Source organism: Shewanella halotolerans (genome assembly GCF_019457535.1).
GTDB lineage: Bacteria > Pseudomonadota > Gammaproteobacteria > Enterobacterales > Shewanellaceae > Shewanella > Shewanella halotolerans.
On sequence record NZ_CP080417.1, the window covers coordinates 3745021 to 3802691 of the forward strand.

The following is a 57671-nucleotide window of genomic DNA, read 5'->3' on the forward strand; positions in this document are numbered from 1 at the left end:
CTTATCGGCAATGGGGTTAACTTGTGGCTTAACCACTTGTAATTTCTTGGTTTGCTTGTTGATGATGTATCTGTTGGCAAACAGGTTAAGCACCTCAGACTCAGGGTTCGGGAAGGCGCCCAACACCGAGATATTATTATTTTCACAGGCATCGAAGATCTTCTTCACGTTGCCGTGGTGCAGCGTGCCCAGCTCGTCGATCGGCCAGTGGATAGTGACGTCGGCGCGGCCACGCAGCAATCGGGTGAAGGCCAGCAGGAACTTACACAAGATCAGGTAAGCCATACCATGGCTCGAGGATTCGTTGAGCTGACGGTCGGTGCGGATCACCAGGTCGCTGTTGCCCTCCTTGAGGCGCAGCTCGATCTCCAATAGCTTGGCGATGCCGCCGGTCAGGGCGGCGCGGCCGATAATATCCAGGGCGCGGCGCATGCTGCTGGTGTAGTGCTCATCCGGCAAGTCGGCAAAGCCCTCGGCCTTCCACTGTTTGAACGCCTTAACGAACTCCTCCAGCTCGGGCCAGAACTCCAACTCGCTGATGCGTGAGCGGATACGCACCGCCGACTCGCTCACCCCATCGAGGAACAGCTCTTCGCCCACCTCACGGGTGATGCGAGCGCTCTGGGAGGCGATGCGGCGGTCGATATCCGCAAGCACGTCGTAAAAGGCCGTCAAGTCGATACCAAAGTTACGCCCCTGCTCTCGCAGGCCCATGATCGCCTGTGGCACCATGACATTGAGCAGCTGCTCAAGCTGCGGCACCAGCTTGCGATAGTCCAGCAGGCGAATGCCCTTGTCGTTGACGAAACTCGACTCCTCGCGGGCGCGCTCCCAGGTCTCAGACAAACTTGAGCCCGACTTGCTGGCGATCACCGAATCGAAGTGCTCGATATACTGCTTCACCGAGCCCATCAGCTGATCCCGGCGCAGCAGCAGCTCTTCGCCCTGACGCAGACGCTCGGTGAGGCCACCTTGCATCTCATCCTGGCTCGATGGCAGCTTAAGTTCGGCCAGCTTACGCATCACGGCGCGCAGCTTGGTCAGGTTCTCCGAGGCCTCCACCTGGATGGCGTCGGACTGCTTGCGCTCGCTATCATATTGCTGGCGCTGATGTTTAATCTCGTTGGCCTTGGTGGTGAGCTGTTGACTCAGCTCGGTCACCGCCATCTTGACCTTGCTCAGCTCGGTCTGCAGCTTAGGTTTACGGGCCAGCCAGGTGTGTTGATACCAGTCGTCGAAGCGCAGCACCTCGCTGCGGCGCTGCTCCGCCTTGCTGATGTTGCTCTCCAGCTCACGGATCTCCTGCTTGAGCTTGACGATCTTGGCTTCGTCGACGCCGCGGGATTTCAGCTCATCCTTATACCACTGCTCGCAGGCCTTCTGCTCCGTCTTGGCCGCCTGACGGCGATCGTTAATATTTTGCTTCACCTGAGAAAGCTGAGCATCCAAGGCACCGACCACTTCCTGCCAGTAGGCCTTCTTCTCCATGCGCGCCTCGAGCGCCTGCTCGTTCTGCTCATCGATCCACTCCTGGTGCTGGGCCTTGAGCTGTTTCATCTCACTGTCGAGACGGGCGAGACGCTTCTGCGAATCGGCCTTGCGAGCGCTGAGTGCCTGATTGATCTTCTCCTGCTCGGCGCGTTTCTCGTCGAACAGGCGGCGCAGATCGTCGCGGCTATTCTTGTAGGCCGTCTTGGCGAAGGTGAGTTCGCGGTTAAGCTTATCCAGCTCGGCGTTGATGGCCACCAGGGCCTCTTCTGCCTCGGCCTGCAGCTGCTTGGCACTGGCCAGCGCCTCCTCGGCCTCGCTGTAACGGCCCCTGAGCTCCTGCTCCGAGGCGGCATATTCTGGGGTGGTCAGCGCCTTGAGATCCAGCTCGACGCCGCAGAAGCTGTCGCCGCCGGCCGACTTGGCGGGGTGCAGGTCGCTGCGATGTAAAAGCTCTGGGTTGATCAGCTTGCCTATGCTCTCCTCCCAGCCGTCGACCTCCTTGCGCAGGTACTCAAGCAGGGTATGAGACTGAGGAAAGAGCACCTGATGCAGCTCATCCAGTGCGCCCTGACGCTCGATAACCCTTAGCCCTGCCTGTCTCAGGCTCTCGTTGGCCTGGTCCCGCTTGGCCCTGAGCTTGCGCTCCTCACCGGCCAGGCGATCCACCATGGCGTTGCACGCCTCCTGCTCCTCGTCGGCGCGGGAGATGCGCTCATCAAATACCGCCAGGGTCAGCTTCTCTTCTTCGCTGTAGGTGACGCCGTTGACCTGCATCTGCAGCTCGGCCGCCGTCAGCTTCAGCTGGTATTCCTGCTCGTTGTGCTTGGCGCGGCCCGCCTCCATCTGCTCACGCCAGCTTTGCTCCAGGGCGGCCAGCTCCTCGCGGCCCGCCTCCTGCTGCTTGTCTCTGGCGCCCCGATGCTTATCCTGTTCTTTATCTAGCTGTTCCAGCTCGCGGTTGAGGTTCTCGCCTATCTTGCTGCGACGGGCGTTATAGGCCGCCTCGATATCCTGGTGCTTCTCGGTTTGCAGCTTATGACGCTCGGTCAGGTTCTCCAGGCTGGCGCGCCAGCTGGGCAGCTGCTCTAGATCCAGCTTGGCTTGCTCGATATCGGCATCGAGAAAACCTGCGTGCTGATCTTCGATGATATCCAGCTCGTGCTCTATCTTGGCGACATCGCCCTTGGCGGCTGAGAGGTCCAGGTTAAGCTCGTCGCGCAGCTCCTTCCACTCGTCGTCGAGCTGACGCAGCTTGTTGCCGAGATCTTTCGAGCGCTGTTGATTTAGCTCCTGACGCTCTATCTCCTGGGCCTCATCTTTGCCATAGCCGCGCTTCAGGCCGGCCAGACGCTGCTCCGCGCTCAGTAGCTGATTAAATTCCTGCTCTAATTTGTCAAATTCGGGACGGATCTGCTCGAAACCCTGGATAAGCTGGCTCTCGCGGATCCAAGACTCGACCCGCTGCGGATTGAGGCGTGAGCTCGGCGGGTTAACCCCGTCCTCCTCCAAGATGGCGGCGATCATCGACTTGATGGTCTCCATCTTGCCCTCTTTGGAGTGCACCGCCTTGGCCAACTTCTCTATGTGGCGCAGCGTGTGTTCGTGCTGACATAGGGAGAACTGGCGGGCGTAGGCCCTCAGCTCGCTGCGGTTGCTGCCGGTACTGAGCAGGGTGCGATCGTTTTGGATGATGGCGCGATATTCGCGGGTGTTCAGCAGGTTGGTCACCGCCACCCCGGCGCGTTTCATCTCTCGGCCAAGCTCGGCCATGTTGTGGCAGAGAATCGACTCCCCCTGCTGGGACTTAACATAGTCTTCCAGCTCGAAGCCCTTGCCGATGAAGCGATAGTTGACGCCCTTGCCATCACCGGCAGAGGCCAGCACCGCCTGGGTCAGCAGGCCATCATCGCGGCGGTACTCGTAGATGATGTAGCTGGAATCGTGGGGAAGATACCAACGCTCGAAGCTGTCACGGGTCGAGGGCACGACGCGGCTGGGGTATTCGCCGTAAAACACGGGCACCAGACGCTGCAAGGTGGTCTTGCCCGAGGCGTTGGTACCACAAATGTTGGTGTGTCCATCGAGGGCGAGTTCCACAACGCCGGGGAGGTGCGTATTGATCAGCACGATACGATTTAAGCTTGGCATCTCTTTCCTTATCCAAACGAGCTTGTCGGCCGCCCAGTGGGGCGAGCAGCAAAGGGGAATAGCAAAACAATCCCACTAAAGTAAAACAAAGCTATCGGCTTGGCAATCTGGCCCGGGACTTGGGTGGGATAGTCGTTTAAAAAGCGTGCGTAACGCCCGATTTCAGGCTGTTTTCACGGCAGGAATGAAGAAGACGGCCAGCATAAAGAGAAGGAGTGATGTTCAGTATAGGCCTAGGCTCGTGGCGAATGCCAATGGCTAAGTGCTGAGTACAAGAAATAGAAAGGGCCGACCAGCGTCGACCCCAACTCATTATTCAAACTCTGCAAATAACACAGGTTAATCGGCTTGCTGATAACTCATGCGGCGCCCTTCGTAGCGGTCCACCATCTCATCCATGCTTTGGGCTTCCAATGGACGCAGGCCGCTAAGCACCAGCGTTTTCTCGCCGGTACCCACTAGCTTATCGCCGCAGTACAGCTCAAATTTCAGGGTCACGTCGCCGCGCTTGCCATCGACCACCAGGGTCTGCTCCACCAGGTTGAGGGCGATGCTGTCAAAATCTAAGGAGTTAAGATCGAATGACATGCTCTCGTAGATCACCAGGGGGCGGGCCGGATTGATCATCACGCCGTGCTGCTTCATCAGCGGCACCAGCACATGGGTAAAGTTGAGCCCGGAGAAGGCCACATAGCTACGCACGAATGATTCTGTCTGCACCTCACACAGGGTCGACTCGCCGCTGCGGCTCACGCTCAGATACTGCTTATCCTTGTCATCCAATATGGCAAAGCTGTCGCCTACTGCGTCGGGAAACACCAGGTTGACGCCGCTACCGACCATGCCCTCGAAACGAAAAGTCATCTTCTGGCTCAGCCCATATTGTCCCAGCACCAGGGCGAACAGCAGATCTCCGGGAACGCAGAACTTCTTGGCATCGACATCGTGGATGGGGTTAAAGTCCTGTGCGACACCCTTGGCAAATTCACTCGCCTGTTGGGCTGACACAGAGACCAGTTGCTGTGCTTTATTAAAATAAGGACTTAGAAACATATCGGCTCGTCAATCAGGGTTATGATAAAGGTTAGATAAAACATTCGTTATAAATTTAAGGAGGCACAGTCTATAGCAAAACCCGCGAAACACTTCTCCGATGACTTGAGGAGCTCCTGTTTTGCCACCCATCTAGGCCGAAATATCCGCTATTTCCCTGTCGCAACTCTCCTATCCCCTTGACTCGACTATGGCTTATGCCCATCCAGTCGATCGCTCAAACTGTGCCCAAACCATGCTCAAGCTGAACCTCAAGCTGAGTCTCAAACCAGAAGCAAGACGGCTGATTTTCCCCAAAACGCCTCTAAAGCTGCAAAAAAGATAAATTTTTAAAATTAACAATGTCAGTCAACGTCAAGGGCTAAAAATCAGAAAAAAAACAACATCAAACCATTGTTATAAAATGATTTTAAATCAAACCAACCCTGCGCTACCTGGGTACAAGCTCCTTTACCTTAACTTTACATTTGTTGATCTCAATCAAAAAACTTAATGATAATAGTTTGCATTACGATACCTAATTGATAGAATCGCCAGCAACTTAATAACCCTGATACAACAACTGGGAAGAGAAATGATGAAGAAAACGCTAATTGCCGCAGCACTGGTCAGCGCATTCGCTAGCCAAGCCGCTATCGCCTCTGATGAGACTCAAGAACTGCGTAAAGTGATCGAACAGCAACAGAAAGTGCTGAAAGATCTTGAGAAGCGTCTAGAGCAAACCGAGCAGCGTGTAGAGAAGACAGCCGACGCCGTTGAAGAAAGCAGCTCAGCCAAGAGCGCGACAACTATCGGTGGTTACGGTGAACTTCACTACAACAACATCACTGACAACAAATCAGGTAAAGACAAGAAAGAGTTCGACTTCCACCGTTTCGTGCTGTTCTTCGGTCACGAGTTCACCGAAAAGACACGTTTCTTCTCTGAGCTGGAAGTTGAGCACTCTATCTCTGGCGAAGGCCAAAACGGTGAAGTCGAGCTAGAGCAAGCTTACATCGAACACGATTTCAACGACATGCTGACGGCTAAGGCGGGTCTGTTCCTGATGCCAGTGGGTATCATCAACGAAACTCACGAGCCACCAGCATTCTACGGCGTTGAGCGTAACCCAGTAGAGAAAAACATCCTGCCTGCCACTTGGTGGGAAGCGGGTGCCAACCTGAACATCAAGGCAGCCCCAGGCCTGGCCTTCGACGCAGCAGTCACTTCTGGCCTGAACGTTGGCGACGACTACAAGATCCGTGGCGGTCGTCAGAAGGTTTCTGAAGCGAAAGCCGAAGATCTGGCTTACACTGCACGCGTTAAATACACCGCCGTTCCAGGTCTAGAGCTGGCTGCAACTGTACAGTACCAATCTGACCTGACTCAAGGCCGTGGCGATGTTGACACCGCTTCTGCGACCCTGATGACAGCACACGCTATCTACACCATCGAAAACTTCACCATCAAGGCACTATACGCTCAGTGGGATATCGACGGTAAAGAAGCCGAAGCACTTGGCCGTGACAAGCAGAAAGGTTACTACATCGAGCCTTCATACCGCTTCAACGAAAGCTTCGGTGTGTTCGCACGTTACAATGCCTACGACAACGAAGCCGGTAACGGTGTAGACTCAGAGATCACCCAGACTAACGTTGGTGTGAACTACTGGTTGCATGAAAACGTTGTCTTCAAAGCCGACTACGAAAAAGTTGGCGGCGCGAAAGATGCCGACGGTTTCAACCTAGGCGTTGGCTACCAGTTCTAAGCCATTAGCCCATATCGCAGTGCTCAACGCTCCCTTTGAGCACTGCCTATGGCTAAGGTACTTCTCGAGGTGCCTTAGCCATAGTAAAAGGAATTAGTGAAAACAACGGATTATCCCACAGGCCTTATCCACTCTTGCTACCGGGTCAATCGATGAAAGCTCTCTCTGTTAAGCTCCTACTTGCCTCACTCTTCACCGCCTTCTGCGTGCAGGCCGCCAGCGTCTATCAAAGCAACGAAGACTTTATCAGCCAGGCCTTTGCTGCCCCTATGCCCAAGGCCAAGGTCTACTGGCTAGAGGATAGCGATAAGCAGGCGATCGAGGAGATCCTTGCCCACAAATTCAACAAGATGCGTCTGCGCTACTGGCTGCACGAAGGCGAGACGGTATGGATCCTGGAGGAGATAGGCAAAGAATCCCCCATCACGGTCGGCATACATGTCAAAGACAAGGCCATAGTGCAGACCAAGGTGCTGGTCTATCGTGAGAGCCGCGGCGACGAGGTGCGTCACGAATTCTTCACCGACCAGTTTAAGCAGGCCAGGCTCACCGAAGATCACCAGCTGGATCGCAAGATAGACGGCATCACAGGCGCCACCCTGTCGGTGCGTGCCCTCACCAAGCTGTCACGCATCGCCCTCTACCTGGACGACAAGGTCAATCACTAAGCTCCCATCGAGCTGCTTAGTTGGTGTTATCCCTATGGCTGTTATATGATGGCCAGCGAGCAGGCGAGCCCTGCTCTTTTCGTATCCAACAACAGGCTGTCAGCGCCGGGCATCCATGAGTCTGCTTGCGGCCGCGTGCCAAATATTAGTCAGAATAAAGAACGCCATAGATGACAAATAAGCCCCGCCATCCCCATCGTAAACCCCTGTGGCAGAAACTCGCCAAGATCTTCCGTCCCTGGCATAGACGCCTAGGGATCGCCAGCGCACTCCTGGTGGTCATGGTTGCCGTCAGCGGCGTCTTGATCAACCACAGCAACGACTTCAAGCTAGATACCGCCCACGTGCATCAGGGCTGGCTGCTGGATCACTATGGCATCAAGGCCCCAGGCCAGGTCGCCATCTATGCCAACGAGCCGCTACTGGCCGCTAGTGACAACCTGCTCTGGCTCAAGGACAAGCCGGTCCTGGAGGCTCAAGGACCGCTGCTTGGCGCCCTCGCCTATGGTGAGCACTATGTTGCTATCGACGCCCAGCACCTCTACCTGCTGGATCAACAAGGCGCCCTACTGGAGCAGCAGAGCCGCGCCACCGGCCTGCCCCAAGACCTGCGCGCCCTGGCGCTGCTCCCCACGGGCGATGGTGGGCAGCTCTGGCTAAATACGACGTCCGGCAGTTATCTCGGCGATAGCGATCTCATCGAGTGGCAAGAAGCAAAGCCTCTGGTGGCGCTTGACTGGCAGACCCCGCTTGCGGACGCCAACAGTGAAACGATTAGTAAAGAACTGTCACTCAAGGCCCGCGCCATGCATCTCAGTTGGGAGCGGGTGCTGCTAGACCTGCACAGCGGCCGTATCGTCGGCCTGCCCGGCTCGCTGATGATGGATCTGGTGGCGCTATGCCTCATCTTCATGGCGATCTCCGGCCTCTATCTTTGGCAGCAGGCCAAGCCGCGCAAGCGCAAGGCATAAAGCAGTACAAGGTATAAAGCAGTACAAGGTATAAGGCAGTACAAGGTATAAGGCAGTAGATAGAATAAGGCGGCGACTAATATCAGCCCTTTAAAAAGCCGTCTATTTTGCAAATAAAAAAGCTCACCTAAGGTGAGCTTTTTTATTGAAGCGCTATGTCGTAGGCGGCCTTAACCGCCCATCAGCTTCTGCCACCAGGAGAGCGGCTCGCCGCAGTTCTTGGCCGGGCGATAGCTCTCAGCCAGTGCTGGCATGGCCACCACATTGCCGCAGTTGCCCTGTTTGGCGACACCCGTCTTGGCATCGAAATAGCCAGACACCACACCATTGACCGGCGTGCGTCTCAGGCCAATGGGCGCGCGCTGCTTGAGGAAAGCCTGGTAGACGGCCATAGCGCCACTGCTGCCATAGAGGCTGGTCTTGCCGTTATCGTCCAGCCCCACCCAGACGGCGGCCACGTTACGCTCATCAAACCCGGCAAACCAGGAGTCGCGGGAATCGTTACTGGTACCCGTCTTACCCGCCAGGGTCACGCCCGGGAAGGCCTGTCCCAGCTTGGTTGCCGTGCCCGACTGCACCACCTGAGTCATGGCGTGTTGCACCAGGAAGTCGCTGGCCACAGAGATCGCCTGATCCGCGCCGCGCTGACTGGCCGACAGCGGCTGATTGTCGGCGTCCAGCACATGGGTCACAGCACTCAGCTGACGATAGCGGCCATTGTCTGCCAGGGTCTGATACACCTGCGCCACCATCAGCGGTGAGCCATTGACGGCTCCCAGCAACATGGACGGATACTCTGGGATGGTCTCATCCCAGCCCGACTTGGCCAGTGTGGTCGCCACCGCGTCTGTACCTATCGCCATGCCGAGGTTCACCGTCGGTACGTTCATCGACTTCTTGAAGGCGGTCATCAGCGGCACCTCGCCGGAGAACTGCTTGTTGACGTTCTGCGGCGACCAGGTCTTGCCCTGGGAGTTGGTCAGGGTAATCGGCTCATCCTTCAACGGCGTCGCCAGGGTGTACTTGTCGCCGTGGGTCAGCGCCGTAGCGTAGACGAATGGCTTGATAAGCGAGCCGATAGGACGGCGGATCTCCACCGCGCGGTTAAAGCCCTGATAGCTTGGCACCTTGTCGCCCACCATGGCGGCGATACCCGCCGAGTACTTGTCGGTCACCACCATGCCCACCTGCAGCGCCTTGTCACGCTGCTCCAGGCTTTTCATGGTCGAACGCACCGCCTGCTCCGCCGCCTCCTGGGCCAGGGGATCTAAGGTGGTGTAGACCTTGATGCCCGACTGCTGGAGCAGGCTGTCACCGAATCGACGCGACAGCTCACCGCGCACCACGGCGAAGAAGGCCGGCAGTTTTTGATGCACAGGCTTGCTCGCCTTACGCACCCCAAGAGGGGATTCGACCGCCGCCTTGTATTGTGCCACCGGCAGCTGGCCCGACTCCATCAAGAGGCGCAGCACCAGATCCCGACGCTCCTGAGCCCGCTCGGGGAAACGCCAAGGATTGTAATAGGAAGGCCCCTTGATCGCCGCCACCAGAAAGGCCTGCTGCGGCAGGGTCAGCTCGGCGATCGGTCGGCCGAAATAGAACTGAGACGCCAGCCCCATGCCGTGCACGGCACGTGACTTGTCCTGGCCCATGTAGACCTCGTTGAGGTAGGCCTCGAGGATCTCATCCTTGTCGTAGCGAAAATCGATAATGATCGCCATCAGCGCTTCCCTGAGCTTACGTATGATAGAGCGCTCGCTGGAGAGGAAGAAGTTTTTCGCCAGCTGCTGAGTCAGGGTCGAGCCGCCTTGTACCGTGCGCCCGGCGCTGATGTTGACCATGGCGGCGCGTATGATGGCAAAGGGATTGACGCCATGATGTTCATAGAAGCTCCTGTCTTCCACCAGGATCAGCGCATCGACGATCGCCTTGGGGATCTTGTCTGTGGCCACGAACAGCCTGTCTTCACCATCGCCGGTGATCATGCGATCCAGCAGCACGGGCTCGAGGTGGAACACCGCCAGCTCGCGATGGTCGCTGCTGCGGGCCACCGAGGCAACCCCTTGGCTGTCGAAGCTGATCATCACCCGCTGGGCTTCCTGGGATCCTTGAGGATGGAGGAAGGGACGGCGCCAGAGATCCACCTTGGTCCTGGAGGCGGAAAACTCGCCCACCTGACGGGGATTGGCCACCTTGCGATAACCCAGCAGCTTAAGCTCGGCGATCAACTGATCGTGGCTCACAGCCGCGCCGGGATAGAGGGCCATGGAGCGGCTAAAGACCTGCGCCGGCAGGTGCCACTTCTGCCCCTCAAACTTGCGGGCGATGATCTGATCCAGATAGATACTGTAGATGGTCATGGCAGCAAACAGGATAAGGCCGAGCTTCCAGCTCAAAGACCAGATCCTACGGCCCCACCCCGGCCTCGCTGTCGCGGCGCTCTTGCTTGCCGACTTACGCTTAGGCGTTTGGCTATTGCCTGCCTTGCTATTAGTCGACTTGCGCGGTCTACGTGGTTTTGGCGTCTCTTTATTCGTCATCGTGTTTCCAGTCAAACAGCAAAGGGGCTAGAGCCCCTTAGCTGACATCTTTTTCTTGGTTAATTTGGTCGGCAAGGTGTTGGCGGGATCGTCCGGCCACAGATGCTTAGGGTAGCGTCCCTTCATCTCTTTCTTCACCTCGACATAGGGCCCGGCCCAGAAGTTGGCCAGATCGGCGGTCAGCGCCAGCGGTCGCATCGCCGGCGACAGCAGCTCCATGGTCACCACAAGTTGCCCCTGGGCCAGCCTGGGGCTCTCGGCCATGCCCAGCGCCTCCTGCAAACGCACGCTCAGCAGCACCCGCCCCGACATCTCATATCGTATCGCCGCCCGAGTGCCCGTCTTCATGGGCCAATGGCTCGGCAGCGCCTCATTTAACACCTGTTGTTGTCCCCACTCCATCTGGTTGTGGAGCAAGGTATAGAAATCCAGCCCCTTGAGCTGGGTCAGGCGGCGCACACCGTCAAGATAGGGGCCGAGCCACTCAGGCAGCGTCGCGAGCAAGGCCTGATCACTCAGATCCGGCCAATCGCCTGCAAGAGCGAGCTTACTTGCCAGGGCGACGCGCAGGCGAAGCTGTTCCACCTTATCATCAAATCCCAGCAGGGAGAGCCCCTTGGTGCGGACAAGCTGATAGATGGCCTGCTTGATCGTCTCTTCATCCAGGGTCGCCAGCGGGCGCTCACCCAATATGATAGCGCCGATGCGCCGCTGAGTTAACCCGTAAAAACGCGCCTTCTCCTCATCCCAGCCGGTCTCAACAACCGACTTCACCTGACTGGCCAGCGGTCCGTCGAACAGCGCGGCATCCAGCTTGGCCGCCAGCAGAATACGGCCGCTGCTCTGGCCTTCACTCTCCTGAAAATCGGCGACCACCAGCCAGGGCTCGCCCTGCAAGGCATCGTCATCATTGAGAGCAACACCTGCGCCGCAGGCAAGCTGATACCCCTTGGCGCCACGGGCCTTGGCGATGCGATCGGGAAAGGCCAGTGCCAGCAGGGTTGCAATATCCTGGTCGCGACTCTCGCCGATGACCTTGGCTATCTGATTACCTCGACCGGCATTCATCCTGGCCAGATATTGCTGGGCCAGCTTGGCGACTTCGCCGCCTCTGGCATCGCTCAGATAACGGCTGATATCGGCGCCGCGTCTTGCCAGGGCACGCGATTCCAGCAGCGCCGCCAGCACGGCGGCAAGGGGCAGATAATAAGGATCATCAATGCCATCCATCTCCTTGGCGGCCAGCAGCATGTGGGCAAGACGCGGATGACAACCAAGCCGATAGGCGGCGCGGCCATGGGCCGTGATGCGCCTGTCGCCCTCCACCAGCGCCAAGGCTTGCAGCAGCTCCCAGGCTACCGTCTCGTTAGCCTCGGACGGGGGCGAGATCAACGGCAGCGCACCGAGGGCATTCACGCCCCAAAATGCGGCATCCAGGGCTGCATTGGTTAAGTCGCCATGGAGGATCTCTGGTTCATCGGCCTTGAGCAGGCGCTCATGCTCTTGCTGCGGCCAGAGGCGAATACAGTGTCCCTCGCTCAGACGACCTGCGCGGCCGCTACGCTGGGCCGCCGACGACTGGCTGATCCGTTTGAGCGACAAGCGGCTCACCGCCGTCCTAGGGTTGAAGCTGGCCTGCCGCTTATAGCCGGCATCCACCACCAGGCGGATATCTTGGATGGTCAGGCTCGACTCGGCCACGTTGGTGGAGAGCACCAGCTTACGCATTCCAGGCGGTGGTGGCGCGATGGCGCTGTCTTGCTGCGCGGGCGGCAGGGCGCCATAGAGGGGGGTAATCAAAAACTGTTTAGAGTCGAGGCGCTCGGTTAATAGCGTCTGTAACCTTCGGATTTCTCGCTGGCCGGGCAGGAAGGCCAGCAATGAACCCTCTTGATGCTCGGTCACCGCCTCGACGATCACCTTGGCCATGTGCAGCAGCCAATCCTGATGGGCGGGGCTGGGACGGTAACTCAGGCTCACGGGGAAGCTGCGGCCCTCGCTCACCAGGCTGGCCGCCTCGGGCATCAGCGCTTTTAGCGGCAAACCATCCAGGGTCGCCGACATGGCGAGGATCTTAAGATCCTCACGAAACGAGGCCTGCACCTCCAGCGCCAATGCCAGACCGAGATCTGTGGTGAGGTGGCGCTCATGGATCTCATCGAAGATGATTAAGCTGTAGCCAGATAATTCAGGATCCTGCTGGATCATCCGAGATAATACGCCTTCGGTCACCACCTCGAGGCGGGTCTTGGCGCTCACGCTCGACTCGCCGCGCACCCTAAAACCCACCGACTGGCCCACGGGTTCGCCGCGCCTGGCCGCAATAAAGTGCGCCACGCTACGCGCCGCGATGCGTCTGGGCTCCAGCATCAAGATCTTACCCTCAATCTCAGGCCAGTCGAGCATGGCCAGGGGCAGCGCGGTCGACTTGCCCGCACCGGTTGGCGCCTGCAAGATCAGCTGGGCATTGTCCGCCAGCGTCCGCTGGATCTCGGGAAGGAGTGTCTGGATCGGGACTTGGTGAATTTCTTGATTAGCTACTTGGTTCAAAGGGTGGTGTTCAATCGACAAAAACTGGCGACAGTTTACTAAAGATGAGGGCAAAGCTAAACAGACGAGTCCCCGCTTGGGGCTCGTTCCAGGTTAATATCTCTTAACCTTCCAGCACCCGAAACCAGTGCAGACCTTCACCCGAGGTCAGTGAAGTGAGCGGCTCGGGACGCGCTATGCCGTAACCCTGACCAAATTCGACGCCCAATTTCTGCAGGTGTTTTGCCACCTCGACCGACTCGACAAACTCGGCCACAATCTCGAACGCCAGTTCGCGGCCCAGCTGACAGATGGCGGCAACGATCGCCTGATCGGCGCGATCCTCGCACAGGTGTTGAATAAACTGGCCGTCGATCTTCACATAATCGACATCCAGCAACTTAAGGTAGGCAAAGCTTGAGAAGCCAGAGCCGAAATCATCCAGAGCCAGCTTACAGCCCAGGGGCTTCACAGTGTTGATCAGCCCTGTGGCATGATCCAGCTGACTCACCGCCGCCGTCTCGGTGATCTCGAAGCAAAGCTTACTCACCAGCTCAGGCTCACCCAGCAGGCGCATCTCCAGCCAGTTAATAAATTCGCTGTCACCTATGGAGAGAGCCGACAGGTTCACCGACACCATAGAAAGAGATTGCCACAGCGCCAGGTTTTCACTGCCCCAGCGCAATAGCTTGTCGATCACCCAGCGATCCAACTTGGCGGCCAGGTTAAATCGCTCTGCGGCGGGCAGGAAGATCCCAGGTGGAATCAGCTCACCCTCGGTGGAGCACATGCGAAGCAAGATCTCCAGATGCAAGCCATCATCGCTGACGCTTAGCGGCTCTATTGGCTGGTAGAAGAGCTCGAACCTGTCGTTGGCCAGGGCGCCGACGATATCCACCGAGGCGCTCATCTCGGTATTGAGCTTCTCCACCACAGGATCCTGATCGCTATAGAAATACCAGGCATTCCCGCCCTTCTCCTTGGCGAGACGACAGGCGGCGCTGGCGCGGCGCAAGAGATCCGAGACAGAGTCAACCTCGTTCTCGCAGCGGGCTAGCCCCATGGAGACGCTCACGCTGTGGCTTCGCCCCTCCCAGCTAAATTCATGGTTGGCCATGGCCTGGCAGATACGCTCGGCCACCTGCTCGGCGATCTGCGCATCGATATTGGGCATCAGTATGCCAAACTCGTCACCGCTGAGACGGGCGATCACATCTTCCTTGCGCACCAGCTGACTCAGGCGGGCGGCGAGCTGGCACAAGAGCTGATCGCCGGCCCTGTGGCCACTGACATTATTGACCACCTGGAATCTGTCCAGGTTGATGAACCCCACGAAGGTAGAACGCTCGCACTGGCAGGGATTGGCCAGATCATACAGGGCCTCGAAATAAGCGCGATTGGGCAGTCCCGTGAGTGGATCGAAATTAAGCGAAACGGTGTGCGCTTCACTCTCCTGAACCGGCTCGCCCACTGGCTCCACCAACATGAGGATGGGGCCGTCTTCGCCGGACAGGCAGAGGAAAGTCACCTTGGCCAGGGCATCATCGGGGGCGTATTTCAGCGGTACCTCACAGCTGGATTGCTCCAGGACCTGATCACGCACCAGCGCCATAGTATCCAGCAGGCGTTTCTGCTCCCGCTTGGGTACCAGAGTCTCCACCTTCTGTAGCGTCTCCACATGCAGACTCTCGGCGGCGCTCTGGTTGAAACGTATCACCCTGTCATCCACGCCGATATGCACGCAGGGGATGGGCAGTCGATAGAGATGCTCGATACAGACCAGCTCGTTACTCTTAGCATTTAAGCGCTGGCGCGCCGCCTCCTGCGCCAGGCCAAGCAAGCTGCCGGCCAGCAGCAGATTATGGCGAATCGCCTCGGGCCATATGCCGTTGCAGTCGTAGCGATAGGCGCCGAAGATATAGTGCCTCCCTCCTCCCACGGGCAACAGCAGGACGCTGCGGATCTTGGCCTGATTCAGACGCAGGCGGCTGTCTTCATCGTCGATCACGGAAGCGACATCTTCGACGATGGCAGGTTCGCGCAGCGAGGTATAGGAGTGTAGATGACGGTTGTTGGCTACCCGGCTGAGCAGCATCTCGGCGTCGCGTTTGCTGAAGATAGAGGCATCGGACTGGTACATGGCTTCGATCTGCACCGGCAGACGTCCCTTGCCGACACGTAACAGAAACAGGCCATCACACTGATTGCTGGCGGCAAGTTGCTGCAGGATAAGTTGCAGCTCCTCTTCCAGATCGTGTTCGCATAAAAAAGCGAGCGTCTGCTCAAGCGATTGGGACCCCTGTTGCGTATCGGATGACATATACTATCTAGTCCTTAGATTGGCTAATCTGATACAAACACTGATTATAGTCAGAAATCATAGGATTACCCTATGGATTAAGTTGTAAAAGCTAGCTGAGAGTGACTATAGGTTATATTTCACTTTTTCGACGACATTAGCGAAATAAGTCGCTTTAAAATCAAGCCTGTAGAAAGCTCAACTCGTTGCATTTTTGTAACACACTTTAACCTTTTTCGGCAACCAGGGGATAGCCAATGAAACGACTCTTTCTCGCCATCGCCCCCGATGCGGCGCAGCTGGAGCAACTGACCCAATTACAGGCGAGCTTAGACGGTGAGGGACGCCTAGTCCCCAGAGATAATCTGCACATGACGCTGGCCTTTCTCGGCCAATGCAGCGAGGCGCAGCAGGAGGCGCTGAGCGAGTCCCTCGCCCGGCTCGCCCATCAACGCCGTCTGCCGACATTTGAAGTGACGCTCAACTCCCTAGACCATTGGGTTAAGCCAAAAATTATCTGCCTCAAGGGCGCGGCGCGGGATCCCGGGCTTATCAGCCTGTTCAACCAATGCCAACGCCTGGCCCAGCAGCTCGGGTTACACACCAGCGAGCACAGCTTCACGCCCCACATCACCCTGATGCGTAAGGCCAAGCTGCTGCCCGCACTCAAGGCGCCCAGCCTCACCCTCAGCGGCCATGCCCTGCATCTGTATCACTCTCAGAGTAGCGAGCAGGGGGTGCAATATAAGGTATTGGCCTCCTGGCCGCTCACGGCCCCAAAAGCATAAAAAAACGCGCCAAATGGCGCGTTTTTCTCATTCACTACGGTTTAGTCTTGCAGCAGCTCTGCGATGGTCAACACACCGTGAGCAGTGGCCCCTGCGGCCCACAGGCCGTTAGCCGTATCGGCGAAGGCCGAGGCGAGATCCATATGCAGCCACTGGGTGTCATCAGACACGAAACGCCAGAGGAAACCGGCGGCATTTGAGGCGCCACCCGCGCCGCCGCCTTTAACCGGACGGCTGTTGGCGGTGTCGGCATAGGCAGATGGGCACATCTCTTTGTGCCAAGGCTCAAGTGGCAGCGGCCATACCTGCTCGGCCACGGAGGATGCCTTCTCCTGAGTGCGGCTGATCAGCTCACGGCTCGGCGAGAAGATGGCGTTATATGAGGTGCCCACAGCCATCACGGCGGCGCCGGTCAGGGTCGCGGCGTCGATCACCAAAGGTGCACCGGTTTCACAGGCGGCCTGCAGACCATCGGCCAGCACCAAACGTCCCTCGGCATCCGTATTGACCACCTCGACCGAGACACCATTCTTATAGGTGAGGATATCCCCCAGCTTATAGGCGCGGCCGCTGATCAGGTTCTCGGCGCAGCAGAGGAACAGCTTGATACGCTTGTTCAGGCCAGACTTGATCGCCAGCCCCAGGGCCGCAGTCACGGTCGCCGCGCCGCCCATGTCGCACTTCATTCCCAGCATGCCTTCGGATGCCTTGATGCTGTAACCGCCCGAATCGAAGGTGATCCCTTTACCCACCAGGGCCGCCGACACAGGGGCGTCTTCGCCCAGCGGGTTGTAGTCCAGCTCCAGCAGCGCAGGTGGACGCTCGCTGCCACGACCGACAGAGTGAATACCGATCCACTTCTCTTCCAGCAGGGCTTCCCCTTCGATGATGCGGTAGCTCACCTTGTCGCCGCCCACTTTGGTCAGCCACTGGGCCGCCTGGTTAGCCAGGGTCACTGGGGCGAGGTTTTCAGGGGTCTCGTTGATCAATTGTCTGGCGAAGGCCGCGCTGTCGCGTCTGTCATCCAGCACCTTCTTAACGGCATCGTCGCCAGTCCAGGCGATCTTGCCGATCTGCTTGGCGGTAGCGAACCCTTGGGCGAAGGCCCACTGAGTGTGAAGATCCCAGAGCGCGCCCTCGAGCGCCACGTCGTTGATCCCCTGACCGCGTAGCTTACGCGCCGCCTGCTGTACCTGGCGTAGCTGATCCCCCGCCTGCAGATGGATATTGGCCTGGCCCGCCGTAAAGGTCACATCTGCGCTGCCCCAATGGGCCGCTGGGGCGTCCTCGGTCAGATAAATCTTCATCACGTCGCTCATAATTGTTCCTTGTCAGTACAGAGAGTGGCGAGGCCTTAGGGCCTGCCTAATAATGCAGCCAAGTATAACGCCAATCCCCCTGCTTTATCTAACCCCCTCAAGCTTATCCCTAGGGGAGGGCATGGCAGGAGAAGGCTACAGTCGCGGTTTCAGGTCGCCGCGACAGCGCACCGCCCAATAAGATAGAATCCTTGCGATCTAGCTAAACACTCAAATTGAGTGCTCAAGGTGTGATCGCAGGCTCAGCCCCTAAAAAGCAAAAAACTAAGGCGCAAAAAACCTAACGCTCAAAAAACCTAAGCCGCAAAAACCGCGAGGCGCGAAAACCTTGAGGCGCAAAAACCTCGCATCAATATAAGTAGAACAACAAGGTCGACAAGATGATTTTTACCCCCCCATTCGAACAGGGAAAGTTACTCAGACGCTACAAGCGCTTCCTCGCCGACGTACTGCTAGATGACGGCACCGAAATCACCATCCACTGCCCCAACACGGGCTCGATGCGCAACTGCCTGTTTCCCGGCGAGCGGGTCTGGTTCTCTACCTCAGATAATCCCAAGCGCAAGTATGCCCACACCTGGGAACAGGCGGCCTCGGATGAGGGCCACATCATAGGGATCAACACGGGACGAGCCAACGCCCTCGCGGCCGAGGCGATTGAGGCTGGGGTGATAAGCGAACTGACCGGCTACGACCATCTGCGCCGGGAGGTCAAATATGGCAGCGAGAACAGCCGTATCGATCTGCTGCTCGAGAGCGAGGATAAACCCGCCTGCTATATAGAAGTCAAAAGTTGTACTTTATTAGAGCAGGGCCAGGGATACTTCCCCGATGCGGTGACCACCCGAGGCCAGAAACACCTTCGCGAACTGATGGAGATGGTCAAGCAGGGCCACAGGGCCGTGCTTTTATTTGTGGTGCAACATACTGGGATAACCACGGTGGCAGCGGCCCGCCATATCGACCCAGAGTACGCCGAACTGCTGACTCAGGCACACCAGGCCGGGGTGGAAATTCTCGCCTACAGCTGCGAACTCTCGCCAAGTGCCGCCCGGCTGATTAAATCCTGCCCTGTCAAGTTGTAAATAGACGGTAAAAGTTGAATTAATGCGTAATAGAGGACATAGTCAAAAGATAAACTCATGGCAGCTTAAAAAATTTGCGTGGTATATCAGATTCTGATATAGATATCGGCCTTTAATAAAAGACGCCCTACAACGCAAATGATTAACAGGAGATGCGTTATGCCTGAAGGCACTAAAAAACTTGGCGTGCTCGCTATCGCAGGTGTAGATCCTTACCAGGAAAAACCGGGTGAGGAATATATGAATACCGCTCAACTGGGTCACTTCAAAAAGATTCTCGATGCTTGGCGTAGTCAGCTCCGTGAAGAAGTGGATCGCACCCTAAATCATATGCAAGATGAAGCGGCTAACTTCCCTGACCCTGTCGACCGTGCGGCTCAGGAAGAGGAGTTCAGTCTTGAACTACGCGCCCGTGACAGAGAGCGTAAGCTAATCAAGAAGATTGAAAAGACATTGCAGAAGATCGAAGACGACGATTTCGGTTTCTGTGATTCATGCGGTATCGAAATCGGTATCCGCCGTCTCGAAGCCCGTCCAACGGCCGATCTCTGTATCGACTGTAAGACGCTCGCCGAGATCAAAGAGAAACAGATGGCCGGTTAAGCTGGCGAGAAGCGGGGCTTAGCCCCGCTTTTTTGTATCCAGTCGCCCCGATGAGCGACATAGAAAGTGTGAACAAAGGTTTTGCCGTGATCCCCCAAGCAGACCCCTCCCTCTCCCCCGATAACCCAATGCAAATCGACAAGCCCTATGTCGGCCGTTTCGCGCCCTCGCCCTCCGGGCCACTGCACTTTGGCTCGCTCATCGCCGCACTAGGCAGCTATCTGCGCGCCCGCGCCGAGCAGGGACAGTGGCTGGTGCGCATCGAAGATATCGATCCCCCCAGAGAGGTAGCCGGTGCCAGCGACCTCATCCTCAAGACCCTTGAGGCCTACGGCCTTCATTGGGACGGCGCTGCGCTCTATCAGAGCAGTCGCCTGGATGAGTATCAGGCGCGGCTTAACAGGCTACTGGCAGAAGATAAGGCCTACTACTGCCAATGTACCCGCAAGCAGATCCAGGCGATGGGCGGCACCTATGATGGCCGCTGCGCGACCCGCACAGCTAAACATACAGCAGGCGCTATTCGCATCCGAAACACGCTTGCGATAGATCATTTCGATGATGAGCTGCTGGGCCCTATCCAGGTCGAGCATGAGTTTGCCGCCGAGGACTTTATCATCAAGCGGCGCGACGGCCTCTACGCCTATCAACTGGCTGTGGTGATGGACGATGCCTTTCAGGGGATAACTGAGGTGGTGCGCGGCGCCGACCTGCTCACCTCCAGTGCCCGCCAGGCGACCCTGTTTAATTTATTCGGTGACAACGCGCCTAAGTGGCTTCATCTGCCGCTGGCCTGCGCCGAGCCCGGCATGAAACTCTCGAAGCAGAATCACGCCCCGGCCATAGATCTTAATGCGCCTCAGGCCAGCATCAACGCCGCGCTCGCCTTCCTGGGCCAGGCCCCCTGCGAACCAGATAGTGTCGAGACCATGCTGGCCCAGGCCGTTAGCCAGTTTGATCTGAGCCGTATCCCGCGCCAGCAGGAGATCATACTTGCGCCGGGCGCTTAAGCCCCGTAAAAGTATAAACCTTGCCGCCGTCACGAAACCCGGCCAGACGAGCAGAGTCCGGGTATACTCTTTGAACCATAATTGAGTTATGATAGCGGCCTAATTTTAACCCTGACTCAAGATCCAAGTTCGAGGTGTCCTATTTTTCGCCGTATTAGTCAATTCTGTAAGCAGCTTTTTGAAGACAATCAAAACACCACAGAAACCACACCAGCGGGACTAAGCCTAGAGATAGTTGCACGTAAACATCATGCAATCTCTCGCCAGCACATTAGCGAAAACGCTATTAAGGTACTCTATCGTCTGCACAAATCTGGCTTTAAGGCCTATTTGGTGGGCGGCGGCGTGCGCGACATCCTCCTAGGACTCGAGCCCAAGGATTTCGACGTGGTCACCAATGCCACGCCGGAAGAGATCAAGAAGCTATTTCGTAACTGCCGCCTGGTAGGGCGCAGATTCCGTCTGGCCCATATTGTCTTCGGCCGCGACGTCATCGAAGTCGCTACCCTGAGGGGCCATCATGTAGACAGCGGCGAGAAGATCTCTAAAGTCAACGCCGAGGGTCGCCTGCTGCGCGACAACGTCTACGGCACCATAGATGAAGACGCCGAGCGCCGCGACTTCACGGTCAACGCCCTCTACTATGATATCAGCGACTTTTCCATCCACAGCTATGGTGGCGGCCTGCAGGATCTCGAGTCTCGCACCCTGCGTCTGATCGGCGACCCGCAGAAACGCTACCGCGAAGATCCCGTGCGCATGCTGCGCGCCGTGCGCTTCGCTACTAAGCTGGGGATGAGCATAGACAAGGCTGCGGCGCAGCCGATCCCCGAGCTGGCCCCCCTGCTAAAAGATATTCCTGCCGCCCGTATGTATGAAGAGGTGCTTAAGCTCTTCTTCGCCGGTCAGGCCCAGAACAACTACGTCATGATGCGTGACTTTGGCCTGTTCGCCCCCCTCTTTCCCCTGGTGGATAACCTGCTGGAGGAAGATCCTAAGGGACCGAGCCACAAGATGGTCAAGGCGATCATGCGCAACACAGACGAGCGGGTTGAACAAGATAAGTCGGTCACCCCGGCCTTCTTCTACGCCGCCATGCTCTGGTACCCCCTCAGTCAGCGTGCCGATGATATCGCCCTGGAGAGTGGCCTGAGCCAATATGACGCCTTCTACGCCGCCATGGGCGATGTGATGGAGCAGCAATGCCGCACCATCAGCATTCCCCGTCGCTTCAGCACCCCGGCCAAGGATATCTGGCAGCTGCAACTAAGGTTCGAACGCAACCAGGGCACACGTGCCTTCAAGTTCATCGAGCATCCTAAGTTCCGTGCCGCCTATGATCTGCTACTGCTAAGGGCCGAAGCCGAGGGTGGTAACCTGGCCAAGACGGCCGCCTGGTGGAAGAGCTTTGTCGAAGGCAGCGAAGAGCAACGCAGCGTCATCGCCCGCAGCACCAACAAGGGTAGCCGCAGCCGCAACAATCGCCGTCGTCGCAGCCCGAAGAAGACACCGAAAGCCGAATAATGAACACCGTCTATGTCGCACTGGGGGCCAATCTCGCGTCCCCAAAAGCCCAACTGGATCAGGCCTGTCAGGCACTGAAGGCCTTGGCAAGCGACGGACAACTAAGCGTCTCCCCCTATTACCAGAGCGCCCCCATGGGTGATGTGCCGCAGCCCGACTACCTCAATGCCGTGGCTTGCTTTACCACCACCCTCGCCCCACTGGCGCTGCTCGATGCCCTGCAGGCGATCGAGAACGAACAGGGTCGGGTACGTGAGGTACGCTGGGGCGCCAGAACCTTAGATCTGGACCTGCTTCTCTATGGCGACTGGCAACTGGATATCCCGCGTCTTCAGGTGCCGCACTACGGCATGAAGACCCGCAGCTTCGTGTTGCTGCCCCTATTGGATCTGACTCCAGATCTCATTCTCCCCTGCGGCACCAAGCTGACCTCACTGATCACCGAGGAACTTAAGAGACAAGTTCAACAACTCGGTCCGGATCATTGAACTTAAGCCCCAGTTAGCTTATAAAGCACACTACTGCCCAGGCAGAACTCTTTTTTAAATCAAAGTTAAGACCAGCATTATGTCTAAGATAACCAGCTCTACCCTGCTGAAGTTCAAGCAGGAAGGTAAGAAGTTCACTGCACTCACCGCCTATGATGCCAGCTTTGCGGGCGCCTTCGACAGCGAAGGGATCGACGTCCTACTGGTGGGCGACTCGTTAGGCATGGTATTGCAAGGACACGACGACACCCTGCCGGTCACAGTCGAAGATATCGCCTACCACACGCGTTGCGTGCGCCGTGGCATCAAGCGTTCACTGCTGATCGCCGACATGCCTTTCATGAGCTACGCCACCCCAGAGCAGGCGATGACCAATGCCACCGCCCTGATGCAGGCCGGTGCCAACATGGTGAAACTCGAAGGCGGTCACTGGCTGCTGGAAACCGTCACTAAGCTGACCGAGCGCGGCATTCCCGTGTGCGCCCACCTGGGACTCACCCCGCAATCTGTGCATGTCTTCGGCGGCTTCAAGGTACAAGGCCGTGACGCCGACAACGCCCAGCGCATCATAGATGAGGCCAAGGCGATCGAGGCCGCTGGTGCCCAGCTATTAGTGGTCGAGTGTATCCCGGCGGCGCTGGCCAAAAGCATCACAGAGGCCCTCACCATTCCGGTTATCGGCATAGGCGCAGGCGCAGACACCGACGGTCAGATCCTGGTGATGCACGACGTGCTGGGGATCTCCAGCGGCTATATTCCGCGCTTCTCGAAGAACTACCTGGCCCAGACCGGCGAGATCCGCAGCGCCATCCGCGCCTATATTGAAGAGGTCGACACAGGCGTCTTCCCCGCCGCCGAGCATACATTTAGTTAACGTAAGGTTGCTGTAACATGTACACCACCCAAGATATCGCCGCGATCCGCGCCCAGGTGCGCCAGTGGAAACAGGCCGGCGAGACAGTGGCATTCGTGCCCACCATGGGCAATCTGCACCAGGGTCATATCACCCTGGTCACCGAGGCATTGAAACGTGCCGATCACGTGGTGGTCTCCATCTTCGTTAACCCGATGCAATTTGGGCAGAACGAAGATCTGGACGCCTACCCACGCACCCTGCCCGCCGATCAGGCCGCCCTAGAGGCCGCCGGCGCCGAGCTGTTATTCACGCCGACACCAGCCATCATCTATCCCAAGGGGATGGATAAGCAGACCTTTGTCGAGGTGCCTGGCCTGTCGGAAGAGCTTTGCGGCGCCAGCCGTCCAGGGCACTTTCGCGGCGTCACCACTATAGTCTGCAAGCTGTTCAATATCGTACAGCCGGATGTGGCCCTGTTCGGTAAGAAAGATTTTCAGCAGCTGATGGTGATCAAGGCCATGGTGGAAGATCTGTCTCTGCCTATCGAGATTGTCGGCGTCGACACCATACGCGAGAGCTCTGGCCTGGCCATGAGTTCACGCAACGGTTACCTGAGCGAGGCGCAGAAGCAGCAAGCGGCTCAGCTCAAGCGTACCTTAGATGAGATGGCCGAGGCGATCGCCCAGGGTCAAGCGATCCCTAATGTAGTGCAGCGCGCTCAGGAACAGTTGCACCAGGCTGGGTTTAAGCCTGATTATCTGTCGGTGCGTAATGCCGCCGATCTGCGTGAAGTCAAGGACGACGATAAACAGCTGGTGATCCTGGCCGCCGCCTTTATGGGCAGCACCCGCCTGATCGATAACCTGAGCTTCGAACGCGCTTAAGCCCTGCACGTCCGAATTTAGGGCGTACTTAAGCCTAGAAAGCGCTTAAACTTGGCTCGTCTTTAGCCTCTAATTTCGCTTCTCAGGCCCAATTCCTGGGAAGCGATTTTTCATTTTAGGCTCATTTTTTACCCTGCTTTTTCCCCCTAAGCAGCCCCCAAACTGCCCCAAAACAACTCAAAATGAGGTCAGTTTCATCATCTAAGTTATTGGTCATGCACCAAATCTGATCGGCCTATCGGTCGAAAATGCCGCGAGTTTCAGAAATAAAATTACTTATTTGAGCGAAAGCCAATAAAGTGACCTGGATCCAGATCTCCTGCATTTCATTTACATGCATTTCAAACGAATTGGCATGCATCCAGGCTAACTTACTGAAATCAATTGGTAATACCTATTTACCAAAAATAGCGAGTTCCTACAGGCACTCAACAAGGTGATCTGGATCACCAAGGGCAATTTTCCATCGTTAACTGATTAGATTCTAAACTGAAATTATCCGATCAGATATTTCCACTTTTGAGACCAAATTAGAGTAATTACTCTTAGTAAAATCCCATTTCTAGCTAAAAATCGTCATATTTCTTTCAAATAGTTATAACGGCCCGCTCCGACCAGTGATAGAGATCACACTTTGGGTTTAAGTGGTCAGACAAAGTTCACACCCATCTAACCCCATCTCACATAATCAGCACATAATGATCTAGATCATATTTGCATTTGGTGAATTAGCGTTTATTACGCATCAAGGATGAAACGATTCCATTTGGGAATAGCTTCCGACAACACAGGATGCTGCATCGGACGAGTCAGCATCGACAACAACTAAAATAACCAAGTAACGACAGTAAGAGGCAATCATGACCCTACTTCAACTACTCGCCAGTTTGACGCCTGTAATCAGCGTTATGCTATTTTTGGTGCTACTCAAGATGCCAGCATCTCGCGCCATGCCCATCTCTATGGTAATGACAGGTCTTGCCGCCGTCTTTATCTGGCAGATGGATACCACCATCTTAGGTGCCTCCGTGGTCGAAGGCCTACTCTCGGCCCTGACCCCACTGAGCATCATCTTCGGCGCCGTGTTCCTGCTGAACACCCTGAAGTACTCGGGTGCCATGGACACCATCCGCGCCGGCTTTACCAACATCAGTAGTGATGCCCGCGTGCAGGTGATCATCATCTGTTGGTTATTTGGTTCATTTATCGAAGGCTCTGCCGGTTTCGGTACTCCAGCCGCCATCGGCGCGCCGCTGCTGGTGCTGCTAGGTGTGCCGCCTGTTGCCGCCGCCGTGGTAGCCCTGATCGCCGACTCAACCAGCGTCTCCTTCGGCGCCATCGGTCTGCCGGTCCTCTTCGGTATGGAGCAGGGTTTGATGCAAGGCGGTGTGAGTATGGCTGCCGACCAGATCGCCCAGCACGGCACCAGCTTCGCCGACTATGCCCAGTTTATCGCCCTGCACATGATCACTATCGATCTGGTGACAGGTACCCTGATCCCGCTGGTACTCGTCTCTGTACTCACAGGCTTCTTCGGCCGCAACAAGTCCTTCAAAGAGGGTCTGGCGATCTGGAAATTTGCCCTGTTCGCCGGCTTAGCCTTTACCGTACCAGCCTGGCTTATCAACTACTTCGCCGGCCCAGAGTTCCCATCGGTTATCGGTTCACTGGTTGGTATGGCGCTGGTGATTCCTGTGGCGCGCAAAGGCTTGTTACTGCCTAAGACCCCTTGGAACGATTTCGCCGAAAACGACAACCAGACCCAAGCCAAGATTGAGACCAAGGCACAGTTCTCTCAGGTTGCCGCCTGGACGCCTTACATCATCATGGCAGGCCTGCTGGTGCTGTCTCGCACCGTGGCGCCGCTCAAGGCCTGGCTCACCAGCTTCAACATCAGCTGGACCAACCTACTTGGCACTGAGTTGAAAGCCGGTTTCGCGACCCTGTATGCGCCTGGCGCCTTCTTCGTGCTGGTATGTATCCTGGGCTTCGTACTGTTTAAGATGAAATCGCCAGCGATCAAGGAGTCGATCACCGTCTCTTGCAAGTCTATGCTGCCGACCATCATCTCCCTGGGCGCCTCAGTGCCTATGGTGAAGATCTTCCTTAACTCTGGCACCAACGAGGCAGGCCTGCAGTCTATGCCGGTTGCCCTGGCTGACATGCTCGCCGGCTCTATGGGCGCCATCTGGGCCTGGATGTCACCGATTGTGGGTATCTTCGGTGCCTTCCTGTCGGGCTCAGCCACCTTCTCTAACATGATGTTCTCTGGCCTACAGTACAGCGTGGCCGACAACATCGGCATGAACCACGCGTTAGTCCTGGCCCTACAAGGTATTGGTGCCAACGCAGGTAACATGATGTGTGTCATGAACGTGGTCGCCGCCGCTACCGTGGTGGGTATGGCTGGCCGTGAATCAGAAATTATCCGTAAAACTATGCCCGTCGCTCTGGGTTATGCCTTGATTGCAGGTACTATCGCTACCCTTTGGGGCGGTCTATAACAGATAACTCGAGAAAGGCGGACGTGATGAACCCGCCTTTCTGTGGGTCAACGAAAAGAGTAATGTTATGTCGATTAATTATTCAGCAGTAGTCGCAGATTTACGCGCAAAACTCGGTCAGGAAGCCGTCTCAGACGATGCAGTGCGTCGTTTCGCCTGGTCCACCGACGCCAGTTATTTCCGTATCGTGCCAGAGGTGGTGGTACACGCCGAGACTTTAGAAGATGCCCGTGACACACTCGAAGTCGCGCGCCAGCATAATGCCCCAGTGACCTTTCGCGCCGCCGGCACCAGCCTTTCAGGCCAGGCCATCGGCGAAGGCATCTTGTTGATCCTAGGTCACGATGGCTTCAGAAAGATCGCCGTCAGCGAGGATCACAACCAGATCTCACTCGGCGCGGCCGTTATCGGTGGCGACGCCAACCTGGCGCTTAAGCCATTCAACAAGAAGATAGGCCCGGATCCGGCCACCCTGGCCTCGGCCATGGTCGGCGGTATCGTCTCCAACAACGCCTCGGGCATGTGCTGTGGCACGGCCCAGAACAGCTACCAGACTATAGCCTCGGCCAAGCTACTCTTCGCCGACGGTACCCGCTTGGACACCGGCTGTGAGCGCTCAAAAGAAGCGTTTCGCGAGTCTCACCAGCAACTGCTTAGCGAGCTGACCGATCTGGCAAAACTCACCAGCAGCAACCCGGTACTGGCCGATCGCATTCGCAAGAAGTACTCCATCAAAAACACCACGGGCTACAGCATTAACGCCCTGGTGGACTTCGAGGATCCTTTCGAGCTGATCAACCACCTGATCGTCGGCGCCGAGGGCACCCTGGCCTTCGTCGAAGAGGTGACCTACAACACGGTCGATGAAGCTAAGTTCAAGGCCTCGGCCATGGCGGTATTCTTCAACATGGAAGATGCGGCCCGCGCCATTCCGCCAATCAAATGCGACAGCGTCGCGGCCGCCGAGCTGCTGGACTGGGCGTCGATCAAGGCGGTCACTGGCAAGAAGGGGATGCCAGATTGGCTGAGCGAGCTGCCAGAAGGCGCCGCCATCCTGCTTATCGAATCCCGTGCCAACGACGAGGCGACCTTGGATGCCTACACCCAGGATGTGATTGCCAAGCTGGCCCATATCGAAACCGAGCGTCCTATCAGCTTCAGCCGTGACCCCGAGGTCTACAGCAAGTACTGGGCGATGCGCTCTGGCCTCTTCCCTATCATTGGCGGCGAGCGTCCAAAGGGCACCTCGGTGATCATCGAAGACGTGGCCTTCGAGCTGGAACACCTGGCCAATGCGGCCACAGATCTGACCGCCCTGTTCCACAAGCATGGCTACCCTGAAGGGGTGATCTACGGCCATGCGCTGGCGGGTAACTTCCACTTCATCATCACGCCGACCTTCGCCTCACAGGAAGATATCGACCGCTTCCACGGCTTCATGCAAGACGTGGCCGAGATGGTGATCAACAAGTATGACGGCTCCATGAAGGCCGAGCACGGCACAGGCCGCGCGGTAGCACCATTCGTCGAGATGGAATGGGGCGCCGATGCCTACACCCTGATGAAGCGCATCAAGCAGATCTTCGATCCCCAAGGCCTGCTAAACCCTGGGGTGATCCTCAACGACGACGCCAACGTGCACGTCAAGAACATCAAGCCATGCCCTGTGGTCGACGACTTTGTGGACAGATGTATCGAGTGTGGCTTCTGTGAGAAGACCTGCCCGACCTCGGCGCTTAACTTCACTCCGCGTCAGCGTATCGCGACTCTGCGTGAAATCGCCCGCCTGGAGGCCTCTGGCGACAAGCAAGCCGCCGAAGAGATGCGCGCCGCCGCCAAGTACGATGTGGTCGATACTTGCGCCGCCTGTCAGCTGTGTACCATCGCCTGTCCGGTAGACAACAGCATGGGTCAGCTGGTGCGTAAGCTGAGAACCCCATACATCACCACGACCGAACAGAAGGTGCTGGACTTCCAGGCTAAACACTTCGGCGCCGTCAACCAGGTGATCAGCACAGGTTTCGACGTGCTCAACATCATCCACAAGGTCACAGGCGACAGCGTCACCAACGGCCTGATGAAGGTGGGCCGCATGGTGTCCAAAGAGGTGCCTTACTGGAACCCAGACTTCGCCAAGGGCGGTAAGCTGCCTAAGCCAAGCCCAGCCTCGCCAGACAAGGAGACTGTGGTCTACTTCCCGGCCTGTGGCGGTCGCACCTTCGGCCCGACGCCGAAAGATCCCGACAACCGCACCCTGCCAGAAGTGGTAGTCACCCTGCTTGAGCGCGCCGGTTACAACGTGGTCACTCCCGACAACACCCGTCACCTGTGCTGCGGCCAGATGTGGGAATCTAAGGGTGACTTCAAGAACGCCGATGCCAAGCGTGACGAGCTGATCGATGCCCTGAGCGCCCTAAGTGATAACGGCAAGGTGCCTGTGGTGGTGGATGCACTCTCCTGTACCTACCGTACCCTGACGGGCAACCCTAAGGTGGAAATTACCGATCTGGTCGAGTTCATGCACGACAAGATCTTGCCTAAGCTGACCTTTACCAAGAAGGTCAACGTGGCACTGCACCTTGGCTGTAGCGCCCGCAAGATGAAGCTTGAGCCTAAGATGCAGGCGCTGGCCGATGCTTGTAGTAACGGCGTTAAGCTGCCAGAGGGGATCGAGTGTTGTGGTTACGCCGGCGAGAAGGGCTTGTACAAGCCAGAGATCAACGCCAGCGCCCTGCGCAACATCAAGAAGCTGATACCAGTCGATATCAAGGAGGGCTACTACGCCAACCGCATGTGTGAAGTGGGTCTGACCCAGCACAGCGGCATCTCCTATCGCCATCTGGCCTATCTGCTGGAAGAATGCAGCCGCTAGGCAACCGATTTAAGGTTTAGATAACCCCACCCAAGCAAACTCCGCGGTGTGACATCAGCTCACATCGCGGTTTTTTATCTCTGCCCTCCCCGCACTCGAGTGCAAATCATCTAAGTCGTGCAACCTAACTCATGTAAGCTAAGTCATTTAACCTAAGTCATGCAAAATACTGGTGTTATTCCAAGAGTTGCGCCATAGTAATAGCTGACCATACTGAGCTTAATCCATCAATAAGTTAGCGACCTAAACTTGCCGGTATGGACGCCAAAATGAAGTAAAACGACATAAAGTTAACTAAAGATTCGTTATACAAGAGAAAGGGACATGAGTCGTCGCGGCGACCGCTAAGCTTACCATGCCGCCTGGACTCGACGTAGATAGAGGAATTATCGCTCCATGGGAAAACTGCTCTTAGCCATCGCACTCCTGCTGCTTCCAGGCCTTAGCCACGCCAGCAGCATCTACAAGTGCATCAAGGGCGACAAGGTGGTGTTCAGCCAGACCTCCTGCCCGAAAGAGTTTAAGCAGCACCATATCCAATACCAACTCGGCATCACCACGGAAACCGACAGCGACAAGCCCAAGGAGAAGGTCGACCCTCTACAGGCATTGCTCAACAAGCGCACCCTCTCCCAGGAGAAGCTGTTACAGCTGATCGACGCCGAAATCTACCGTCTCAAGCAGGAAAACAGCTATTATGAGATCCTAAGGGCCAGCGAAAAACAGAAGCTGGATCGCAAGCGTTACTGGCAGAAACAGGCCAAGGATGACCCTGAGTTTCTCGCCAAGCTCGACGAGATGAACCGCTACTTCGACGGCCTGATCAAGCTCAACGACGACGCCATGCTCATGCTGCAGCAACACAAGCTGCGCATCACACAGGCGCCCGAGCAGGAAGAACAGAAAGAACAGGAAGAGCAGCCCGACAAAGGCGCCCCTCAGGTAGTGCAACATTAGCCGTACAATATGAGTTGCCCTGCATTAACGGTACAAGATTCGCCCTGAAGCACTGGCTGTGACAGATTAGCCTTAAAACGTTAACACATTCTTCATTTGCGTAAGTCGCGAGGTCGCCATGAACAAGACCCAGTTGAGCCTGCTCGTTATCGGCCTGCTTATGCTGGGATTTTTTATGCGCCAGAGCCTCTTCACGCCCCCCGACGACTCCCGCGATCTCAACGTCGACAGCTTCGTCGATCATGCCCAATACCTGACGACCCAGAGCGAGGTGATCGCCCCTCTGCTGTGTGCCAAGCTCGCCATCGATATGGGCTTTTCCGTGGACCAAGCGCAGGTCAACAGCGAGCTGCGCCAGACCCTCAAGGCCTATGACGACGACAAAGATGCGGCGCTGTATCTGTTTATCTATGTCAAAGGCTACGCCTTCGGCCTGGCCCATGGCATAGAGGACAAGCCCGGCGCCTACTTTCACCTGGGCTGCGACCGGGACCATCCCGAGGTCGAGATGCCACCACAGCAGACTCAGATATGACTATCCACTGGCCGTTACTACTCAAGGTCGATAGCGACAAGCAGCTGATGCTGTTAGAGAGCCAGGAAGAGTGGCTCGCCGAGCGCGACCATCTTGAGGCCGAGTCCCTGACCCTTATCGACAGCCAAGGCATCTGTTATCACTGCCAAGATGGCGATTTACGCCCCTCGGAGGAGCAGATAGCCCTTTCACAGATAGTGCTATGGGTCAGCGATTATGCCTGCCAGAATGGTCACTTCTGCAGCGCCAAGATAGGCGCCGACAGCCTGGCACAGCTGTTTGAGATGGTGCGCTATTTGGAAGATAGTTAGTCGAAGCACGCCATGCATTAAAGAATACCGCCATAAAAAAGCCCCACCAATGTGGGGCTTTTTAGTTGGATTTGTCTGTCATGAACCTACTAGGTTCTCAAGCCTATGCCACGGCTGATCAGGTAGTAGGCCACCAACCAGAGTCCGGCGCAGAAGCCGACCATGATAGCCACCGACAGGCCTATGCTGATGTCGGCATAACCCAGGAAGCCATAGCGGAAAACGTTGATCATATAGACCACAGGATTCAGCTGCGACACCCCCTGCCAGAAGCTTGGCAGCAGGGTAAGCGAGTAGAAGACACCGCCCAGATAGGTCAGCGGAGTCAACACGAAGGTAGGCACTATGCTGATGTCATCATAGCTCTTGGCAAACACGGCGTTGATAAGCCCGCCCAGGGCGAACAGGATAGAGGTCAGCAGCACAGTCAGGGCCACCAGCCCAGCGTGATGCAGGCTGATATCCACGAAGAACATGGCCACCAGGGTCACTATGGTGCCGACACACAGGCCTCGGGCGACGCCGCCGCCCACGTAACCGGCGATCATCACATAGTGAGGCACGGGCGCGACGATCAGCTCCTCCAGGTTACGCTGGAACTTGGCACTGAAGAAGGATGACGCCACGTTGGAGTAGGAGGCGGTGATCACCGACATCATGATGAGGCCGGGGGCGATAAATTCCATATAGCTCACGCCGCCCATCTCGCCGATGCGCTTACCCACCAGATTACCGAAGATCAAAAAATAGAGGGTCATGGAGATCGCCGGTGGCACCAGGGTCTGCACCCAGATACGGGTGAAGCGGGTCACCTCCTTGATCAATATGCTCTTAAAGGCTGTAAAATAGACGTGCTTCATGTTCATACTCATACCCGAGCTCATACTTTAGTGCCTCCCTTGCCTTGTTCCACCAGCTCCACAAACAGCTCCTCCAATCGGTTAGCCTTGTTACGCATAGACAACACCTCTATCCCCTGCTCGGTGAGCTGGGCGAACACGCTGTTGATGCTATGGGCCTTCTCCACATCCACCTCTAATGTGTGTGGATCGGTTAAGCGGCAGCTGATCCCCTCAAGGGTCGGCGCCTCGTTGATGTCGGCCTTGAGGTCGAACACGAAGGTCTCCATGTTGAGACGGCTGAGCAGGGATTTCATGCTGGTGCACTCCACCAGCTCGCCCTTGTCGATAATGCCAATGTTGCGGCACAGCATCTCGGCCTCTTCCAGGTAGTGGGTGGTCAAGATGATGGTCACCCCCTGGCGGTTAAGATCCGTCAGGAAGGTCCACATGGAGCGTCTGAGCTCGATATCTACCCCGGCGGTGGGCTCATCCAGGATCAGCAGCTTGGGCTCGTGCATCAGGGCGCGGGCGATCATCAGGCGGCGCTTCATGCCGCCCGAAAGCGCGCGAGATGGGCTGTTGCGCTTGTCCCACAGGTCCAGCTGACTCAGGTATTTCTTGGCGCGCTCGAAAGCCACCTCGCGGGAGACGCCGAAATAGCCGGCCTGATTGACCACTATCTGCTGCACTGTCTCAAACTGGTTGAAGTTAAACTCCTGGGGTACCAGGCCGATGGACATCTTGGCCAGCTCCAGCTGAGTGTCGATATCGTGTTCGAACACCTTCACCTTGCCGGAACTCTTCTGCACCAGGGAGCAGATCACCCCGATCGTGGTGGACTTGCCGGCACCGTTAGGGCCCAGCAGGGCAAAGAAATCCCCCGCCTCGACCTTAAGGCTGATCCCTTTTACCGCTTCGACGCCGCCCTTGTAGGTTTTTCTGAGCGAGTCGATAACTAAAGCATATGGCTCTTTGGTCATTAGTGACTTCCGTTATCCTGATCTTGAAATTGGTATTGGTATGAAAAAACAAAAACTCCCGCACAAAGCAGGAGTTTCAAATCTTAACGACGGCGCGATTAATCTAGGGGTACGACTTTAGCTATGTAAGGCAGGTTGCGATACTGCTCGGCATAGTCGATACCATAGCCGACGATAAACTCATCGGGAATGGTGAAGCCGATAAAGTCTACCGGTACATCAACCTCGCGACGCTCTGGCTTGTCCAGCAAGGTACAGAGGGCCAGGCTCTTAGGTTCGCGCAGCAATAGCATCTCGCGCACCTTGTTCAGGGTATTACCCGAATCGATCAGGTCTTCGACGATCAACACGTCACGGCCTTCGATATCCGACTGCACATCCTTTAGGATCTTCACGTCGCGCGAACTGGTCATGGCGTTGCCGTAGCTGGATACCGACATGAAATCGATCTCAACGTGGCCCTTGATGCGGCGGCAGAGGTCGGCCATAAAGACCACAGACCCCTTCAGCAGGCCAACCATTAGCAGGCGTTCGCTATTGGCGTAATGGGCATTGATCTGCGCTGCCAGGATATCCAGTTGTTGTTCAATCTCATCTGCCGAGATCATCACTTCGGTAGTGTGTTTCATACTCTTCTCAAATTTGTGTTAATTGTCGCGGTTGTCGGCACTGTGCTTATCATAGCCCCAACGCTTGGTTAACCCGTGGTCGACACCCAGATGGTCTAAGATCCGAGCGACCATGAAGTCTACCAGATCTTCAACCGATTTGGGATCATGATAAAAGCCGGGAGCCGCCGGCATTATGGTGGTGCCAAGGCGCGACAGGGACAGCATATGCTCTAAGTGTATGCTGCTAAAGGGGGTTTCTCTGGGCACCAGGATAAGCTGACCACGCTCTTTTATCACCACATCGGCGGCCCGTTCCAGCAGGCTATTGCTCATGCCGGTGGCCACCGCCGCCAGGGTGCCTGTACTGCAGGGGCATATCACCATCTGCTTAGGCGCAGCCGAGCCAGAGGCCGGTGGCGAGAACCACTCCTCCTTGCCCAGCACATACAGCTCACCGGCCACCTCATTGCCGCGCTCGGCAAACAGCGCCAGCAACTGGGCCTTGGCCTTATCGCCGTTGGCGCTGAGCTGCAACCCATGTTCGGTGGCCAGCACCACGCGCGCCGCGCTGGAGATCATCAAAAATACCTGATAATCGGCCATCAACAGGCATTCCAGCAGCTTGAGTCCGTATGGCGCCCCGCTGGCGCCGGTCCAGGCCAGGCTGATCGCCTTGGCCCGCTTGGGATAATTCATATCACTCTCTATGTTGAAGACCCGAGTCTAACCCTTACTGGCTAGACTCAAGCCTTGATCTCTTCCAGCTTAGCCAGCAGCTTGCCATGCAGGCCGCCGAATCCCCCGTTGCTCATCACTATGATGGTATCGCCGAGCCTTGCCGCCGCAGCCACGGTCTCGACCAGCTCATCTATCTGGTATAGCACAGTCACAGGCAACTCGGCCTTGGCCATGGCCGCTTCCACGTCCCAGTCGATATTGTCCGCCTGATACAAGTAGGCAGCATCGGCCAGCGCCATGGAGCCCGCCAGAGTGTCCTTATGCACGCCGCGTTTCATGGTGTTAGAGCGCGGCTCCAGCACCACTATGATGCGACCTTCGCCCACCTTGGCGCGGCAGCCCTGTAGTGTGGTGGCAATCGCCGTCGGGTGGTGAGCAAAGTCGTCATACACGGCGATATCATTCACAGTGCCGATAAGCTCCATGCGACGCTTTGGCGGCGCGAAGCGGGTCAACGCCTCGATAGCCGCCGCGGGCTTGACGCCCACATGACGGGCCGCGGCGATCGCCATGGTGGCGTTTTCCACGTTGTGCAGACCGATGAGCGACCAGTCGAGCACGCCCTGGGACTCACCGTCGAAGAAGACCTCGAAGCTGTGGCCATCCTCGCTCAGCAGCTCGCTGTACCAGCCTGGGCTACCCGCCATCAGGTTATAGGTCTCCTGCTCGCTCCAGCAGCCCATGTCGATCACCTCGCGCACCGCGTCACTGGCGGATGGCCAGATCACCTTGCCCTGACCCGGTACTGTACGTATTACGTGATTAAACTGACGCTGGATCGCCTTTAAATCATCGAAGATATCGGCGTGGTCGAACTCCAGGTTATTGATCACCAGAGTGCGCGGCTGATAGTGGACAAACTTGGAGCGTTTATCGAAGAAGGCGCTGTCATACTCATCCGCCTCCACCACGAAGAAGGGGGAATCTCCCAACCGCGCCGACACGCCGAAGTTTTGCGGCACGCCGCCGATCAAGAAGCCCGGCCCATAGCCACAATCTTCTAAGATCCACGCCAACATGCTGGAGGTCGATGTCTTACCATGGGTACCCGACACCGCCAGCACCCAACGATTGGGCAGAATATGTTCGGCCAGAAACTGTGGCCCAGAGGTGTATCTCAGGCCACGGTTGAGCACAGCCTCGACACAGGGATTACCGCGACTCATGGCATTACCTATCACCACCAGATCCGGCGCATCGTCCTCGTTTTGCCCCAGCTGACTCGGGTCGAAACCCTGGATCAGTTCTATCCCCTGCTCCTCGAGCTGAGTGCTCATGGGCGGATAGACGTTGGCATCGCTGCCCGTGACCTTGTGACCGTTAGCGCGAGCAAGGAGTGCGAGACCACCCATAAAGGTGCCGCAGATCCCTAAGATATGTACATGCATGGGGTTGGCTCTGGATAGGAATAATCTGGGGGTTATTCTAACGATTCGTGTCACCATTGTCAGTTAACAATGGTTTAAATAACGTTTTGATGACTAACGTCATGTTGAAGGTTTATCCAAACTTCGTTTGGGATGGCTGACGTCAAGAGTGCGGCCTTACGGCCGAGGTAAGTCGTGGAACTCCGTTCCACACCAGGGTAGGTGTAGCCTTTCGGCCGGAATTACGTTTTCCAAACTTCGTTTGGAGATGAAAGTCGTGGGTCTTCAACCCACACCCGTAGATGTGCGGCCTTACGGCCGAGGTGAGTCGTGGAACTCCGTTCCACACTAGGGCAAGAGGGGGATCTCCAGCAATCCCCCTCTTGCATCTCCCCGTGCCGCCCCAGACGAAGTTGTGATCCCTACGTGGCTATTTGAAAATGACTGACGCTTCCGATGGGGCATCCAAGCCCCCCGAAAGCTAGCCTCACATCCATGTGAGTCTCACGCCATTTTCTGCAATCCACTCCGGTAACTTCGATGGGGATTTGTCGTAGCTTCTACCTGCAACCTCACTACCTAGAACAAACTTAACTCTGACCCAACTTTTCATTTATAAGTATCATTAGTGATCGGGCGCAACGCCGCCAGCAGGGGCAGACAAAGCGCGTAGCGGTTTGGCTGTCCCTCTGGCTGGCCTTGTTAGCCTTTTTGCTGCGCACGAAGTTTGCTATAAACATCTTTGGCATTTTCAATAAGCTCAAATTTAGGCACGTTGGCGCCACCCATGCCTGGAAAACTATTGCCACCAAAGAAATTCGCCATTTGGTTTTCATGGCCAAATGTAACCGTGCCTGACAAATCGCTTTTTTCTGTAAGACTGACGTCAGTTAAAGTTGCCAAATTAAGACTTTTAACACCTTTGCTGAAAAGACCAGAAATAATAATGGCTCTTCGGTCTGTTAGGCCGTAAAACGTTTTTGCTCGCTTTTTTGAGTCGTAGATAAACCGACCAAAAATCATGTACAGCCCAACAATGACGAATGGGAGGCCAAACAGAGGAAAGACATAAGCAATAGCGCCAGCATCGTCTTTGGGGATACTAAGAACCATAACTTCCCAAAATATGGCAAAACCACCCCAAAGAAGACTGAATGGAATCATGAATATATCAGATCCTCTAAACACAGTTCCTTGTTTAGGCGCACCGGCCCAGATCAACTTTTCTCCTGAATCTAGTTCTCTCTGAACTATTTGTTGTGCGTCGAAGTTCATATTTCTCCTGTAAGGCTAACGCTTTGCTAATTGGCTGCCGCAGCGTAGCGTAGGCAGTCCAGTGGAGGCCACGCTGTTTGTGGCCGGAACGAAATTAAGCAACTTGTTATGTTTTACCACACCGATACCTTTGTCTCGATGTAGATTGAATGCTCATCCAGTTCACCAGTTGGTAGCAAAGTGACTGACTCGATCTGAACTAATTTACCATCGAGAACGCTATCAGAAAGCCAAAAATCTTCTCTGGCTACTGAATACTCTGGTTGCCCCATGCTGCCCGGATACGCACCATTTAGATCGTCATCCAATGGCTCGATTGCAACGATATCGTAAAGCTGGCCATCTTCTACAACTGGGCCAACGTGTGTAATTTTGCCTTTTGAAATATCCGGTGACAGTGAAGCCCACCATTCAGAGGTGCCAATATGAGGGTGTTCAGCAAAAAATTCTGGAAATGACGATTGAAGATCTTTGTTTAATTCAGAAGCCCAATCAGCACTTTCTTTTTCTAGGTCGAAGATTACATCCATGTCATTTCCTTTAAAACATACGCCCCACTTAAGGGCAAATACCGCAGGCTAAACTAAAGAGCGCAGCGACTGAGAGCCTGCGAGTATTTGTCCCAGTGTGCGCAGCACACGACTACAGTGGCTTGTATGGTTAATCCTGTTCCATTTTAGGGTAAATTGGAGGCCCACCCTCAATGGCCGTTGAGGGTCTTTATGCAGTAGCTCGATTGAATGGCGGCTCCTCTTACGAGAGACCGGTAACAAGTGAGTAGCGCTGCATAACTCCTAGCAATAACTCGAACAGTCATTGGGGCCTCGAGCCCGTATAGCAAGGCAGAGTAAGCTTATAATGAACAACCATAAAAACCAAACTGAAATCAATGTCGGCGTTGATGTCGGTAAGTCACAGCTCGATATCGTTCTACATCCACTCGACCTACATTTATCTATCCCAAATGACCCTGAACATATCCAGAAAGTCATTCAGGTACTTAAGAAGCATCCGGTAAAACGCATCGTCACTGAGGCGACGGGTCGTTATGAGCATGCCTTTGTCTTTGCCTGCGATAAAGCTAATTTACCCGTTGTTATCGTCAATCCAATCAAAGTTCGTCGCTTTGCCTAAGCTATCGGTGTCATGGCGAAAACAGACAGAATTGATGCTTCAGTCATCGCTCAATTTTCGGCAATCATTAAACCTGAGATAAAGCAACTTCCGGATGAACAGTCAAAAATAATCAAAGACTTACTAATCAGACGAACTCAGCTACTTGAAATGGCAACAATGGAAAAAAATCGTCTCCAAATCATGCCCAAAGAGCTTCATAAATCAATTAATACTTTGCTTAAATCACTTAACCAGCAAATAGATAAACTTACGGAAAAACTCGATAAGCTCGTAGCCCAGGTCAAAGAATGGCGCGTCAAATCGGAAATATTGACGAGTGTTCCTGGGGTGGGGAAAGTGCTTTCCTACACTCTGCTTAGTGAAATGCCAGAGTTAGGAAAACTAAACCGAAAAGAAATTGCCGCCCTAGTTGGTGTCGCTCCCATGAACCGCGAAAGTGGTTCTTACAAGGGTAAACGCAGGATCCGTGGTGGTCGCCACAGAATACGTACAGTCATGTTTATGGCGATGATGTCTGCCATACAGTGTAATCCTGTTTTTAAGCGCTATTACCAGCGTCTCAAAGCGGCTGGAAAAATGCCGAAAGTAGCACTGATCGCCTGCATGCGAAAGCTCATCGTGATCTTGAATACCATGCTTAAAAGCGAGGAGCTGTGGTGCGCAAAAAACGGATAAATATATTGACTAAACACCACAGTCACTTGTTATATGGCATGAGCTTCAACGAAGTAGCTACTTTTATCAAAATCCCAGCTGATTGGTTTTACCAAGAAAGGATTGAGAAAGTCCGTATTTGCTGCAAGAACTGGATAGCACCCAAACATGGGTTGATCAGGGTTGGTTTCACCAAACTCTTTCTTAAACGCGTCCAACTCAAAATCCCAAAGCTCGTTTTCAGCAACAAGCTCTTCTGTTTCCTCTGAGTACTCAGCGATATAACGCCTCACTTTATACTTTTCGTCGATCATCTGCTTGCCATATAACGCCTGCGTTTGGGGCTGGAGCCGCGTAGCGGCGGAAGTCCCAGCACCGAAGGTGCGAACAACACGCACTGGTTAGGCGATTTATAGATTAAGTTTGCTGATAACACTGGATAATGTTGCTTCATTTTTAGTGTCTTTTACTGATGCTAAAAGATCTACCGCCATTTCAGCCAGGTCAGGATTGTCGCATTTTGTGTATTTGTAAATTAACTCTTTGAATCTACCAAGAGTGATATTTCTCTCAATTTCAATAGAGTATAAATCCTGTGAAATATTCCATATGTACGAGATCAACTTCCTGAGCCCACTACAATTACTCCCTTCATAGCTGAAAATCCATAAATCTCCTGAACTATCGATGATATGCTCTGTGAGGTTTCTTTGAATATTGTAGGGAACAATGGCTTTATCACCGCTAATTTCTCCATAGAACTTATCAAGAACAAATAGGTTGCTCTGTCTTAGTTCAATTATTGGATAATTCATGTCGATCTCCATTCGCCTAACGCCCTGTTATGGGGCGGATTAAGCTTGGCTATACTAGCGAAGAATGAGCATCAGCCAAGCATTAAGACGTCCATTCCATAAACAGCTTGTTATATGAATTTACCGTATAAGCCTTGAATGCTAAACTCATAACTAGAAAATTGCTCAGAACTTGAAATATCCATACATGTTATTTTAAAAGAAACTTTAACAGCCCCTTCTGGCAAAGCTAAATCATTAAAACATTGATCAACAAAGCCACCATCTGAATTTCTAACTTCCGCTGAGATTTTAATAGAGCTAAGTTTTTCAAATTCCAATGATGAGACCTCTCCAGAAATAACCAAGTGTGAAGAGCCTGAATCTCTAGTAACAATCCTATTAGAACTATTAAGAACTTGAAATTTTTCTATCTTATGGGCAATTTCAATACGGTCTTCATGAAAGAGAGATTCAACAAAAACCATTCCATTTAGAATCAATGCGGCAGCAAGAGAAAAGCCGATCCCCCATAGAAATCCACTAATCAATTTATTTTTCACCGAACCTCCGTATTCATATAACGCCCACATAAAAGGCCGACTGGAGCGCAGCGTAAGGAGGTCCAGCGGAACAAAGTGGAGCGATTTTTGATGTGTTTGTTAAGGTTTGACCTCGATTATAAAACCATGAGTGGAATCACCGATGCCGCTCCACCAACCAAAAAATGTTAGAACATAAGTGCCCGGATCAAGTTCTAGCTCCAGGCTTTGTGTGCCTAAAGCCTTTATAGGCTGGACATTTTCAACCGGCACATTCCATAAGCTTGTATCTGGCCCCACGTCATAATCATTTAGATCTGAAGGGGTAACCTTTGAGATCATATACTCAATATACTTGACCTTCGCTGGAAGCGGCATAATCAGTTCAAGTTTTACAGGACTCGAAACCTGAAGCGGCGCTTTTGCAGATGGCCATGCTATTGGGTCACTGCACATCGTTCCGGAACCAAGCGGCCAGCAAAAGCCACCAACTCGTGATTCTTGTGACTGCCCTTCTATTACGATAGTTGCCGTTGGCACTTCATCAAAGCTTGGTGATGATGCGCAACCAGCCAAGATCATAAAAATTATTGATATTAAAATTCGATGCATATTCTTGTGTAACCTTAACGCCCAAAGCAGCGGCGCGCGTTAGCGCGTCCAGCCCGCAGGGCGATGCTGCCTTTGTTTGTTATGTTTTTATTCCGAGACAATTTTAATGCCTCTGTTTTCTGCAACACCTTCATTGAAGATGGCGAGTACTTTTAGCTGAAATTCAGCCATATGTTCTGGAGCGGTACCTGTATTGATACTATGAATTGTATATGGAGGTTCAATTGAGTTTATATCCCCAGTAACCACACTATCTGCCAGGGCATCAAGGTTTCTCCCGTGCCACTCTGGCGCTTTTACCTGGGGGAGGAACATGTTGTAGAAATCCTCCTCTTTCTCAATTTTTTTCCAGTCAACGAGTATCTCCATGATTCATCCTGAAACATAACGCCGCCAGCAGCGGCCGTAGTGGAGGCGCGAAGCGCCGGAACGGAGGTCCAGCCCACGCAGTGGGCGTTGCTGGCTGGCCTTGTTATGCATTTTTACCCCAAGCGCCCGCATCCAGACCCGCCTGCAAATATTTCTGAAACTTATCATCTTCCAGATTGAAGAAGTCATAGCCGGTTTTCTTGAACCCATCAACTTCGGGGCTTTCTACTTTACCAATGCCTCCATTAGCCTCAGAGTATTCTGCTTGGAGAATATAGAGAAGTTGATAAAACCTAAAATCTGGATTGGCCTTCCATATCCTACCTATCAAATTTAAGATCTCATCAATCCTTTCAGGGTCTCTCATGATTTAATTTCCATTTAATGCATAACAGCTTATTAGTGCGCATGCGCGTTTACCTCGTTGGACCAGTGAAAACGCGCACAGTTAACTATTTGTATGTAATGAACTTATCAGCATATTGCCAAATATACCATCTGCAAAAACGCGCATGCGCGTTTTCCAAACCTATTATCTCAAGTAGTCAACACATAACTGATTGATAAAAATGAATTATACGGATTAGTACATGTATAAACGCGCAAAATTATTTCACTATTTTCCTTGATATTCGGAAACACTAAATAATACTGTATAAATAAACAGTACATTAGAAATGAGGTAATCATGAGTCTAAAAAGCCCATTTCTAATCGGTGTTCAAGAAACAATGCGTATGCGTGGTTACAGTATTAGGAATAGTCGGGCCAGAGTAAACTTTTACTTACTTGCTGCAAATGCCGGTTGTGGCTACAAGAAATCCCCATCGAAGTTGCCGAAATGCGCAGATGAAAATGCCGTATAGCCATCATGGACGATGGCTAAGGCTCGGAGGGACAGGAGTCCCATCCGAGTCGTTAGGCGATTTTCATTGAAGCATGAGGATCAACAACTTCGTCGGGGGCGTCAGGGTGGATGCAAGGGCGAAGGTCATGTCAATGACCGTTTTGAGCGAGAGGCATGGATGCCGAACTGGCTTTTTACAAGGAAGTATTTGGCGAGGACGAGCAGTCCTCCTTGTCCGGGTGTGGGATGGAATCCCACGACGTTCATCTTCAAACGGAGTTTGAAAATCAAGCAAATGGTCATAGCTCCTATCCATCCCACAACATGGGAAGACTCAAACGACTTACCTTGACCGTCAGGTCGCACATCCCCAGGTGTGGGATGGAATCCCACTCCGCTAATCCAAACGGAGTTTGGAAAACGAATGAACGTCCGCATTCATAAAAATATCAACCACTTCCCTAAGTGCCTATACTGCAAGTACAATGATAACCCTTAGGAAAAGTTGGCAAGACCAAAGGAAAGGCGATGACACTGAAGGAAGATGTCAACAAGCTCACTCAGGCCCTGGAGGCGATGCAGTCACAGCAGGCATCGGACCGCGCGGCGCTCACGAGTCAGTTAGCGGAGTTTAGCCAGCAGCTGGCCGAGCTCAACGCACGGGTAAATGCCCTTGAGGGCTACGAGCAGCCCGAGTATCCACAGCAGACGCATTCGACGACTGCGCACACACATTCTATAGATTCAACCTCGGCATCGGCGCCAAGCCTCTCAAGCCAATACTTGCCATGGCAGACCCCGCCAGGGCTGTTAAAACCAGAGCAGTTAAAACCAGAGCCACCACAAGCAGCGCACACGCAGTCAGAGCCGTTACAGTCAGCGCAGCTAGAGTTAGAGAAGACACCGTCATCCCAGCGAGGCGAACTCAGCCAGCAGGCCGATACCAGCTATCGCCACGACGCCTGGCAGCGCCAGACCCCTCAAGCAGAAAAACAGGCTCAAACTCGACCTTCGGCTCGCTCAACGAAAACCACAAAACAGAAGACCGCCACTCCAGGTATTGGCCAACAGCTAGCCAACTCGGTGGCCCAGCTTCAGGGCTCGCTCGGGCAGCTAGTTAATTTGCTGCTCGGCCCCTTCGGCGGTCTCGGCGAGCAGGCCAAGGCCTTCTATCAACACTATCAGGCCAAGGGACAGGGCGCGGTATTTCTGATGACACTCGCGGGCATTGTCACCCTGACCCTGGGCTTTGGTTACCTGCTGCAATACTCCATCAACCACTGGTTCTCCGAGCTTGGCAAGGCCATGCTAGGGCTTATCACAGCCAATAGCGTGATCACCGGCGGCCTGTTTATCCGGCGGGCCAGGCCCGGCATGGAGGACTATGCCTCGGGCATAGTGGGCCTTGGCATCATATTGAATTACCTCTGTATCTATTTCCTCGGCCCCTACTTTGAGCTGATCCCAGAGAGCGCCGCCTTATTGCTGATGCTGGTCAACACCCTCCTGGGTTACGGCCTGGCGATGAAGCTGGAGACTAAGGTGGTGGCCATCATCGCCCTGTGCGGCGGCTCCCTGGCGCCGCTTATGCTGCTCGATGCCAGCCAGGCACCGCTGCTCTATCTGCCCTATTTGCTGATCATAGGCGCCTGCTCTCTGGTGCAGAGTCACAGGCTAAACTGGCCCGTGCTGCTGGAGATCACGGCGCTGCTGCATATCGCCTGTGTGCAGCTGCTGAGCTTCTTCCTGTTTCTGCCGCTGGCGCCAATCGGCCCCATGGCCATGCTGGCGCTGGGGTGCATCAACGCCCTCTTCTATCTCTATGGCCTGGGTAGCCTCTGGTTGCAGGCCAAGCGTGAGCCCAGTGCGCGCCTGCTCATGGTGCCCGTGGCCATGCTCTGTTTTACCCTCTATACCCTGGGGGAGTTTACCTCTTACGCCGGTGAGCTGTTCGCGATCAACGGCGTTATCTGCGCCCTGCTCTATTGGAAGATACGGCGCGATAGCCTGATCGCACCGCTGATGCTGGCCGCGGCCGGGGTGTTCGCCGGGGTGGCGGCGCTCTACCTCATCAGCGCCGATCTCCTTGGCTTGGTGCTGTTGATCGAGGCACTGCTGCTACTCTGGCTCGGCGCTAAACATGATTTTATCGCCATTCGCACCGAGGCCTATATCCTGTTGGCGATGGGCCTTGGCAGCAACCTGCTGACCCTGTTCGACAGCCTGGCAGTGAGTCACCGCAAGCTGGGTGGCGCCGCGGGAATGACAGATAACCTTATCCTCATTCTCACCCTTACACTAAGCTGCGCCGCCTGTTATCAGGCGATACGCCTGATTGACGCCCTGGGGGATAGGCTTACCGGGACGGAGCGACTGCTGCGCCGCGCCCTGCAGGGCGTTTTTGGTCAGCTGCTGGCGATCACCGCGCTGTTTATCGGCTACTGCTTGAGCCCAGAATATTATCTCAACGGCCTGCCACTCATCGCCCTGATGCTGCTCTACCTGGGCAGACGAGACGGGCTGCGCTTTACCGAGATCATGGCCTGGTTCTGGCTACTGCCGCTAGGCGGCCTCATCATGCTGGGCATGCTAGAGGCGGGCAGCGTCAACTTTGCCCAGCAGCCTCTCAACGCCAAGCTGGCGCGTATCGAGGTGTTCAGCAGCCTGCTGCTGGCCTACAACTGGTATAAGCGATACACACCTCAGTCGCCGCTGCTAAGTCTGGCCTACTATGTTCAGCTCATCTGTTACCTGGCGCTGCCGCTCCTGCTGCTGCCTAAGGTGCTGCGCAGCTATCTGGAGCTGCTCCCCATCTACCTCTGGCTGGCCAGCGCCATGGCCCTTGGCCTCGCGAGGTTCGTGCGCCACCGGAGCCTGGTGATCGAGACGCAATTGCTCTGTGCCACGGCCATACTGTTCACCGCCATTAGCTGTCTGGACAATCAGTGGCAGGGATTAGTCGCCCTCGCCATTGGCGCGCTGGCACTGGGCTCAGTGCACGGCCGTTATGAGCAAATGAACCGGCACTGGCGCATATTACTGCGCTTCCCCTGGCAGTTGAGCCCCTTCTATTTTGCCTTGGTCCTGGCCGTTGCCGTACAGACTCTGTCTGGGCTTATCGCCCCGGGTTGGTCCCTGGTATTCCTGGCGTTGACCGGCTACTTTGCCCTGCTGGTCGAGCGCGATAACGCCCTGGGCAGACGTTTCGCCAAGGCGCTGAGACCCGGCTACGATCTCGCCTATGGCTTGCTTCTCCTGCTGCCGCTGGCGCCCATCATATTGCATGGCGATCGCCCCTTGGGGCTGGATATCAGCAGCCTGCTGTTTAGCCTCAGCGAGCTGGGCATATTGGTGGTGCTCGCCTGGTATCTCAGGGGCAAGCGACTCGGCATCGAGTCCCACAAGAAGTTGCTGCCGAAACCTGCCCTGCTGTGGGGCTGGCACAGCCTGCTGGCGGTGAGCTATTTCCTCTGGAGTTATCAGCTGGGGGATCAGGTAGCCGCGCCTATCAGTAGCATCTTGCTGGTGAGCCATGGCAGCGCGCTCATGTTCCTCAGCCTGCGACCGCAACAGACCAGCCTGATACGCATGGCGGGGATCCTCTTCGGCCTCGCCTGTCTCAAGATATTGTTTATCGACATGGCCTCCTTCGTGCTGGTGCAGAAGGTGGTCGCCTTCATCGTCATCGGCATCATACTGCTGACGGTGGCCTACTTCTATCAGAAGCAGAAGAACCGGCTGCTGGCCCTAGGTTAAGGATTAAAGGTTAAAGAGTTAGGTCGATGCCAAGATTACTGGCATAAAAAAAGAGGAGCCTAGGCTCCTCTTTTTCACTTTAGCTTCAAGCATCTTGGGTCATACCCGAAATGCTTGTCTGGCCTTTCATCTTATTCAGCCATCTTATTTAGCCGTTTTAGCTAAGGCGCGCCTTGGCCTTACGGCGACGCAGCAGTGCCAGCGGCAACAGGCCAAGCAGACCTAGCCCTAAGGCACCACCCGAGCTAGACTCAGGCTGCACAACCTCAGGCTGAGGCGGCGGTGTCGGCTCGATGCCATCGGATTCCACCGTCAGCATGAAGCTGGTGCTGGCGGCATCGCCACTGTGCTCGTTATCGCGTACCGTCACAGTGACCAGGGTATCACCGTGGAAGTTGGCCTCAGGGATCAGGGTAAAGCTGTTGCCCTGCACCTCGGCTGTGATGTGCTCACCAGTCACCTCGACCGTGTTCGGTACCTTGTTGGCATCGATATAGCTTACCGTCAGCCCTTCCAGCGGCGTGTTCTCGGCCACAAGCTGATCGGCAATCTCGGCGATCTGTATGTTGCCTTGGACGCTGATAGCATGGGTGAGCTGAATCGACGGCGCCCCTTCGAGGTCATAATCCAGCACTATGTCTTGTACCGTACCGGTCGCCTCAGGCTTGATCACCGCCTTGAAGTTCACTTCCATACGGCTCTGCTCAGGTCCCACATAGTCGAAACAGACCACGAGATCGTCGGCTAGCACCTCATCTAAGTTATCGAAGCCCAGCACCTCATAGAGGCCGCCGCCCTTGGCGCCTGCCTTGGTCGACCACTGAGTATCGAAGCCTTCGATAAACACGGCACCCTTGGCCAGATCGGCACCCAGGTTGTCGTAGGCATAGATGATCTCGAACTGACCCGGACGGTCATCGATGCCGCTACGCAGAATCGTTTCGAAATCATACTCTTCGCCTGTGTTCTTATCGGTCACGTTATCGAACTCGAGGAAGAGTAGATCCCCAAGGTCTGGACGCTCCTCGGCGTACTGAGAGGCAATAGTCAGTCCCCATGGATCTTCCCAGTGACGACGATACTTACCTTCGAAGCTACCACGCCAGAATGGTGCCAGCGCCTCGACCAGGAAGCCCGGACCACGGTGCAGCATCATGTACCAGTAGCCCGTGTTGAGCTTCATGGCCCCTACAGTATGCATGCGCAGATAACCGGCGTTCGGCTGGTTGTACAGCTCGAACTTGGCGCCTTCCTTGTAGAACAACCAGTCGATAGGCACGTCGAAGGCGCTGCGATAGTCGCCCACAAACCAGTCGGCCATCGGCTGCATCTTGAACTCACCGAACAGGTCGATATAGCCACCGGTCGAGTACTCGTCGATCATCGGCGTGCGACACATCTTATCGGTCAGGTTGGTGGTCATCTTGTACTCGCGCTGTACGTCGCGGGTCGACGCCTGCATGCCCGTCAGGGTAAAGCCACGCTCATCGGCGGTCACCGCCTGAGTCACCTGATCGTTGTTGGTGGTCAGGGTCGCCGGTGCCAGACGCATTCCCTCAGGCAGTTGCAGGGCAAACTGATACTGACGGTCCTGAGTCTCCATGTTGGCGGCGATCTTCAGGCTGATATCCACCACATCCATGCTACGTGCCTTGTCCTGGCTCACTTCCCAGGTCACCGCATCGTCGGCGCGGCGAATATCCAGGGCGGTGAAGCCCAGGGTGCCCTCGGCGCCCGGCATGTTGCCGAGGTCGAAACCACCATAGTAGATATCACCGGCCTGGGTCTGTGGCAGGTTCCAGTTGATGCCGATCTCATAGTTACCGTTACCATCGTGCGAGGCTGGGCCCGTGATGCTCAGGTTACCGCGATCGTCATCTTCCATGATGATGGCGTAGCCTGTATCCACGTCCACTTCACCCTGGCCATAGGCCATGGCGGTAGCAACCCAGTAAGTGCCGGGCGCCGGGTTTTCCAGGCTACAGTAGTTATGCTCCGCCTGACTGGTTGAGAGACAAACGGTTTCCGCCGAGTATTCCGCCTTGATGGCGCTGCTGTCGGCTTCGCTGTCTGGCACGAAGGTGCCGTTGTCGTTCTCATCCAGACCCACAATCACAAACGGATGAGGCGTGGTGTAGCGCGGGTTGAGATCCTCGAGGGTGCTCACCACTCCGGCCTTCTGCACCTCGACCACCAAACGCTTGGCGCCCTCGGGTACCGTGATGGTGCGGATATCCCAGCCCTTCTCGATATAGTCCTGACGCAGGAAAGGCCCCACGGCTGTCAGACGATTGCTATACACCTCAGGCTTCACCGGGCCGTAGAAACGCGGCGTCAGCTGGCTGTAGGCATCGGTGTTCACCGTCAGCATTTCTGTGCCTTGGTCCCTGGTGATCTCGAAATGATGTGACACGGGCAGCTGCTCGCCACTGGTGGCCACCACCACAGGCATGTGCACCTCTGGTGCTCTGTCACCCTGCTCCTTCAACACCACCTGGCCATTGAAGAAGGTGTCCTTGTTGAGCACCGCATCCCACGGGCCATCGGCCTCTTCGGGATCGACTTTGATCTCTATCTTGCTCGGCGGTGTCGCCGTCACGATAATGCTCTGGGTCTCGCCCGCCTTGAGAGAGAACTGCGCCGGCGATACCGTCAGCTCGAAGCCCTCCTCCTTGCCGATACCCTCTACCGTCCAGGTACCGTCACGGGTTGCCTTCACCGTACGCATCCAGCTGCAGGTGTCGGTGCACTCCATCTCCACCATAGAGGGGATGTTGAGCCAATTCACCAGACCGCCGTTGGTCGGGTCGGCATTGCGGTAGTTTTCGACAGTCTCATCCATCAACAGGCCGGTATCTGCGGCGCGCGCCACGTTGATCGCCCCCGCCCCGGCCATGAAGTTGTAGTAAGGCTCGATGAGCTGATAGCCGGTGTTGAGCATCACAGGGCCCGCCGTTAGCATCAGCGCCGATTGGATCTCAGCCGGTGTCCAGTCTGGATGGATCTGACTCAGCAGCGTCATGGCGCCAGTCACATGAGGCGTCGCCATCGAGGTGCCGCTCATGAAGGTCCAGTCAGAGGCCGTCGGTGAGTAGGTGAAGGGTTGATCGTCGGCGTTGGCCGCATAGATATCGACACCCGGCGCCGTCAGATCCGGTACCAAGGTGTTATTGGTGCGGCTCGGCCCCATGGAGCTGAAGGTCGCCAGGTTGTTGCCCAGCTCGGCGTCCAAGTAATAGTCGTTGCTATAGTCTGAGATGGTCGCGCGGGCGGCTTCGCCGTTACGGTTGACCCAGTTACGCAGCTTGTAGCGCTCGGCGGCCTTGATCTGAATGCCAGGCAGCACGAAGTTGTCCGCCACCAGGTTGTCCGCCGAGTAGCTGATGTTTTGCAGGATGAAACCACCCGCGCCACCGGCCGCCACGTTCTTTGCCTTGTCGACGCGAGCGATGTCGCCGCGCTCACACACCACGATCTGATCGCTGGTGAAGGTACCGGCCGGGAACGGCGCATTACAGCTGGCGGCGTTATAGCCATCGTTAAGATCCGGGTCGGCATATTTCTCGGCCATCACCACCTGACCGGTGATACCACCGGAAAAGCTCTTGCCCTGCATTGGCGCGGTTGGCGCGCTTACCCCTTCGAACTCACCTAAGGTCTTCACCCCGGCGTCGAGCTGACGATCATGGGTGCTGGCACCTACGGTAGTCACCCAAGGCGAGCTGTGATCCGACGACCAGTAGGCGCCGTTGTTACCCGCCGCCACGGCGACGGAGATCCCCGCCTCACGGGCAGCCAGGAAGGCAAGCTCCATGGGATCGGCCCAAGGCAGAGACTCGGCGCCGCCGATAGAGAAGTTGATGGCATCGACGCCATCGGCTATCGCATCTTCAAATGCCGACAGGATCGCCGACTCTGGGCAGCCCGCATAGGGGTCGCCGCTGCCACCGGGCCAACAGACTTGATAGGCGATGATATGGGCGCGGGGCGCCACACCACTGGTTTGTGGGAAGTTAAAGGGCACATTGATACCGTCGCTGGTCGCCTCGCCGCTGAAGGTTTGCAGCGGGGTGTCGGTCAGGGTGTTACCCGCGACCGTGCTGGCGGTGTGAGAGCCGTGGCCGTTATAGTCTTCGCCATTGGCCGGACGGATCATCACGGGACGACTGCTGGTTTGAAACTCAGGTGCGCCATAGACATCGGTGATCTCAGGGTATGAATGGACACCAATCAACTTGTTGTTACACAGCTCTGGCGAGTCGACACAATCCCCCACGCCGTTGTCGGCACCGAAAGGGTTAGTAGCGGCGTAGGCCTCATCGTCGGCGAACGCCGGGTGATCTGTGTTGATCCCCGTGTCTATGATGCCCACGACCATGCCTTCACCCTTGGCGGCCAGGCTACCCGAGGTTGCCGTGCCCTGCCACACCTTGTCGGCGCCGATGAACTCGGGGCCACGGTCGGTGCGCAGCTGGAACACGCGGTTAGGCGAGATGCGGGTGACGCCACGCTGATGAGACATCTTGATGGCATCTTCCTGGGTCATCTCCACCACCATGGCATTGCTCGCCAGGGTGAACTGCTTGGTCACCTTCACCGAGGCGCCGGCCTGACGGGCGCTGGCGATAAACTTATCCTGCTTGGACACCAGGTATTGCTTGTAGGCCTGAGCCGAGGCGGTATTGACCGCGACTCTGCCCTTGGCGATCACAGAGCGGTTTTTGGGCGCCGTGGTGGCGGCGTAGCCCGGCACGTCACCGGCATAGGTGGCGAGCGGCTCGGCATCGAGCTGAACGATATAGGTCTGCACGCCGCTGGCCTTTTCCGATGGCGTGAAGATCTCCTCAGGCGTGCGCGCCTTCTTGACGCGGTTGATCTGCCCAGGAGTGCCCAGGTAGACCTCGCCACTCAACTCGAGTTGACGTTCCTCGTTGACCCGCTGAATATCTTCGGCGGTAAAGGTCGGGGTGTAGAAGCTGGTGCCAGGCACCTTCTCCATCCCCGGCTGGGCGATGGCAATCGAGCCCGCCCCGGCGAGATAGAGCGCGGTCAGACTGGCGACGGCGCTTCGCTTAAACATTTGTTGGGTACGCATTGATATTCCTTTGAAATCATAAGCTTATTATTTTTCATGCATTTACATGCGCATTAGGTATATCAAACGACGTCAAAGAAAAACGTACCTTTATGTAACATTTGGGCTACATTCGTGCCATTAATCGACCCGTATTTACCCCAGAAAAAGTGACCATGGAAAACCCTTACTTTCTCCCGGACATAGTGACTCAAGCTAGGCGAGGCTCACCGCGCAACAGCTCCTACCAACAAGCTTGCCGCCGGCTAAACAGATCCTCTGGACCGATGAAATCAAGCTCCCGGCGATCTGTCCCCTGCGCTCCCACCCTCACAAGCATTCTCCCCTAAGTGTATCTTTTTGTTACCGATACGCTAACAAGGTGGCTAAAACTCGACGTTTTCAGCTTTTACTGGCGATTTAGCGAAAGGTTAACCACAAGTTAACTGTGATGTGATCCGCAGAATTTTTAACCAACTTGTGCTACAAGGATCGTTCAGCAAATGGTTAATTTTTAAATATAAGATCTATTACTTTTGCCTGTTAACGCCATCGAAAACTGCCGATAGAGGGATATTGTCATGCTGAAGAAAGTGAGCCGACTCGATTACTATACCCTACAGGTATTTATCGGACTGGTTGAGCTGAAGAGCGGCAGTGCGGTGGCCGAGCGATTGCGTACCACTCAGTCTAAGGTGAGCCGCAGCCTGACCTGCCTGCGGGAGGTGCTGGAGGACGAACTCTTTATCCGCCAGCAATATGGCTTTGAGCCCAACCAGGTCGCCCTCACCATCTACCCCATGGTCAAGACCATAGTGGAGCAGTACGACAAGATAGTGGCGGCCACCATAGACAAGGGCGCCGAGCCCTATCAGCTCAGTGTTGCCACCTATGAGCAATGGTCGCTGATGGCGATGAATTGTGTGCATAACACCTGCCACTGTATCGAGGGCGGCGTCAGCATCAATATTCAGCCCTGGACCGACAAGGTCAATCAGCGCCTGTGTCAGGGCAAGGTCGACTGCAGCATCTCCACCGAGCCGATTAATCACCCCATGGTGAACAACTTTAAGCTGGGGGATATCACCCACTTCTTCATCGTCGCCCGCCGTGGCCACCCTATCTTAACCAGCGACGATCCCTTAGCGCAGATGTTTAACTACCATATCGCCCTGGTGAACACTCACCTGCAGGAGCAGGAGCCCCACCCCATAGAGCTGTATGCCAAGGCCAGGCAGATAGAGATCCACGTGGCTCTCAAGAGCCCGAGCCTGAGGATGTTGGTGGATCATGTGAGTCACAGCGAGGATATCGCCCTGCTCTCCTCGGCCATGTCGATGAGCTATTTCGAGAATCGCGACGATGTGGACTATCTGGATATCTCCAGGATCTGGCTGCAGACCCGAGATCTCGAGACCGAAAGCTACTATCTGCATTGCCACAAGGGGATCAAACCCGAGCTGGCCAACTGCCTGCGCCGGGTACTGACGGAGAAGCTGATCGAGATGCAGGCCCACTGCGATCAGGTGGCCCGGGAACGTACGCCCCTCGCCCAGCCGAGCATCGAGCCAGAGCCTTCAGCATAAGCCTTTAGCCAGAGCCCTTAGCATAAGCCCTTAGCCAGAGCCTTTAATTTGCACCACGATAAAGCTCCAAATGAACCAGTAGGTTAGTTGCTGCCTGTGCAGGAACTTGTTGTAGTGCCTGTTATTAGTGCCTCGTATTAATGACAGTGCTAGTGCACGTTCTGGCTGATCAGCAGACCTATCTCCTGCTTCAACCAATCCAGATGGGCGGCGCTGCGACCGCTACGGCTCAGCATGTAGAGCCTAGGGTATGACTGATCTTGGTAGAGGCGCGCGGTATCCATGCCCGACAGGCAGCACACATGCAGGCCGGGTAGTAGCTCGCTATGCTCATACACCCTGCTATAAGGCAGCAGGCTCACCGTCTTGTCGTCGGACAGATAGCGATACAGCTGATTAAACTCCAGCCCCTCCCGTCCCAGATCCACAGGGGCCAGATGACAACTAAGGCGCTGCTGAGTGCAGTAACGCTGGAAAGGATCCGGCGCCTGCCTGTCCAGCTGCCCGAAGGCACTCAGATAGGGATAGTTGGCGATATTGGCCAGGCTGATCTCCTGCTGCAACAGGGGATGCTTGAGGGAGCAGAGCAGATACAGGTGGGTCAACTGCTTGAGGGGCGTGATGGTGAGTCTGTCGTCCTGCAGCGCCTTGTCCGAGGATTCGCTGACGATCGCCAGATCGATCAGTCCCTGAGCCAGATCTTCCAGCAGATCCACAGAGCCGGTGCGCAGCTCATAGCTGATGGGCAGTTGCGCCTCGCTGATGGCGCCGCTCAGGCGTTGGGGCAGTTCGGCGATCAAGAGATCGCTCACATAGAGCACCATCATCTGGCTCGCGGCCAGATCGTGGCGGCTCTCCAGCTGATACAGCTGTTCACCACACTGCACCAGGGCCTTGACCAGGGGATAGAGTTGACGGGTAAATTCGTTGGGTTCTAGGCCATGCTTCTTACGGATGAACAGGGGATCGTTAAAAATCATCCGCGCGTGTTGTAGACAGCGGCTCACCTTGGGCGCGGGTATATTCATCTCCATCGCCACCGACGAAGCGGAATGCTTTTCATACAAATTAACTAATATATTGGCGCTCAGCATATCTAAACTATCTAGAGTCATATTTTTCATTTCAAAATACCTCTCCCGACATCGAATATACCCATTCAGAGTATAGTAAATATATTTAAGCTGACAATATCTTTATTCGATATTAATAAAACAAATAAAATAGATCTTGATCATATTTCTAAATTTCAAGTATTTACAAAAACATTGCAATAGCTTAATCTTCATGCAAAATATCTTATAAACCCCGCCAACACTCAGATATTCAACAATTAAAAAACACATATCTATTTATTGATTATCTAAAAAATGAAATAGCTAAATATAAGTATCTGACCAAGGACTAAATTTTAATAATCCGATTTCAATAATTATTGTAAATAAATCCCATAGCGTAATAATTAAATCGAGAGTTAAAAATGAAAATAACCTTGGAGGTTTACTATGAACACCACCGCGACCGTTATTTTAAGCTATGCATTTATGTATTTTGTTTTGTTCATCATTTGTCCTCTCGTCATCGTGACCTTCGTCATGACGTGCATCAAGTTCTTTAGATCAAGCGAGAATCAGCTGGTCGATGCCGCCGTAAGCATCAAGCCTCACTTGCTCGACAAGGATTCAATGCACTTTTTGAAAGGCTTAAAGGCCATCGCCGCCAACCGCTACGATGTCCTTTACGGAGCGTCGCTGGTGAATGTAGTCGACTTAGATGACTCCCTCAGGAATCACGAAGAGGTGCAGGACTTCATGGAGCACTGTCACCTGGATTACGTGGTCGTCGACAACGAATCTTCTGCGGTCAAACTCGTGGTGAGCGACCCTGCGGCCAGCTCTCCAGAGCAGATGAAGTTTGTCGAAAAATGTTTAGATTACATAGGGGTGCAGCTGATTAAGCTGGACAAAGACAAGCATTGCGACGAAGCCTTGCTGCGCACCGCACTCGCCGCCTGATGAGTGTCTCTCACCGCAACGCCCAATGAGCGTCAAACCGACCACTTGACGCTCCTCTTCCCCACAACGTCATGCTCACTGAGGTGTAAGGATGCATTATGTGTCAAATTACCCCTTGTACTACTCTGCTGCTGGCCAGCGTCCTAACACTTGGCCTGGTGGGCCTAACGCCCAAAGCCTTAGCCGCCGACGAGCAAGCCAGTCGCAGCTGTATCAAGTGTCATAAACGCAATGGCCAACTCGAGGGCATACACGCCAGCCCTGGCCTCGCCATTCTCTGTCAGGACTGTCACGGCCCCAAAGGCAGCCATCCCAAGAAGGGATCGACCATCATGACCTTTGGGCCCGATAGCCCCTTCTCGGCTCAGCAACGCGGCGCCGTCTGCCTGACCTGTCACGACCATCAGGCCCTGGGTGAAGTGGAATGGACCCACAATGTGCACGCCAATCGCCTTGGCTGCGATCAGTGCCATAAGCTCCATCCCGAGACGGACCCTATGTTGTCGCTCGATACGCAACAGCATAGCCAGCTGTGTGTCGGCTGCCACAAAGTCGAACAATAGGAGGCCTGTGATGCAAGTTTCTAAACGCCAATTTCTCAAGGGGGTTGGGGCCCTACTGGCCGGTGTCTCTGTGTATGGTGCCACCCGCACACCCCAGGCCGATTCCCTGCTCCAGCCCGAGCAGGAAAGCGAGATCAAATACGCCATGGTGCATGATGAGAATGCCTGTATCGGCTGTAACGCCTGCGTCCAGGCTTGCCGTGAGGTCAATCATATTCCCGAGGGCGTCACCCGGGTGAAGATAGAACGTAAGGGGCCCTTCGGCGAGTACCCAGATCAGAGCTACCGCTTCAGCCGTGTCTCCTGTCAGCACTGCGAAGCCGCGCCCTGTGTAAGGGTCTGCCCCACAGGCGCCGCCTATATCGACAAAGAGACGGGCATAGTCGCGGTCAATAGCGATCGCTGCGTGGGCTGCCAGTATTGCATCGCCGCCTGCCCCTATCAGGTCAGGTATATCCACCCCGAGACCCGCACCGCCGACAAGTGCGATTTCTGTCAGAAGAGTCGCCTGGCCCAGGGGCTTCAGCCTGCCTGTGTCGAGGCCTGCCCCACCAAGGCACTGACCTTCGGCAACCTCAAGGATCCCGAGTCGGATCTGGTCAAGCTGCTTAAGCGCAAGCCCAGCTACCGCGCCAAGGTGGACCTGGGCACCCGGCCTAAGCTGTTCCATATTCAAACCATAGATGGGGAGATAATGCTATGAGTGCTTTTCATTTCGAAGGCCTGGTATGGCATTGGCCTATCGCCATATACCTCTTCCTCGCCGGTCTGTCAGCCGGGGCGGTATTTTTCGCCATCATGCTGAAACACTTCAAGCTATCCCATGAGGCCTGGCATTCGCCCTTCGTGCAGGCGGCGGCCATCATAGCGCCGGTCGCCGTGTTTGGTGGCCTGGGGATCCTGGTATTCGACCTCACCCGGCCACTGGATTTCTGGAAGATCCTGGTGTTCTACAACACCAGCTCTGTGATGTCCATGGGGGTGCTGGTGCTGATGGCCTATCAGCTGGTGCTGTTTGCCTGGATAGCCTGCGTCTTCCAGCGCCGCATCACTCAGCTGCTGGGCAATCGTCTGCCTGTCGCCAACCGGCTGCTAAGCTGGCTGGTGAAACAGGAAGCGGCGATCACCGGCATCTTGGTGATCCTCGCCATCTCGCTTGGGGCCTATACCGGCTTCCTGCTATCGGCGCTGATCGGCTTCCCATTGCTGAATAACCCGGTATTGCCGCTGCTGTTCTTGATCTCCGGGCTCTCCTCCGGCGCCGCCGCGACCCTTCTGGGTGGTGTGCTGCTCAGGGGTAACCCCAATGGGGTCGAGGTGCGTTTCATCCACGGCATAGAGATCCCGTTGATTTTAGTGGAGATAGGCCTGCTGTTTACCTTCTTCGCCGGATTGATCCTCTCTGGCGGTCAGAGCCAGGTTGCGGCACTCAACGCCTTGGGCTTCGGCTTCTGGGGTTGGATCTTCTGGGCCGGTGTGATTGGCATAGGCCTCACCCTGCCATTGGCCTTTAACCTATGGATGAAGGTGTCGGCAGATCGTAAGTTCGCCTATGTGGCGGTTACCGCCAGCTTCAGCCTGATAGGGGTGTTCTTGCTGCGCAACTTTATCCTCTATACCGGCCAGATGACGGGGATCTAATCCCCACTGGCCATTCACTCGCGGGCGTCATCTGCGCTGATCAGGTGCAGCGGCGCCCCGTCACTCAAGTAAGCCTCATCCACCTGATCCAGACCGTTGTAGCGGATCATATGGCGTATGCCATCGATATAGGCCTGACCTCGCTCGGAATATCGCTCCAGGGTGCCTGCCAGCACCAGGCCTGTGATAGGTTTGTTGTCGGCCCGCAGCTGCGCCCTTAGGCTTCTCAACGACTGATAGGCGGCGTTGGTGTTGAGGTTAAGCAGATAACCCTCCACCGAGGCCAGCGGCGTATCGAACCGCGCCAGCCCATAGTTGCCCAGCTCCTTGCGCTGCGCCTTGGGGGTCATCCCCTTACCGCTAAAATCCCACTGACCGAAGAAGGCGTTGCCCTCCACGGTAAAGCGTGACGTCGCCCAGCCACTCTCCTCCGCCGCCTGGGCCAGCACCAGAGAGGGCGGCATGATATCGACCCGCGCCAGTAGCTGTCCACGCTGATCCTCAGTCAGTCTGCTACTCTCACCGATCTGGCTGCCGCTCTCACCGGTCTGGCTGCCGCTCTCATCGGTTAACAGTCGATACTTGCGGGCCAGGGCCAGCAGCTCTGGGGCATCTAACTCCGCCTGGGCGATAGTCTGCCGCTCCAGCAATATCTGCTCATTGGCCACCAGGATCAGCGGCGCCATCAGACGGAAGAACACCATCTTCTTCAGCTGCACCGGGATCTGCGACGAGGTCTTCTGCCAGCGCTCACTCACCGCCTCGAAGGTGAGCCTGGGCACCTCACGATTGCCCGCCTGCCAACCCGCTTGGTTATACCCCAGACTATCGAACAGGGCGATCAGCTCATCGAGGGAGTTAAGCACCACATCCTTGGGCGCCTTGGTCGGCCTCGCCTTGGAGACAGTCTTGAAGCTGGTTTGGGTCTGCTGACTGTCAGCCGGGGTCGCCAGCTCGCCGGCGTTTTCCACCGGTGGCTCCATTCCGGCGGCGGCCAAGGCAGGAGACAGGGCGCCCGACTCATCACTGGGGCGATACCAGAGCGCCCACAGCATCAGCAGCGAGGCAAGCAGGAGTAGCAGAGGCA

The 57671-nt window shown here is 55.4% G+C and carries 44 protein-coding genes and 1 pseudogene (2 of these 45 only partly in view); 23 read left to right on the forward strand and 22 right to left on the reverse strand.

Translation table 11 applies throughout. The features are described 5' to 3' along the window. Positions 1-3639: the 5' portion of an ATP-binding protein gene (locus tag K0H81_RS16265; protein WP_220059002.1), read on the reverse strand. The gene continues 33 nt to the left of window position 1, outside the view; the window shows 3639 of its 3672 coding nt (coding positions 1-3639); its start codon is at positions 3637-3639; its stop codon lies beyond the left edge, outside the window. A 339-nt stretch (positions 3640-3978) separates the two neighbouring features. Further along, positions 3979-4692 (reverse strand): DUF3581 domain-containing protein, encoded by a 714-nt coding sequence (locus tag K0H81_RS16270; RefSeq protein ID WP_220059003.1) that lies wholly within the window; start codon positions 4690-4692, stop codon positions 3979-3981. Between the two features lie 577 nt (positions 4693-5269). Between K0H81_RS16270 and K0H81_RS16275 the strand changes: the two genes are divergently transcribed. From K0H81_RS16275 to K0H81_RS16285, 3 genes are all read left to right on the forward strand, one after another. Continuing rightward, positions 5270-6439 carry a porin gene (locus K0H81_RS16275; RefSeq protein WP_041406713.1) on the forward strand — a complete coding sequence of 390 codons (1170 nt, stop codon included), beginning with the start codon at positions 5270-5272 and terminating at the stop codon, positions 6437-6439. A gap of 152 nt (positions 6440-6591) precedes the next feature. Further along, positions 6592-7107, forward strand: a complete 516-nt coding sequence (locus tag K0H81_RS16280; protein ID WP_220059004.1) for an FMN-binding protein — start codon at positions 6592-6594, stop codon at positions 7105-7107. Between the two features lie 170 nt (positions 7108-7277). Then, positions 7278-8078, forward strand: a complete 801-nt coding sequence (locus K0H81_RS16285) for a PepSY-associated TM helix domain-containing protein (protein ID WP_220059005.1) — start codon at positions 7278-7280, stop codon at positions 8076-8078. Positions 8079-8248: 170 nt separating this feature from the next. Here K0H81_RS16285 and mrcB read toward each other — a convergent pair whose 3' ends face one another. From mrcB to K0H81_RS16300, 3 genes are all read right to left on the reverse strand, one after another. Next, complete coding sequence (gene mrcB, locus K0H81_RS16290; RefSeq protein WP_220059006.1) at positions 8249-10618, reverse strand: penicillin-binding protein 1B; 2370 nt, start codon at positions 10616-10618, stop codon at positions 8249-8251. 27 nt (positions 10619-10645) lie between these two features. Next, on the reverse strand, positions 10646-13168 hold the full coding sequence (gene hrpB, locus K0H81_RS16295; RefSeq protein WP_258406318.1) for an ATP-dependent helicase HrpB: 2523 nt from the start codon (positions 13166-13168) through the stop codon (positions 10646-10648). 103 nt (positions 13169-13271) lie between these two features. Then, positions 13272-15467: a putative bifunctional diguanylate cyclase/phosphodiesterase gene (locus K0H81_RS16300; RefSeq protein WP_220059007.1), complete on the reverse strand. Its 2196-nt coding sequence runs from the start codon at positions 15465-15467 to the stop codon at positions 13272-13274. Between the two features lie 236 nt (positions 15468-15703). Here K0H81_RS16300 and thpR point away from each other — a divergent pair, with 236 nt between their 5' ends. Further along, positions 15704-16234, forward strand: coding sequence for an RNA 2',3'-cyclic phosphodiesterase (gene thpR / locus K0H81_RS16305; protein ID WP_220059008.1), 531 nt, complete (start codon positions 15704-15706; stop codon positions 16232-16234). A gap of 41 nt (positions 16235-16275) precedes the next feature. Here thpR and pepB read toward each other — a convergent pair whose 3' ends face one another. Further along, positions 16276-17553: an aminopeptidase PepB gene (gene pepB / locus K0H81_RS16310; protein ID WP_220059009.1), complete on the reverse strand. Its 1278-nt coding sequence runs from the start codon at positions 17551-17553 to the stop codon at positions 16276-16278. A 380-nt stretch (positions 17554-17933) separates the two neighbouring features. Here pepB and sfsA point away from each other — a divergent pair, with 380 nt between their 5' ends. The 12 genes from sfsA (at position 17934) to K0H81_RS16370 (ending at position 31182) form a co-directional block, all read left to right on the forward strand. After that, on the forward strand, positions 17934-18638 hold the full coding sequence (gene sfsA / locus K0H81_RS16315) for a DNA/RNA nuclease SfsA (RefSeq protein WP_220059010.1): 705 nt from the start codon (positions 17934-17936) through the stop codon (positions 18636-18638). A 159-nt stretch (positions 18639-18797) separates the two neighbouring features. Next, entirely contained in the window at positions 18798-19241 is a 444-nt protein-coding gene (gene dksA, locus K0H81_RS16320) for an RNA polymerase-binding protein DksA (RefSeq protein ID WP_011866925.1), read from the forward strand. A 128-nt stretch (positions 19242-19369) separates the two neighbouring features. After that, positions 19370-20251, forward strand: a complete 882-nt coding sequence (gene gluQRS, locus K0H81_RS16325) for a tRNA glutamyl-Q(34) synthetase GluQRS (protein ID WP_220060879.1) — start codon at positions 19370-19372, stop codon at positions 20249-20251. 81 nt (positions 20252-20332) lie between these two features. Continuing rightward, a complete protein-coding gene (gene pcnB / locus K0H81_RS16330) occupies positions 20333-21775 on the forward strand; it encodes a polynucleotide adenylyltransferase PcnB (RefSeq protein ID WP_220043289.1) in 1443 nt (480 codons plus the stop codon). Next, positions 21775-22263 (forward strand): 2-amino-4-hydroxy-6-hydroxymethyldihydropteridine diphosphokinase, encoded by a 489-nt coding sequence (folK, locus tag K0H81_RS16335; RefSeq protein WP_220059011.1) that lies wholly within the window; start codon positions 21775-21777, stop codon positions 22261-22263. The genes pcnB and folK overlap by 1 nt, the downstream gene beginning before the upstream one ends. A gap of 79 nt (positions 22264-22342) precedes the next feature. Then, positions 22343-23137 (forward strand): 3-methyl-2-oxobutanoate hydroxymethyltransferase, encoded by a 795-nt coding sequence (gene panB, locus K0H81_RS16340; protein WP_041510094.1) that lies wholly within the window; start codon positions 22343-22345, stop codon positions 23135-23137. 17 nt (positions 23138-23154) lie between these two features. Continuing rightward, positions 23155-24003, forward strand: a complete 849-nt coding sequence (panC, locus tag K0H81_RS16345) for a pantoate--beta-alanine ligase (RefSeq protein ID WP_220059012.1) — start codon at positions 23155-23157, stop codon at positions 24001-24003. An 860-nt stretch (positions 24004-24863) separates the two neighbouring features. Then, entirely contained in the window at positions 24864-26507 is a 1644-nt protein-coding gene (locus K0H81_RS16350; RefSeq protein ID WP_144202088.1) for an L-lactate permease, read from the forward strand. A gap of 67 nt (positions 26508-26574) precedes the next feature. Further along, positions 26575-29379, forward strand: a complete 2805-nt coding sequence (locus K0H81_RS16355) for an FAD-binding and (Fe-S)-binding domain-containing protein (protein ID WP_220059013.1) — start codon at positions 26575-26577, stop codon at positions 29377-29379. 396 nt (positions 29380-29775) lie between these two features. Next, a complete protein-coding gene (locus K0H81_RS16360) occupies positions 29776-30336 on the forward strand; it encodes a DUF4124 domain-containing protein (protein ID WP_220059014.1) in 561 nt (186 codons plus the stop codon). Between the two features lie 118 nt (positions 30337-30454). Further along, positions 30455-30871 (forward strand): hypothetical protein, encoded by a 417-nt coding sequence (locus K0H81_RS16365; RefSeq protein ID WP_220059015.1) that lies wholly within the window; start codon positions 30455-30457, stop codon positions 30869-30871. Further along, the gene (locus K0H81_RS16370; RefSeq protein WP_220059016.1) at positions 30868-31182 is read left to right on the forward strand and encodes a DUF4144 family protein; all 315 of its coding nucleotides are present in this window, start codon (positions 30868-30870) and stop codon (positions 31180-31182) included. Before K0H81_RS16365 ends, K0H81_RS16370 begins: the two co-directional genes overlap by 4 nt. An 89-nt stretch (positions 31183-31271) precedes the next feature. Here the strand turns inward: K0H81_RS16370 and K0H81_RS16375 are convergent, their stop codons facing one another. The 7 genes from K0H81_RS16375 to K0H81_RS16405 all read right to left on the reverse strand — a co-directional run bounded on the left by K0H81_RS16375 (position 31272) and on the right by K0H81_RS16405 (position 37525). Further along, a complete protein-coding gene (locus K0H81_RS16375) occupies positions 31272-32042 on the reverse strand; it encodes an ABC transporter permease (RefSeq protein ID WP_086023637.1) in 771 nt (256 codons plus the stop codon). A 20-nt stretch (positions 32043-32062) separates the two neighbouring features. After that, entirely contained in the window at positions 32063-33004 is a 942-nt protein-coding gene (locus tag K0H81_RS16380) for an ABC transporter ATP-binding protein (protein WP_220059017.1), read from the reverse strand. A gap of 98 nt (positions 33005-33102) precedes the next feature. Further along, on the reverse strand, positions 33103-33633 hold the full coding sequence (gene hpt / locus K0H81_RS16385) for a hypoxanthine phosphoribosyltransferase (protein ID WP_011866938.1): 531 nt from the start codon (positions 33631-33633) through the stop codon (positions 33103-33105). 18 nt (positions 33634-33651) lie between these two features. Continuing rightward, positions 33652-34311, reverse strand: a complete 660-nt coding sequence (locus K0H81_RS16390; RefSeq protein WP_220059018.1) for a flavin prenyltransferase UbiX — start codon at positions 34309-34311, stop codon at positions 33652-33654. Positions 34312-34358: 47 nt separating this feature from the next. Continuing rightward, a complete protein-coding gene (gene mpl / locus K0H81_RS16395; RefSeq protein WP_220059019.1) occupies positions 34359-35741 on the reverse strand; it encodes a UDP-N-acetylmuramate:L-alanyl-gamma-D-glutamyl-meso-diaminopimelate ligase in 1383 nt (460 codons plus the stop codon). A gap of 681 nt (positions 35742-36422) precedes the next feature. After that, on the reverse strand, positions 36423-36995 hold the full coding sequence (locus K0H81_RS16400; RefSeq protein WP_220059020.1) for a YdbT family protein: 573 nt from the start codon (positions 36993-36995) through the stop codon (positions 36423-36425). A gap of 113 nt (positions 36996-37108) precedes the next feature. Beyond that, a complete protein-coding gene (locus K0H81_RS16405) occupies positions 37109-37525 on the reverse strand; it encodes a hypothetical protein (protein ID WP_220059021.1) in 417 nt (138 codons plus the stop codon). 328 nt (positions 37526-37853) lie between these two features. Between K0H81_RS16405 and K0H81_RS16410 the strand changes: the two are divergent. After that, a pseudogene (locus tag K0H81_RS16410) lies at positions 37854-38807 on the forward strand (IS110 family RNA-guided transposase). Positions 38808-38836: 29 nt separating this feature from the next. Here the strand turns inward: K0H81_RS16410 and K0H81_RS16415 are convergent. The 6 genes from K0H81_RS16415 to K0H81_RS16440 form a co-directional block, all read right to left on the reverse strand. Further along, a complete protein-coding gene (locus K0H81_RS16415) occupies positions 38837-39100 on the reverse strand; it encodes a DUF7683 domain-containing protein (RefSeq protein WP_220059022.1) in 264 nt (87 codons plus the stop codon). Positions 39101-39196: 96 nt separating this feature from the next. Further along, positions 39197-39601, reverse strand: a complete 405-nt coding sequence (locus tag K0H81_RS16420) for a hypothetical protein (RefSeq protein ID WP_220059023.1) — start codon at positions 39599-39601, stop codon at positions 39197-39199. A 110-nt stretch (positions 39602-39711) separates the two neighbouring features. Beyond that, positions 39712-40143: a hypothetical protein gene (locus K0H81_RS16425; RefSeq protein ID WP_220059024.1), complete on the reverse strand. Its 432-nt coding sequence runs from the start codon at positions 40141-40143 to the stop codon at positions 39712-39714. Positions 40144-40242: 99 nt separating this feature from the next. Next, positions 40243-40734, reverse strand: a complete 492-nt coding sequence (locus K0H81_RS16430; RefSeq protein WP_220059025.1) for a hypothetical protein — start codon at positions 40732-40734, stop codon at positions 40243-40245. Between the two features lie 87 nt (positions 40735-40821). Beyond that, positions 40822-41103 (reverse strand): barstar family protein, encoded by a 282-nt coding sequence (locus K0H81_RS16435; protein WP_220059026.1) that lies wholly within the window; start codon positions 41101-41103, stop codon positions 40822-40824. Positions 41104-41206: 103 nt separating this feature from the next. Beyond that, positions 41207-41470: a hypothetical protein gene (locus tag K0H81_RS16440; RefSeq protein WP_220059027.1), complete on the reverse strand. Its 264-nt coding sequence runs from the start codon at positions 41468-41470 to the stop codon at positions 41207-41209. A gap of 1007 nt (positions 41471-42477) precedes the next feature. Here K0H81_RS16440 and K0H81_RS16445 point away from each other — a divergent pair. After that, positions 42478-45705, forward strand: a complete 3228-nt coding sequence (locus K0H81_RS16445; protein ID WP_220059028.1) for a DUF2339 domain-containing protein — start codon at positions 42478-42480, stop codon at positions 45703-45705. Between the two features lie 157 nt (positions 45706-45862). Here the strand turns inward: K0H81_RS16445 and K0H81_RS16450 are convergent, their stop codons facing one another. Next, a complete protein-coding gene (locus K0H81_RS16450) occupies positions 45863-50800 on the reverse strand; it encodes a S8 family serine peptidase (protein ID WP_220059029.1) in 4938 nt (1645 codons plus the stop codon). Positions 50801-51360: 560 nt separating this feature from the next. Between K0H81_RS16450 and K0H81_RS16455 the strand changes: the two genes are divergently transcribed. Beyond that, positions 51361-52365 (forward strand): LysR family transcriptional regulator, encoded by a 1005-nt coding sequence (locus K0H81_RS16455; protein WP_220059030.1) that lies wholly within the window; start codon positions 51361-51363, stop codon positions 52363-52365. A gap of 149 nt (positions 52366-52514) precedes the next feature. Here the strand turns inward: K0H81_RS16455 and K0H81_RS16460 are convergent, their stop codons facing one another. Then, positions 52515-53489 carry a LysR family transcriptional regulator gene (locus K0H81_RS16460; RefSeq protein WP_220059031.1) on the reverse strand — a complete coding sequence of 325 codons (975 nt, stop codon included), beginning with the start codon at positions 53487-53489 and terminating at the stop codon, positions 52515-52517. 561 nt (positions 53490-54050) lie between these two features. Between K0H81_RS16460 and K0H81_RS16465 the strand changes: the two genes are divergently transcribed. From K0H81_RS16465 to nrfD, 4 genes are all read left to right on the forward strand, one after another. Next, positions 54051-54380, forward strand: coding sequence for a PDDEXK family nuclease (locus K0H81_RS16465; protein ID WP_398350090.1), 330 nt, complete (start codon positions 54051-54053; stop codon positions 54378-54380). A gap of 98 nt (positions 54381-54478) precedes the next feature. Next, a complete protein-coding gene (locus K0H81_RS16470; protein WP_220059032.1) occupies positions 54479-54943 on the forward strand; it encodes a cytochrome c3 family protein in 465 nt (154 codons plus the stop codon). 10 nt (positions 54944-54953) lie between these two features. Beyond that, positions 54954-55646, forward strand: a complete 693-nt coding sequence (locus K0H81_RS16475) for a 4Fe-4S dicluster domain-containing protein (RefSeq protein ID WP_011866953.1) — start codon at positions 54954-54956, stop codon at positions 55644-55646. Continuing rightward, a complete protein-coding gene (gene nrfD / locus K0H81_RS16480) occupies positions 55643-56584 on the forward strand; it encodes a cytochrome c nitrite reductase subunit NrfD (RefSeq protein WP_220059033.1) in 942 nt (313 codons plus the stop codon). The genes K0H81_RS16475 and nrfD overlap by 4 nt, the downstream gene beginning before the upstream one ends. Before the next feature lie 14 nt (positions 56585-56598). On the opposite strand, the gene K0H81_RS16485 is transcribed toward nrfD, so the two are convergent. Then, positions 56599-57671: the 3' portion of a glucosaminidase domain-containing protein gene (locus tag K0H81_RS16485; protein WP_220059034.1), read on the reverse strand. The gene runs 31 nt beyond the window's last position; 1073 of the gene's 1104 nt are visible here — the last part of the coding sequence; its start codon lies off the right edge, out of view — the gene reads right to left on this strand; it ends in the stop codon at positions 56599-56601.

What these genes read in the sequence shown, in the direction of transcription:
- K0H81_RS16270 (WP_220059003.1), bottom strand. Translation starts at nt 4,692, where the DNA reads ATGTTTCTAAGTCCTTATTTTAATAAAGCACAGCAACTGGTCTCTGTG.
- K0H81_RS16275 (WP_041406713.1), top strand. Translation starts at nt 5,270, where the DNA reads ATGAAGAAAACGCTAATTGCCGCAGCACTGGTCAGCGCATTCGCTAGC.
- K0H81_RS16280 (WP_220059004.1), top strand. Translation starts at nt 6,592, where the DNA reads ATGAAAGCTCTCTCTGTTAAGCTCCTACTTGCCTCACTCTTCACCGCC.
- K0H81_RS16285 (WP_220059005.1), top strand. Translation starts at nt 7,278, where the DNA reads ATGACAAATAAGCCCCGCCATCCCCATCGTAAACCCCTGTGGCAGAAA.
- mrcB (WP_220059006.1), bottom strand. Translation starts at nt 10,618, where the DNA reads ATGACGAATAAAGAGACGCCAAAACCACGTAGACCGCGCAAGTCGACT.
- K0H81_RS16300 (WP_220059007.1), bottom strand. Translation starts at nt 15,467, where the DNA reads ATGTCATCCGATACGCAACAGGGGTCCCAATCGCTTGAGCAGACGCTC.
- thpR (WP_220059008.1), top strand. Translation starts at nt 15,704, where the DNA reads ATGAAACGACTCTTTCTCGCCATCGCCCCCGATGCGGCGCAGCTGGAG.
- pepB (WP_220059009.1), bottom strand. Translation starts at nt 17,553, where the DNA reads ATGAGCGACGTGATGAAGATTTATCTGACCGAGGACGCCCCAGCGGCC.
- sfsA (WP_220059010.1), top strand. Translation starts at nt 17,934, where the DNA reads ATGATTTTTACCCCCCCATTCGAACAGGGAAAGTTACTCAGACGCTAC.
- dksA (WP_011866925.1), top strand. Translation starts at nt 18,798, where the DNA reads ATGCCTGAAGGCACTAAAAAACTTGGCGTGCTCGCTATCGCAGGTGTA.
- gluQRS (WP_220060879.1), top strand. Translation starts at nt 19,370, where the DNA reads ATGCAAATCGACAAGCCCTATGTCGGCCGTTTCGCGCCCTCGCCCTCC.
- folK (WP_220059011.1), top strand. Translation starts at nt 21,775, where the DNA reads ATGAACACCGTCTATGTCGCACTGGGGGCCAATCTCGCGTCCCCAAAA.
- panB (WP_041510094.1), top strand. Translation starts at nt 22,343, where the DNA reads ATGTCTAAGATAACCAGCTCTACCCTGCTGAAGTTCAAGCAGGAAGGT.
- panC (WP_220059012.1), top strand. Translation starts at nt 23,155, where the DNA reads ATGTACACCACCCAAGATATCGCCGCGATCCGCGCCCAGGTGCGCCAG.
- K0H81_RS16350 (WP_144202088.1), top strand. Translation starts at nt 24,864, where the DNA reads ATGACCCTACTTCAACTACTCGCCAGTTTGACGCCTGTAATCAGCGTT.
- K0H81_RS16355 (WP_220059013.1), top strand. Translation starts at nt 26,575, where the DNA reads ATGTCGATTAATTATTCAGCAGTAGTCGCAGATTTACGCGCAAAACTC.
- K0H81_RS16360 (WP_220059014.1), top strand. Translation starts at nt 29,776, where the DNA reads ATGGGAAAACTGCTCTTAGCCATCGCACTCCTGCTGCTTCCAGGCCTT.
- K0H81_RS16365 (WP_220059015.1), top strand. Translation starts at nt 30,455, where the DNA reads ATGAACAAGACCCAGTTGAGCCTGCTCGTTATCGGCCTGCTTATGCTG.
- K0H81_RS16370 (WP_220059016.1), top strand. Translation starts at nt 30,868, where the DNA reads ATGACTATCCACTGGCCGTTACTACTCAAGGTCGATAGCGACAAGCAG.
- K0H81_RS16375 (WP_086023637.1), bottom strand. Translation starts at nt 32,042, where the DNA reads ATGAAGCACGTCTATTTTACAGCCTTTAAGAGCATATTGATCAAGGAG.
- K0H81_RS16380 (WP_220059017.1), bottom strand. Translation starts at nt 33,004, where the DNA reads ATGACCAAAGAGCCATATGCTTTAGTTATCGACTCGCTCAGAAAAACC.
- hpt (WP_011866938.1), bottom strand. Translation starts at nt 33,633, where the DNA reads ATGAAACACACTACCGAAGTGATGATCTCGGCAGATGAGATTGAACAA.
- K0H81_RS16390 (WP_220059018.1), bottom strand. Translation starts at nt 34,311, where the DNA reads ATGAATTATCCCAAGCGGGCCAAGGCGATCAGCCTGGCCTGGACCGGC.
- mpl (WP_220059019.1), bottom strand. Translation starts at nt 35,741, where the DNA reads ATGCATGTACATATCTTAGGGATCTGCGGCACCTTTATGGGTGGTCTC.
- K0H81_RS16400 (WP_220059020.1), bottom strand. Translation starts at nt 36,995, where the DNA reads ATGAACTTCGACGCACAACAAATAGTTCAGAGAGAACTAGATTCAGGA.
- K0H81_RS16405 (WP_220059021.1), bottom strand. Translation starts at nt 37,525, where the DNA reads ATGGATGTAATCTTCGACCTAGAAAAAGAAAGTGCTGATTGGGCTTCT.
- K0H81_RS16415 (WP_220059022.1), bottom strand. Translation starts at nt 39,100, where the DNA reads ATGATCGACGAAAAGTATAAAGTGAGGCGTTATATCGCTGAGTACTCA.
- K0H81_RS16420 (WP_220059023.1), bottom strand. Translation starts at nt 39,601, where the DNA reads ATGAATTATCCAATAATTGAACTAAGACAGAGCAACCTATTTGTTCTT.
- K0H81_RS16430 (WP_220059025.1), bottom strand. Translation starts at nt 40,734, where the DNA reads ATGCATCGAATTTTAATATCAATAATTTTTATGATCTTGGCTGGTTGC.
- K0H81_RS16435 (WP_220059026.1), bottom strand. Translation starts at nt 41,103, where the DNA reads ATGGAGATACTCGTTGACTGGAAAAAAATTGAGAAAGAGGAGGATTTC.
- K0H81_RS16440 (WP_220059027.1), bottom strand. Translation starts at nt 41,470, where the DNA reads ATGAGAGACCCTGAAAGGATTGATGAGATCTTAAATTTGATAGGTAGG.
- K0H81_RS16445 (WP_220059028.1), top strand. Translation starts at nt 42,478, where the DNA reads ATGACACTGAAGGAAGATGTCAACAAGCTCACTCAGGCCCTGGAGGCG.
- K0H81_RS16450 (WP_220059029.1), bottom strand. Translation starts at nt 50,800, where the DNA reads ATGCGTACCCAACAAATGTTTAAGCGAAGCGCCGTCGCCAGTCTGACC.
- K0H81_RS16455 (WP_220059030.1), top strand. Translation starts at nt 51,361, where the DNA reads ATGCTGAAGAAAGTGAGCCGACTCGATTACTATACCCTACAGGTATTT.
- K0H81_RS16460 (WP_220059031.1), bottom strand. Translation starts at nt 53,489, where the DNA reads ATGAAAAATATGACTCTAGATAGTTTAGATATGCTGAGCGCCAATATA.
- K0H81_RS16465 (WP_398350090.1), top strand. Translation starts at nt 54,051, where the DNA reads ATGCACTTTTTGAAAGGCTTAAAGGCCATCGCCGCCAACCGCTACGAT.
- K0H81_RS16470 (WP_220059032.1), top strand. Translation starts at nt 54,479, where the DNA reads ATGTGTCAAATTACCCCTTGTACTACTCTGCTGCTGGCCAGCGTCCTA.
- K0H81_RS16475 (WP_011866953.1), top strand. Translation starts at nt 54,954, where the DNA reads ATGCAAGTTTCTAAACGCCAATTTCTCAAGGGGGTTGGGGCCCTACTG.
- nrfD (WP_220059033.1), top strand. Translation starts at nt 55,643, where the DNA reads ATGAGTGCTTTTCATTTCGAAGGCCTGGTATGGCATTGGCCTATCGCC.